The sequence below is a fragment of the Streptomyces sp. NPDC085944 genome (genome assembly GCF_040686295.1).
GTDB lineage: Bacteria > Actinomycetota > Actinomycetes > Streptomycetales > Streptomycetaceae > Streptomyces > Streptomyces salinarius.
The window spans coordinates 54,759-111,277 of record NZ_JBFBJX010000021.1 but is presented as its reverse complement, the minus strand read 5'-3'; the positions used below and the strand labels follow the sequence as shown (position 1 = coordinate 111,277).

50 protein-coding genes and 3 pseudogenes (2 of these 53 cut by a window edge) are annotated in these 56,519 nt (G+C 73.4%); 22 read left to right on the top strand and 31 right to left on the bottom strand.

What is annotated here, in order from left to right:
• The 9 genes from AB0P07_RS31800 to AB0P07_RS31760 form a co-directional block, all read right to left on the bottom strand.
• A protein-coding gene (locus tag AB0P07_RS31800; RefSeq protein ID WP_365556636.1) for an enoyl-CoA hydratase family protein crosses the window boundary here: on the bottom strand, positions 1-236 show its beginning. 508 nt of this gene lie to the left of the window's left edge; only the first 236 of its 744 coding nucleotides appear in the window; its start codon is at positions 234-236; the stop codon falls past the left edge of the window.
• Positions 233-1,801, bottom strand: coding sequence for a 4-coumarate--CoA ligase family protein (locus AB0P07_RS31795; protein ID WP_365556634.1), 1,569 nt, complete (start codon positions 1,799-1,801; stop codon positions 233-235). Before AB0P07_RS31795 ends, AB0P07_RS31800 begins: the two co-directional genes overlap by 4 nt.
• Before the next feature lie 50 nt (positions 1,802-1,851).
• Positions 1,852-3,000, bottom strand: coding sequence for an acyl-CoA dehydrogenase family protein (locus AB0P07_RS31790; RefSeq protein ID WP_365556632.1), 1,149 nt, complete (start codon positions 2,998-3,000; stop codon positions 1,852-1,854).
• 54 nt (positions 3,001-3,054) lie between these two features.
• Entirely contained in the window at positions 3,055-4,908 is a 1,854-nt protein-coding gene (locus AB0P07_RS31785; RefSeq protein ID WP_365556630.1) for a biotin carboxylase N-terminal domain-containing protein, read from the bottom strand.
• A gap of 13 nt (positions 4,909-4,921) precedes the next feature.
• Positions 4,922-6,520 (bottom strand): carboxyl transferase domain-containing protein, encoded by a 1,599-nt coding sequence (locus AB0P07_RS31780; protein WP_365556628.1) that lies wholly within the window; start codon positions 6,518-6,520, stop codon positions 4,922-4,924.
• Between the two features lie 31 nt (positions 6,521-6,551).
• The gene (locus tag AB0P07_RS31775; protein WP_365556626.1) at positions 6,552-8,222 is read right to left on the bottom strand and encodes an acyclic terpene utilization AtuA family protein; all 1,671 of its coding nucleotides are present in this window, start codon (positions 8,220-8,222) and stop codon (positions 6,552-6,554) included.
• Entirely contained in the window at positions 8,219-9,013 is a 795-nt protein-coding gene (locus AB0P07_RS31770) for a TIGR03084 family metal-binding protein (RefSeq protein ID WP_365556624.1), read from the bottom strand. The genes AB0P07_RS31775 and AB0P07_RS31770 overlap by 4 nt, the downstream gene beginning before the upstream one ends.
• A 133-nt stretch (positions 9,014-9,146) precedes the next feature.
• Entirely contained in the window at positions 9,147-10,931 is a 1,785-nt protein-coding gene (locus AB0P07_RS31765) for a protein kinase (RefSeq protein WP_365556622.1), read from the bottom strand.
• 106 nt (positions 10,932-11,037) lie between these two features.
• Entirely contained in the window at positions 11,038-11,988 is a 951-nt protein-coding gene (locus tag AB0P07_RS31760) for an EamA family transporter (protein WP_365556620.1), read from the bottom strand.
• 206 nt (positions 11,989-12,194) lie between these two features.
• On the opposite strand from AB0P07_RS31760, the gene AB0P07_RS31755 reads away from it, so the two are divergent.
• Positions 12,195-12,647 (top strand): NUDIX domain-containing protein, encoded by a 453-nt coding sequence (locus AB0P07_RS31755; protein ID WP_134655646.1) that lies wholly within the window; start codon positions 12,195-12,197, stop codon positions 12,645-12,647.
• 52 nt (positions 12,648-12,699) lie between these two features.
• On the opposite strand, the gene AB0P07_RS31750 is transcribed toward AB0P07_RS31755, so the two are convergent.
• On the bottom strand, positions 12,700-13,227 hold the full coding sequence (locus AB0P07_RS31750; protein ID WP_365556618.1) for a DinB family protein: 528 nt from the start codon (positions 13,225-13,227) through the stop codon (positions 12,700-12,702).
• 179 nt (positions 13,228-13,406) lie between these two features.
• Between AB0P07_RS31750 and AB0P07_RS31745 the strand changes: the two genes are divergently transcribed.
• Positions 13,407-14,051, top strand: a complete 645-nt coding sequence (locus AB0P07_RS31745) for a dihydrofolate reductase family protein (RefSeq protein ID WP_365556616.1) — start codon at positions 13,407-13,409, stop codon at positions 14,049-14,051.
• Positions 14,052-14,055: 4 nt separating this feature from the next.
• Here AB0P07_RS31745 and AB0P07_RS31740 read toward each other — a convergent pair whose 3' ends face one another.
• Complete coding sequence (locus tag AB0P07_RS31740; protein WP_365556614.1) at positions 14,056-15,528, bottom strand: FG-GAP and VCBS repeat-containing protein; 1,473 nt, start codon at positions 15,526-15,528, stop codon at positions 14,056-14,058.
• Between the two features lie 132 nt (positions 15,529-15,660).
• A complete protein-coding gene (locus AB0P07_RS31735) occupies positions 15,661-16,218 on the bottom strand; it encodes a methyltransferase domain-containing protein (RefSeq protein ID WP_365556612.1) in 558 nt (185 codons plus the stop codon).
• Between the two features lie 16 nt (positions 16,219-16,234).
• Between AB0P07_RS31735 and AB0P07_RS31730 the strand changes: the two are divergent.
• A pseudogene (locus tag AB0P07_RS31730) lies at positions 16,235-16,351 on the top strand (alpha/beta hydrolase); the annotation flags it as partial.
• Positions 16,352-16,374: 23 nt separating this feature from the next.
• On the opposite strand, the gene AB0P07_RS31725 reads toward AB0P07_RS31730, so the two are convergent.
• A complete protein-coding gene (locus AB0P07_RS31725) occupies positions 16,375-16,524 on the bottom strand; it encodes a hypothetical protein (RefSeq protein WP_365556610.1) in 150 nt (49 codons plus the stop codon).
• A gap of 461 nt (positions 16,525-16,985) precedes the next feature.
• Positions 16,986-19,844, bottom strand: coding sequence for an FAD-binding and (Fe-S)-binding domain-containing protein (locus AB0P07_RS31720; RefSeq protein WP_365556609.1), 2,859 nt, complete (start codon positions 19,842-19,844; stop codon positions 16,986-16,988).
• 111 nt (positions 19,845-19,955) lie between these two features.
• Here AB0P07_RS31720 and serC point away from each other — a divergent pair, with 111 nt between their 5' ends.
• Positions 19,956-21,074: a phosphoserine transaminase gene (gene serC, locus AB0P07_RS31715; RefSeq protein ID WP_263547428.1), complete on the top strand. Its 1,119-nt coding sequence runs from the start codon at positions 19,956-19,958 to the stop codon at positions 21,072-21,074.
• Between the two features lie 151 nt (positions 21,075-21,225).
• Positions 21,226-22,467 carry a methyltransferase domain-containing protein gene (locus AB0P07_RS31710; protein WP_365556607.1) on the top strand — a complete coding sequence of 414 codons (1,242 nt, stop codon included), beginning with the start codon at positions 21,226-21,228 and terminating at the stop codon, positions 22,465-22,467.
• Here AB0P07_RS31710 and AB0P07_RS31705 read toward each other — a convergent pair.
• From AB0P07_RS31705 to AB0P07_RS31690, 4 genes and pseudogenes are all read right to left on the bottom strand, one after another.
• The gene (locus AB0P07_RS31705; protein WP_365556605.1) at positions 22,464-23,156 is read right to left on the bottom strand and encodes a response regulator transcription factor; all 693 of its coding nucleotides are present in this window, start codon (positions 23,154-23,156) and stop codon (positions 22,464-22,466) included. The two genes, AB0P07_RS31710 and AB0P07_RS31705, sit on opposite strands and share 4 nt — an antisense overlap.
• Positions 23,153-24,370: a histidine kinase gene (locus AB0P07_RS31700; protein WP_365556603.1), complete on the bottom strand. Its 1,218-nt coding sequence runs from the start codon at positions 24,368-24,370 to the stop codon at positions 23,153-23,155. The genes AB0P07_RS31705 and AB0P07_RS31700 overlap by 4 nt, the downstream gene beginning before the upstream one ends.
• 2 nt (positions 24,371-24,372) lie before the next feature.
• Positions 24,373-24,921, bottom strand: coding sequence for a hypothetical protein (locus AB0P07_RS31695; RefSeq protein WP_365556602.1), 549 nt, complete (start codon positions 24,919-24,921; stop codon positions 24,373-24,375).
• 122 nt (positions 24,922-25,043) lie between these two features.
• A pseudogene (locus AB0P07_RS31690) lies at positions 25,044-25,151 on the bottom strand (ABC transporter permease); the annotation flags it as partial.
• On the opposite strand from AB0P07_RS31690, the pseudogene AB0P07_RS31685 reads away from it, so the two are divergent.
• Positions 25,147-25,467: pseudogene (locus AB0P07_RS31685) on the top strand (TetR/AcrR family transcriptional regulator C-terminal domain-containing protein); the annotation flags it as partial. The pseudogenes AB0P07_RS31690 and AB0P07_RS31685 sit on opposite strands and share 5 nt — an antisense overlap.
• On the opposite strand, the gene AB0P07_RS31680 reads toward AB0P07_RS31685, so the two are convergent.
• A complete protein-coding gene (locus AB0P07_RS31680) occupies positions 25,441-26,433 on the bottom strand; it encodes a WD40 repeat domain-containing protein (protein WP_365556601.1) in 993 nt (330 codons plus the stop codon). The pseudogene AB0P07_RS31685 and the gene AB0P07_RS31680 overlap by 27 nt on opposite strands.
• Before the next feature lie 112 nt (positions 26,434-26,545).
• Here AB0P07_RS31680 and AB0P07_RS31675 point away from each other — a divergent pair, with 112 nt between their 5' ends.
• The 3 genes from AB0P07_RS31675 (at position 26,546) to AB0P07_RS31665 (ending at position 28,969) form a co-directional block, all read left to right on the top strand.
• Entirely contained in the window at positions 26,546-27,226 is a 681-nt protein-coding gene (locus AB0P07_RS31675) for an SGNH/GDSL hydrolase family protein (protein ID WP_365556599.1), read from the top strand.
• A 110-nt stretch (positions 27,227-27,336) separates the two neighbouring features.
• Positions 27,337-27,924 carry a Uma2 family endonuclease gene (locus AB0P07_RS31670; RefSeq protein ID WP_365556597.1) on the top strand — a complete coding sequence of 196 codons (588 nt, stop codon included), beginning with the start codon at positions 27,337-27,339 and terminating at the stop codon, positions 27,922-27,924.
• A gap of 52 nt (positions 27,925-27,976) precedes the next feature.
• Positions 27,977-28,969: an aldo/keto reductase gene (locus AB0P07_RS31665; RefSeq protein WP_365556596.1), complete on the top strand. Its 993-nt coding sequence runs from the start codon at positions 27,977-27,979 to the stop codon at positions 28,967-28,969.
• Positions 28,970-29,115: 146 nt separating this feature from the next.
• Here the strand turns inward: AB0P07_RS31665 and thpR are convergent, their stop codons facing one another.
• Positions 29,116-29,688 (bottom strand): RNA 2',3'-cyclic phosphodiesterase, encoded by a 573-nt coding sequence (gene thpR, locus AB0P07_RS31660; protein ID WP_365556594.1) that lies wholly within the window; start codon positions 29,686-29,688, stop codon positions 29,116-29,118.
• Between the two features lie 116 nt (positions 29,689-29,804).
• On the opposite strand from thpR, the gene AB0P07_RS31655 reads away from it, so the two are divergent.
• Positions 29,805-29,933, top strand: a complete 129-nt coding sequence (locus tag AB0P07_RS31655; protein ID WP_365556592.1) for a hypothetical protein — start codon at positions 29,805-29,807, stop codon at positions 29,931-29,933.
• Between the two features lie 18 nt (positions 29,934-29,951).
• Here AB0P07_RS31655 and AB0P07_RS31650 read toward each other — a convergent pair whose 3' ends face one another.
• Complete coding sequence (locus tag AB0P07_RS31650; protein WP_365556590.1) at positions 29,952-31,328, bottom strand: MFS transporter; 1,377 nt, start codon at positions 31,326-31,328, stop codon at positions 29,952-29,954.
• A gap of 27 nt (positions 31,329-31,355) precedes the next feature.
• A complete protein-coding gene (locus tag AB0P07_RS31645) occupies positions 31,356-31,793 on the bottom strand; it encodes a MarR family transcriptional regulator (RefSeq protein ID WP_365556589.1) in 438 nt (145 codons plus the stop codon).
• Between the two features lie 149 nt (positions 31,794-31,942).
• Here AB0P07_RS31645 and AB0P07_RS31640 point away from each other — a divergent pair, with 149 nt between their 5' ends.
• Positions 31,943-32,131, top strand: a complete 189-nt coding sequence (locus AB0P07_RS31640) for a hypothetical protein (RefSeq protein ID WP_061447031.1) — start codon at positions 31,943-31,945, stop codon at positions 32,129-32,131.
• 16 nt (positions 32,132-32,147) lie between these two features.
• On the opposite strand, the gene AB0P07_RS31635 is transcribed toward AB0P07_RS31640, so the two are convergent.
• Positions 32,148-33,605 carry an NCS2 family permease gene (locus tag AB0P07_RS31635; RefSeq protein ID WP_365556587.1) on the bottom strand — a complete coding sequence of 486 codons (1,458 nt, stop codon included), beginning with the start codon at positions 33,603-33,605 and terminating at the stop codon, positions 32,148-32,150.
• 203 nt (positions 33,606-33,808) lie between these two features.
• On the opposite strand from AB0P07_RS31635, the gene AB0P07_RS31630 reads away from it, so the two are divergent.
• Both AB0P07_RS31630 and AB0P07_RS31625 read left to right on the top strand, forming a co-directional pair.
• Positions 33,809-34,123: a DUF2530 domain-containing protein gene (locus tag AB0P07_RS31630; protein ID WP_365556585.1), complete on the top strand. Its 315-nt coding sequence runs from the start codon at positions 33,809-33,811 to the stop codon at positions 34,121-34,123.
• A gap of 110 nt (positions 34,124-34,233) precedes the next feature.
• A complete protein-coding gene (locus AB0P07_RS31625) occupies positions 34,234-36,642 on the top strand; it encodes a cation-translocating P-type ATPase (RefSeq protein ID WP_365556584.1) in 2,409 nt (802 codons plus the stop codon).
• Positions 36,643-36,751: 109 nt separating this feature from the next.
• Here AB0P07_RS31625 and AB0P07_RS31620 read toward each other — a convergent pair whose 3' ends face one another.
• Both AB0P07_RS31620 and AB0P07_RS31615 read right to left on the bottom strand, forming a co-directional pair.
• The gene (locus tag AB0P07_RS31620) at positions 36,752-39,880 is read right to left on the bottom strand and encodes a molecular chaperone Hsp90 (protein ID WP_365556583.1); all 3,129 of its coding nucleotides are present in this window, start codon (positions 39,878-39,880) and stop codon (positions 36,752-36,754) included.
• A gap of 439 nt (positions 39,881-40,319) precedes the next feature.
• Complete coding sequence (locus AB0P07_RS31615) at positions 40,320-41,246, bottom strand: DUF3027 domain-containing protein (RefSeq protein WP_365556581.1); 927 nt, start codon at positions 41,244-41,246, stop codon at positions 40,320-40,322.
• A 344-nt stretch (positions 41,247-41,590) separates the two neighbouring features.
• Here AB0P07_RS31615 and AB0P07_RS31610 point away from each other — a divergent pair, with 344 nt between their 5' ends.
• From AB0P07_RS31610 to AB0P07_RS31595, 4 genes are read left to right on the top strand one after another with little or no spacing between them, the layout of a single operon-like run.
• Positions 41,591-42,982, top strand: coding sequence for an MFS transporter (locus AB0P07_RS31610; protein WP_365556579.1), 1,392 nt, complete (start codon positions 41,591-41,593; stop codon positions 42,980-42,982).
• A gap of 58 nt (positions 42,983-43,040) precedes the next feature.
• On the top strand, positions 43,041-43,550 hold the full coding sequence (locus AB0P07_RS31605; RefSeq protein ID WP_365556578.1) for a DUF2771 domain-containing protein: 510 nt from the start codon (positions 43,041-43,043) through the stop codon (positions 43,548-43,550).
• A 27-nt stretch (positions 43,551-43,577) separates the two neighbouring features.
• A complete protein-coding gene (locus AB0P07_RS31600) occupies positions 43,578-44,273 on the top strand; it encodes a futalosine hydrolase (RefSeq protein WP_365556576.1) in 696 nt (231 codons plus the stop codon).
• The gene (locus tag AB0P07_RS31595; RefSeq protein WP_365556574.1) at positions 44,263-45,111 is read left to right on the top strand and encodes a 1,4-dihydroxy-6-naphthoate synthase; all 849 of its coding nucleotides are present in this window, start codon (positions 44,263-44,265) and stop codon (positions 45,109-45,111) included. Before AB0P07_RS31600 ends, AB0P07_RS31595 begins: the two co-directional genes overlap by 11 nt.
• An 11-nt stretch (positions 45,112-45,122) precedes the next feature.
• On the opposite strand, the gene AB0P07_RS31590 is transcribed toward AB0P07_RS31595, so the two are convergent.
• Complete coding sequence (locus AB0P07_RS31590) at positions 45,123-45,506, bottom strand: cold-shock protein (protein ID WP_003974650.1); 384 nt, start codon at positions 45,504-45,506, stop codon at positions 45,123-45,125.
• Positions 45,507-45,682: 176 nt separating this feature from the next.
• Here AB0P07_RS31590 and AB0P07_RS31585 point away from each other — a divergent pair, with 176 nt between their 5' ends.
• Complete coding sequence (locus AB0P07_RS31585; RefSeq protein WP_365556573.1) at positions 45,683-45,961, top strand: hypothetical protein; 279 nt, start codon at positions 45,683-45,685, stop codon at positions 45,959-45,961.
• On the opposite strand, the gene AB0P07_RS31580 is transcribed toward AB0P07_RS31585, so the two are convergent.
• Both AB0P07_RS31580 and AB0P07_RS31575 read right to left on the bottom strand, forming a co-directional pair.
• Positions 45,910-46,572, bottom strand: coding sequence for a haloacid dehalogenase-like hydrolase (locus AB0P07_RS31580; protein ID WP_365556571.1), 663 nt, complete (start codon positions 46,570-46,572; stop codon positions 45,910-45,912). The genes AB0P07_RS31585 and AB0P07_RS31580 overlap by 52 nt on opposite strands.
• 393 nt (positions 46,573-46,965) lie before the next feature.
• The gene (locus tag AB0P07_RS31575; RefSeq protein ID WP_365556569.1) at positions 46,966-47,976 is read right to left on the bottom strand and encodes a hypothetical protein; all 1,011 of its coding nucleotides are present in this window, start codon (positions 47,974-47,976) and stop codon (positions 46,966-46,968) included.
• Positions 47,977-48,116: 140 nt separating this feature from the next.
• Here AB0P07_RS31575 and AB0P07_RS31570 point away from each other — a divergent pair, with 140 nt between their 5' ends.
• From AB0P07_RS31570 to AB0P07_RS31560, 3 genes are all read left to right on the top strand, one after another.
• Positions 48,117-50,720, top strand: coding sequence for a helicase C-terminal domain-containing protein (locus AB0P07_RS31570; RefSeq protein ID WP_365556568.1), 2,604 nt, complete (start codon positions 48,117-48,119; stop codon positions 50,718-50,720).
• A gap of 403 nt (positions 50,721-51,123) precedes the next feature.
• Entirely contained in the window at positions 51,124-51,342 is a 219-nt protein-coding gene (locus AB0P07_RS31565; RefSeq protein WP_365556567.1) for a hypothetical protein, read from the top strand.
• The gene (locus AB0P07_RS31560) at positions 51,339-52,976 is read left to right on the top strand and encodes a DNA repair helicase XPB (RefSeq protein WP_134655622.1); all 1,638 of its coding nucleotides are present in this window, start codon (positions 51,339-51,341) and stop codon (positions 52,974-52,976) included. The genes AB0P07_RS31565 and AB0P07_RS31560 overlap by 4 nt, the downstream gene beginning before the upstream one ends.
• 3 nt (positions 52,977-52,979) lie before the next feature.
• Here AB0P07_RS31560 and AB0P07_RS31555 read toward each other — a convergent pair whose 3' ends face one another.
• Positions 52,980-53,165 carry a hypothetical protein gene (locus AB0P07_RS31555; protein WP_365556565.1) on the bottom strand — a complete coding sequence of 62 codons (186 nt, stop codon included), beginning with the start codon at positions 53,163-53,165 and terminating at the stop codon, positions 52,980-52,982.
• A 287-nt stretch (positions 53,166-53,452) separates the two neighbouring features.
• Here AB0P07_RS31555 and AB0P07_RS31550 point away from each other — a divergent pair, with 287 nt between their 5' ends.
• A complete protein-coding gene (locus tag AB0P07_RS31550) occupies positions 53,453-55,498 on the top strand; it encodes an AAA family ATPase (protein ID WP_365556564.1) in 2,046 nt (681 codons plus the stop codon).
• A gap of 206 nt (positions 55,499-55,704) precedes the next feature.
• Here the strand turns inward: AB0P07_RS31550 and AB0P07_RS31545 are convergent, their stop codons facing one another.
• Positions 55,705-56,394 (bottom strand): copper homeostasis protein CutC, encoded by a 690-nt coding sequence (locus AB0P07_RS31545; RefSeq protein ID WP_365556562.1) that lies wholly within the window; start codon positions 56,392-56,394, stop codon positions 55,705-55,707.
• 85 nt (positions 56,395-56,479) lie between these two features.
• Positions 56,480-56,519, bottom strand: the 3' end of a protein-coding gene (locus tag AB0P07_RS31540; RefSeq protein WP_365556560.1) for a maleylpyruvate isomerase family mycothiol-dependent enzyme. It continues 644 nt past the right edge of the window; the window shows 40 of its 684 coding nt (coding positions 645-684); its start codon lies beyond the right edge, outside the window; it ends in the stop codon at positions 56,480-56,482.

Below are 56,519 nucleotides of genomic sequence, written 5' to 3'. Positions count from 1 at the left end.
CCGACCAGGGCGTCGGGGTGGGGCGGGTCGCGCAGGTCGGCGCCGGCGCTGAAGGTGGTGCCGGTGTGGGTGAGGACGACGGCGCGGACGCCGGGGTCCTGGCCCGCGTCGGTGAGGGCGTCGGTCAGGTCGCCGACGAGGGCGGCGGAGAGGGCGTTGCGGTTGTGCGGGGAGTCGAGGGTGAGGGTTTCGACGCCCCGCGCGCGCGTGCGGTCGACGCGGGCGGTCGGGGTCACGGCCGCTCCTTCAGCTCGCGGCGCAGGATCTTGCCGGACGCGGCGCGCGGGACGGCGTCGGTGAAGGTGACCTTGCGGACGCGTTTGTAGGGGGCGACGCGTTCGGCGACGTACCTCATGATCTCGCCCTCCGCGAGGCCGGGTGCGGCCGGCTGGCGTACGACGAAGGCGTGCGGTACTTCGTTGCCGTCGTCGTTGTACTCGCCGACGACGGCCACGTCGGCGACGCCGGGGTGGGTGAGCAGGAGGGCCTCCAGTTCGGCGGGGGCCACCTGGAAGCCCTTGTACTTGATCAGCTCCTTGACCCGGTCGACGACGAACAGCCAGCCGTCGCCGTCCACGTGGCCGACGTCCCCGGTGTGCAGCCAGCCGTCGCCGTCGATCATGGCGGCGGTGGCGTCGGGCCGGCCCAGGTAGCCCTTCATGATCTGGGGGCCGCGGATGAGGATCTCCCCGGACTCCTCGGCGGGCAGGTCCTTGCCGGGGTCGGTGAGGGAGACGATGCGCATCTCGGTACCGGCGATGAGCTTGCCGACGGTGCCGGGCGGCGCGTCGGCCATCGCGTCCAGGGGGACGACGTGGGTGCCCGGGGACAGTTCCGTCATGCCGTAGGCCTGGCCGACGGGCGGCAGGCCGAGCCGCCGGGAGCAGGCGGCGGCGAGGCGCGCGTCCAGCGGGGCGGCGGCGCTGACGATGTACTTCAGCGAGGAGAGGTCGTAGTCGGCGACCAGGGGGTGCTTGGCGAGCGCCAGGACGATCGGTGGGGCGACGTACAGACTGGTGATGCGGTGGTTCTGGATGGCGGCGAGGAACTGCTCCAGGTCGAAGCGGGGCAGGACGACGACGGTGGCGCCGAGCCTGAGCGGAGCGTTCATCAGGGCGGTGAGGCCGTAGATGTGGAAGAACGGCAGGACGGCGAGGACGCGGTCGCCGGGTGCGGCCGGCATGAGGGGTTCGAGCTGGGCGAGGTTGGTGGCGATCTGCCGGTGGGTGAGCATGACGCCCTTGGGGGTGCCGGTGGTGCCCGAGGAGTACGGCAGGGCGGCGACGTCCTCGGCCGGGTCGATCGCGACGGACGGTTCGGGCGCGGCCGAGCCCAGCATGTCGACGAGCGAGCGGTGGCCGGGCGCGCTGTCGCAGACCAGGATCTCCTGGACGCCGCCCGCGAGTTCGGCGGCACGGCGGGCGGTGTCCAGGAGCGGTGAGACGGTGACGATCCAGCGGGCGGCGCAGTCCCCCAGCTGCTTGGCGAACTCCTCGGCGGTGGCGAGCGGGTGCACGGTGGTCACGCAGGCGCCCGCGCGGGTGGCGGCGTGGAAGGCCAGGGGGAAGGCGACGGTGTTGGGGCTGTGCAGGGCGAGGACGTCGCCCTTGCGCACGCCGGTCGCGGCGAGGGCGGCGGCGACGCGCCGGTGGAACCGGTCCACCTGCTCGTAGGTGAGGGTGGTGCCGTCGGTGCCGTCGATCAGCGCCGGGGCGTCCCCGAAGGCGGCGGCCCCGCCGAGCACGGCGTCGTGGATGGGCAGGTCGACGGGCGGGACGTCTGCGTACTCGCTGCGGAACACGGTTCCTCCAACGTCGCTCGGACACGGCCTGGTACCGGCCTGGTACTGGCCTAGTACGACTTGGGCAGGCCCAGGGTCTGGTGGCAGACGTAGTTGAGGATCATCTCCCGGCTGACGGGTGCGATACGGGCAACGCGCGAGGCCGTGATGAGCCGGCCGAGCCCGTACTCGCGGGTGAGGCCGTTGCCGCCGAGGGTGTGCACGGCCTGGTCGACGGCCTTCACGCAGGCCTCCCCGGCCGCGTACTTCGCCATGTTGGCGGCCTCACCGGCGCCGATGTCGTCGCCCGCGTCGTACAGGTGGGCGGCCTTCTGCATCATCAGGCGGGCGAGTTCGAGTTCGATGTGCGCCTGGGCGAGGGGGTGGGCGATCGCCTGGTGGGCACCGATGGGGGTCTTCCAGACGGTGCGCTCGCGGGCGTAGTCGAGGGCGCGGGAGAGGGCGTAGCGGCCCATGCCGATACCGAAGGCGGCCGTCATGACGCGCTCGGGATTGAGGCCGGCGAAGAGCTGGAGGAGGCCCGCGTCCTCGTCGCCGACCAGGGCGTCGGCGGGCAGCCGTACGTCGTCGAGGGTCAGCTCGAACTGCCTCTCCACGGCGTTGAGTTCCATGTCGATGGGGCGGCGCTCGAAGCCGGGGGCGTCGCGCGGGACGATGAACAGGCAGGGCTTGAGCTTGCCGGTGCGGGCGTCCTCGGTACGGCCGACGATCAGGGTGGCGTCGGCGATGTCGACGCCGGAGACGAAGACCTTGCGTCCGGTGAGGATCCAGTCCCCGGTGGCCGCGTCGCGGCGGGCGGTGGTGGTGATGCGGTGGCTGTTGGAGCCGGCGTCGGGTTCGGTGATGCCGAAGGCCATGAGGCGGGTGCCGTCGGCGAGGGACGGGAGCCAGTCGCGTTGTTGCTCCTCGGTGCCGAAGCGGGCGATGACGGTGCCGCAGATCGCCGGGGAGACGATCATCATGAGCAGCGGGTTGCCGGCGGCGCCCAGCTCTTCGAGGACGAGGGCGAGTTCGGTGATGCCGGCGCCGCCTCCGCCGTGTGCCTCCGGCAGGTTGACGCCTATGTAGCCGAGCTTGGCGGCTTCCTGCCAGAGGCGTTTGTTGTCTTCGGGGCGGGCGGTGTGGGGGTGGGTTCTGGCGAAGGCCGCGACCGCTTCGCGGAGGGCTTTGTGCTCTTCGGATTCGATGAGAGTGGTCACTGTGCTCCTTCGGGTGCGGGTTGTGTGTGGTTGCTCGCGCAGTTCCCCGCGCCCCTAGGTTGCTTGCACTACCGCCAGTAGAGAGCCGACCGTCACTTGCTGTCCCGGTACGGCGTTCAGCGCGGTCAGCCTGCCCCTCACCGGGGCTGTGATCTTGTGCTCCATCTTCATGGCCTCCAGCCAGAGGAGCGGCTGGCCCGCCTGGACGCTGGTGCCCTCCGTCAGGCCCTTGGCGACACGGACGACCGTGCCCGGCATGGGGGCCAGGAGGGAACCCGGGGCGTGCTGGGTGGCGGGGTCGGGGAAGCGGGGCAGGGCGGTCAGCGCGGTGGTGTTGACGTGGATGCGGTCGCCGTAGCGGGCGATGTCGAAGCGGCGTCGTACGCCGTCCGCTTCGAGGACGACCCGGTCGGGGCCGGCGTGGACGACGTGGACGCCCTCGGCGGTGAGGCCGTCGCGGGTGTGGTGGTAGCGGACCTCGTGCTCCTCCCCCGCCACGGCGTACCGCTTGACCTGCGGCTGCGAGGGCAGGTTGCGCCAGCCGCCGAAGCGGCCCGTGCGGGTGCTCGCGTCGGACAGGGCGGCGGCCAGCGGGGCGAGGGGGTCGGGGGCGGACCGTGTGAGGTCGGTCAGGTGGCGGTCGTAGAAGCCCGTGTCCATGCGGCCGGAGGTGAACTCCTCGTGGCGCAGGGAGCGGACGAGCAGGTCGCGATTGGTGACCGGGCCGTGGATCACCGCCCGCTCCAGGGCGCCGGCGAGGCGGCGGACGGCCTCCGCGCGTGTGGGGGCGTGGGCGGCCGCCTTGGCGAGCATCGGGTCGTAGTGGACGCCGATGTCGTCGCCGTCGGTGTAGCCGGTGTCCAGGCGGATGCCGTCGGGCACGGCGAGGCGGTGCAGGCGGCCGGTCTGGGGCGCCCAGCCGCTCGCCGGGTCCTCGGCGTACAGGCGGGCCTCGACGGCGTGGCCACGCGCGCGCGGGGGGTCGGTTTCGAGGGCGTGGCCTTCCGCGACGCGCAGTTGGAGGGCGACGAGATCGATGCCGAAGACGGCCTCGGTGACGGGGTGTTCGACCTGGAGGCGGGTGTTCATCTCCAGGAAGTGGGCCCTGCCGTCGGCGACGAGGAACTCGACGGTGCCGGCGCCGACGTAGTCGACGGCGCGGGCGGCGCGTACGGCGAGGTCGTGGAGTTCCGCGGTGAGTTCGGGGGTGAGGCCGGGTGCCGGGGCCTCCTCGATCACCTTCTGGTGTCGGCGCTGCAGGGAGCAGTCGCGGGTGCCGAGCGCCCACACCGTGCCGTGGGTGTCGGCGAGGATCTGCACCTCGACGTGGCGGCCGTTCTCCAGGTAGGGCTCGACGAAGACCTCGCCGTCGCCGAAGGCGCTGGTGGCCTCCGCGCGGGCGGCGGTCAGTGCGGCGTCGAGGTCGGCGAGGTCGCGTACGACGCGCATGCCGCGTCCGCCGCCGCCCGCCGCCGCCTTCACCAGCACCGGCAGGTCGGCCTCGGTGACGTCGGTGGGATCGGTGAGGGGCGCGATGCCCATGAGTTCCTTGGCGCGGGTCTTGGACGCCATCGCCTCGACGGCCTCGGGCGGCGGCCCGATCCACACCAGCCCCGCGTCCCGTACGGCGCGGGCGAAGTCGGCGTTCTCGGACAGGAAGCCGTAGCCCGGGTGGACGGCGTCGGCCCCCGCGGCGACGGCGGCCTTCACGATCAGGTCGCCGCGCAGGTAGGTGTCGGCGGGGGACGCGCCCGGCAGGCGTACGGCGGCGTCGGCCTCGCGCGCGTGGAGGGCGTTCGCGTCGGCGTCCGAGTGCACGGCGACGGTGCGGATGCCCCACTGGCGGCAGGTGCGGAAGACGCGGCAGGCGATCTCGCCCCGGTTGGCGACGAGTACGGAAGTGATCACTGGTCTCTCACCCTCACATGCGGAAGACGCCGAAGCCGCCGCGCGCGCCCTCGTAGGGGGCGGTGTGGACGGCGGACAGGCACAGGCCGAGGACGGTGCGGGTGTCGCGGGGGTCGATGACGCCGTCGTCGTAGAGCCGCCCGGACAGGAACATCGGTAGCGACTCGGACTCGATCTGCTGCTCCACCATGGCGCGCAGGGCGGCGTCGCCCTCGTCGTCGTACGGCTGTCCCTTCGCGGCGGCGGACTGGCGGGCGACGATGGACAGGACGCCGGCGAGCTGCTGCGGGCCCATGACGGCGGACTTGGCGCTGGGCCAGGCGAAGAGGAAGCGGGGGTCGTAGGCGCGGCCGCACATGCCGTAGTGACCGGCGCCGTAGGAGGCGCCGAGGAGGACGGACAGGTGGGGGACGCGGGAGTTGGAGACCGCGTTGATCATCATGGCGCCGTGCTTGATGATCCCGCCCTGTTCGTACTCCTTGCCGACCATGTAGCCGGTGGTGTTGTGGAGGAAGAGCAGTGGGATGTCGCGCTGGTTGGCGAGCTGGATGAACTGGGCGGCCTTCTGCGACTCCTCGCTGAACAGGACCCCCTGGGCGTTGGCGAGGATGCCCACCGGGTAGCCGTGCAGGCTCGCCCAGCCGGTCGTCAGGCTCGTCCCGTACAGGGGCTTGAACTCGTCGAAGTCGGAGGCGTCGACGATCCGGGCGATCACCTCGCGCGGGTCGAAGGGGGCCTTGAGGTCGCCGGGGACGATGCCCAGCAGGTCCTCCGGATCGTACTTGGGCGGCTCGGCCGGCGGCGGGTCGGCGTACGCCTTGCGGTGGCCCAGGCGGGCGACGACCCGGCGGGCCTGGCGCAGGGCGTCGGGTTCGTCGACGGCGAAGTGGTCGGCGAGGCCGGAGGTGCGGGCGTGCATCTCGGCGCCGCCCAGCGACTCGTCGTCGCTCTCCTCGCCGGTGGCCATCTTGACCAGCGGCGGACCGCCGAGGAACACCTTGGCGCGTTCCCTGACCATGATGGTGTGGTCGGACATGCCGGGGATGTAGGCGCCCCCGGCGGTCGAGTTGCCGAAGACGACCGCGATGGTCGGGATCCCGGCCGCCGACAGCCGGGTGAGGTCGCGGAAGATCGCGCCGCCCGGGATGAAGATCTCCTTCTGGGAGGGCAGGTCGGCGCCGCCGGACTCGACGAGGCTGATGCAGGGCAGCCGGTTGGCGCGGGCGATCTCGTTGGCGCGCAGGGCCTTCTTCAGCGACCAGGGGTTGCTGGCGCCGCCGCGCACGGTCGGGTCGTTGGCGGTGATCAGGCACTCGACGCCCTCGACGACACCGATGCCGGTGACGAGGGAGGCGCCCACGGTGTACTCGCTTCCCCAGGCGGCGAGCGGCGACAGCTCCAGGAAGGGCGTGTCGGGGTCGAGAAGCAGCTCGATGCGCTCGCGGGCCGGCAGCTTGCCGCGCCCCCGGTGCCGGGCGACGTACTTCTCGCCGCCGCCCGCGAGGGCCTTGGCGTGTTCGGCGTCCAGGTCGGCGAGTTTGGCGAGCATGGCCTCGCGGTTGGCGCGGTGGTCGGGGTCGGTGGGGTCCAGAGCCGACGGCAGGACGGTCACAGCAGGGCCTCCGGGGTGTACGGCGGCACGGTCACAGCAGGGCCTCCGGGATGTCCAGGTGCCGGGCGCGCAGCCATTCGCCGAGCGCCTTGGCCTGCGGGTCGAAACGGGCCTGCGCGGCGACGCCCTCGCCGAGGACGCCCTCGACGACGAAGTTGAGGGCGCGCAGGTTGGGGAGCGGGTGCCGGGTGACGGGCAGGTCGCGGGCCTCGGGGATCAGCTCGCGGAACCGGTCGGCGGTCAGTGTGTGGGCGAGCCAGCGCCAGGCGTCGTCGGTGCGCGCCCACACGCCGACGTTGGCGTCGCCGCCCTTGTCGCCGCTGCGGGCTCCGGCGACGCGGCCGAGGGGAGCGCGGCGGACGGGGCCGGGCGTCAGGGGCTCGGGCAGGGGCGGCTCCGGTACGGCGCGGAGTACGGCGGTGTCCTGCGCGGCCGGTACCGGGACGCGCCGCCCGTCGTGGAGTACGGCGACGTGGTCGACGGTGTCCTGGGGGACGTGGGCGGCCTCGAACACGCCGTAGGGCGCGCCCTTTCCCGGGGGCGCGAGCACGTGGAACCCGGGGTAGCTCGCGAGGGCGAGTTCGATCGCGGCGCCGCTCAGCGCCCGTCCGACGACCTCCTGGTCGGCGTCCCGCACGACGAGCCGCAGCAGGGCGCTCGCCGTCTCCTCGGTCGCGGCGTCCGGCCGGTCGGTGCGGGCCAGGTCCCAGCGGACGTCGGAGAGCTTTCCGAGCGCCGGTTCCATCTGGTCCCGCACCAGCGCGGCCTTGGCCTCGACGTCGAGGCCGGTGAGGACGAAGGCGACCTCGTTGCGGAAGCCGCCGAGCCGGTTGAGGCCGACCTTGAGGGTGGGCGGCGGCGCCTCGCCGCGCACGCCCTCGACGCGGACGCGGTCGGGGCCGTCCTGGGTGAGCCGTACGGTGTCCAGCCGGGCGGTGACGTCGGGTCCGGCGTACCGGGCGCCGCCCGTCTCGTACAGCAGCTGGGCGGTGACGGTGCCGACGTCGACGAAGCCGCCGGTGCCGTCGTGCTTGGTGATCACCGAGGTGCCGTCGGCGTGCAGTTCGGCGAGCGGGAAGCCGGGGCGTCGTACGTCGCCGTCCTGGAAGAAGGCGTAGTTGCCGCCGGTGACCTGCGCCCCGCACTCCAGCAGGTGCCCGGCGACGACGGCGCCCGCGAGCCGGTCGTACTCCGTCGGCCCCCAGCCGAAGTGCGCGGCGGCGGGCCCGGTGACCAGGGCGGCGTCGGTGACGCGGCCCGTGACGACCACGTCCGCGCCGGCCCGCAGGCACGCGGCGATGCCGAAGCCGCCGAGGTAGGCGTGGGCGGCCAGGGCGCCCGGGTGGTCGGCGGTGAGGTCGTCGCCCTCGACGTGCGCGACGCGGACGGGGATGCCGAGGCGGTCGGCGAGCGCGCGTACGGCGTCGGCGAGACCGGCGGGATGGAGTCCCCCGGCGTTGGTGACGATCCTGACTCCCCGCTCGTGGGCGAGGCCGAGGCACTCCTCCAACTGCCGCAGGAAGGTACGGGCGTACCCGGCGTCCGGGTTCTTCAGCCGGTCGCGGCCCAGGATGAGCATGGTCAGCTCGGCGAGGTAGTCGCCGGTGAGGACGTCCAGGGGGCCGCCGGTGAGCATCTCGCGCAGGGCGCAGAAGCGGTCGCCGTAGAAGCCGGAGGCGTTGCCGACGCGGAGCACGCTCACTGGTCGGTTCCCTTCGGCGGGCGTCCGGCTCCCGGCGGTCCGGCGAACGCCTGGGCGATGTCCAGCCAGCGGTCGGCGTCCGGGCCCTCGGCGGTCAGGGCGAGGTCGGCCCGGTGGGCGCGCTGGGTGGCGAGGAGGCAGAAGTCGAGCGCGGGGCCGGTGACGCGCTGCGGGGCGTCCTCGGGGCCGTACGTCCACAGGTCGCCGCCGGGGCCGGTGAGTTCGACGCGGAACGGCTCGGCGGGCGGGGTGAGTCCGTGGGCGGCGTGGGCGAAGTCCCGGGCGCGGACGCCGATGCGGGCGACGTGGCGCAGGCGGTCGGTGGGCGGGCGGGACACGCCGAGGGCCGCCGCGACGTCCAGGCCGTGGGCCCAGGTCTCCATCAGGCGGGCGGTGGCCATGGAGGCGGCGGCCATGGGCGGGCCGTACCAGGGGAAGCGGGCCCCGGGGGCGGCGGCGCGCAGGGCCTCGTCGAGGGCGGCGCGGCCCTCCCGCCAGGCGGTCAGCAGTTCGGCGGGGGCTTGTCCGGCGCCCTGCTCGGCGGCGTCGTCGACGTACCGGTCGGGTGCGGCGAGGGCCTGCTGGACCAGTGCCTGGAAACCGTCCGCGTCGGTGACCGCGACCAGGGCGGCCCGGTCGGTCCAGTGCAGGTGCGCGATCTGGTGGGCGATCGTCCAGCCGGGCGCCGGGGTGGCCGTCCGCCACTCCTCCGGGCTCACCTTGGCCACCAGCGCGTCGAGTTCCTCGCTCTCCTCGCGCAGGTCGTCGATCACGGGCGTCGGGTCGGACACGGGGCGCTCCCCTCGGGCACGGCGATGTGCGGGGCGGTGTGGGGAGGAGCATGGCAGGGCGGGGATTAACAATCAAGCACGCTTGCATGATTTTTGCCGACGGCGCCTCGAAGACCGGCCGGCGCGTGCGGGCTCAGTCCTTCTCGGCCCGCCAGACCGTGACGTCCGCGTCGAGGAAGGCGAGGTCGGGCCTTGCGGTCGACTTGGTCTGGACGACGAGCAGCGCGATGTCCCCGTTGCGGTGCCTGACGCAGATCTCCGAACCGGCCGCTGCCGCCGCCAGGTCGAGACGGTGGCTCTTCTGGCTCGCGGTCATCAGGGCGCACTCCTCGTACCCGGCGCCCGGGCCTCCGAACAGCAGGGTGAAGACGCTGGTGTCGCTGTCCAGTGCGCAGCCGACGTCCTTGCAGTCGAAGCGGATGTCGCCCTCGCGGTCGTCGCGCCTCGTCCCGTCGGTGAGGCTCAGTGAAGAGTCGGCGTCCACCGACCGGTAGCCGAGCGCGTGGGCCCGCGGCGTTTTCGCCCCGGCCGCAGGCCACTCGGCCTCTTCCTTCGACCCTCCGGCCGACGAGTCGGCCCCCACCCTGGGCTCCGGCGCGTCCTCCTCGCCCGCCGGAGTCCCCTCCGCCGCCGGACGGGGCGTACCGGACGCGGATTCGGGCGCTGCCGCGGACTTGGACGCCGCCGCCGACGCGGCCGCGTCCCGGGCGCGGTCGAGGCCCCGGCCCGCCGCGTCGAGGAGCATCGACCCTGCCAGGATCACCAGGCCGCACGCGACGACGGCGGCGGCCGAGATCAAGGCGGTGCGTCTTCTGCGGCGCTTGCGCTCCTCCGGCCCGGCCGGAGGCCGCGGCACGAACGGCCCTCCCGGGCCGGCGGCGGCCTGCCAGGGCGCGGGGGCACCCTGCCAGGGCATCGGCGCCGTTGCCTGTGGGGCGGTCCATGGGGCCGTGTGCGCCGCGGTCGGGCCCGGGGCCGCGACCGGAGTCGCGGCGGTCGCCGCCCCCGTGGCCGCGACCGGCGGGGGAACCGTCACCGGCGGTCCGGCGATCTCCCGCCACACGGCGGGCCCGGTGTCCTCTCCGGCGTCCCGGCCCAGCTCCCGGCGGCACCACTCGACGAGCTCCGCCGGGGTGGCCCGTTCCCCGGGGTCGGCGGCCAGGCACCGGCCGAGGAGGTCGCGCAGGCGCTCGGGCAGCTCGGCGAGGTCGGGCTCGGAGTGGACGATCCGGTACAGCACGGCGGCGGCCGGGCCGTCGCCGTACAGCGGCCTGCCCAGCGCCGCGAACGCGGCCGTCTGCCCGAGCGAGAAGATGTCGGTCGCCGCCGTGACGTCGCCCCCGGAGGCCTGCTCGGGGGCCATGTACTGGGGCGTACCGATGGTGGTGCCCGTGGCGGTGTGCGCGGTGCTGTCGGCGGCGAGCGAGATGCCGAAGTCGATGACGCGCGGGCCGTCGTCGGCCAGCAGCACGTTCGCCGGTTTGAGGTCCCGGTGCACGATGCCCGCGCCGTGGATGGCCTGCAGCGCCTCGGCGACCCCCGCCATCAGCCACAGCACCGCGGGCACCGGCAGCGGTCCGTTCCGGGCGACGGCGTCCGAGAGCGAGGGCCCGGGCACGTACAGGGTGGCCAGCCAGGGCGGGGTGCCGTCGGGGTCGGCGTCGATCAGTTCGGCGGTGTAGGCGCCCTTCACCCTCCGGGCGGCCTTGATCTCCCGGCCGAAACGCCGCCGGAAGGTCGCGTCGTCGGCCAGTTCCGACCGTACGACCTTGAGGGCCACGGGCCGGCCGCCCCGGGTGTGCGACAGATAGACCCGGCCCATGCCGCCCGCACCGAGCCGGGCCGCGAGACGGTAACCGGCCACCGTGCGCGGATCGTCGTCCTGCAAGGGCTGGAAGACCTCGGCCGTGTGATTCATCGGTTCCCTCCCCGTGATCCCGATGAGCTGACCAGGTACGCAGCCTATGCGGTGGGGCCGGCGTCCGGCCCGGCCGGGGTGATCGAACCGTCGGGGAGGGACGTTCTCACGCGGCCGTCTTCCGCCGCCCCACCTGCGTCCGCACCGCTCCCATGCTCGCCGCGATGACCAGCGCGATGGCGGCGGACTGGGTGGCGGACAGGGCCTGGTCGAGGACGAGGAAACCGGCTGCCGCGGCGATGGCGGGCTCCAGGCTCATGAGGATGGCGAAGGTCGGCGCGGGCAGCCGGCGCAGGGCGAGGAGTTCGAGCGTGTAGGGCAGGACGGAGGAGAGCAGGGCGACCCCGGCGCCCAGCGCGAGCGTCACCGGGTCGATCAGCTTCGACCCCGACTCGACGATGCCGAGCGGCAGGAACAGCAGCGCCCCGACCGCCATCGCCATCGCCAGCCCGTCGGCCTGCGGGAAACGGCGCCCGGTGCGGGCGCTGAACACGATGTACGCCGCCCACATCGCGCCCGCCGCCAGGGCGAAGGCGGCACCGGCCGGGTCGAGGCCGCCGAAGCCGCCGCCGCCCAGCAGGAAGACGCCGGCCAGGGCGAGCGCGGCCCACACCAGGTTGACCGCGCGGCGGGAGGCGAAGACGGACAGGGCGAGCGGGCCGAGCACCTCGAGGGTGACGGCGGGGCCGAGCGGGATGCGGTCGACGGCCTGGTAGAAGAGGCCGTTCATACCGGCCATGGCGATGCCGAAGACGACGACCGTGCCCCAGTCGGCCCGGGAGTGGCCGCGCAGCCGGGGCCGGCAGACCAGGAGCATGACGACGGCGGCCACGGCGAGCCGCAGGGTCACCACGCCGAGCGCCCCGGCCCGCGGCATCAGACTCACCGCCAGCGCGGCGCCGAACTGCACGGAGAGCCCACCGGCGAGGACCAGCCCGACCGGCCCGAGGGAACCGAACCGTCCGCCCGGCGCACCGTCCGGCACGGGCGCGTGGCCGACGGCGGGCGCGGCGGCGGCAGGGGACGAGGTGCCGGGGGTGGCGCTTGGGGTACTCACGGTGGCTCCGGGACGATGTGCGGACGGACGTGGTTCAGTATGCTGCACTGCCCGGTTCAGAGTAATGGACTCCGTCAGGCACATAGCACCTTTACGCAACTGTCAGGTCCGGGACGTACGGCTGTCAACGCACGTCCGCCGGGCGAGCCGGGAACGTCCGGCCCCGGCCGCGCACCGCGCGGGCGCCGTCCACTACCGTCCACCGGGTGAGACGACTCCTGACCCGCCTCTGGCGCCTGCTGCGCCCTGTGCAGAGCCGCGTGATGTGGCTGGTGAACGCCAAGTTCGTGGTCGGCGTGACCGGCGTCGTACGGGACGACGAGGGGCGGGTCCTGATGCTGAAGCACCGGCTGTGGGCGCCGGGCCGCCAGTGGGGTCTGCCGAGCGGGTTCGCCCACAAGGGCGAGGACTTCCGGCAGACCGTGGTCCGGGAGGTCAGGGAGGAGACCGGCCTCGACGTGGAGGTGGGCCGGCTGGTCATGCTGAACAGCGGCCTGCGCACCCGCCTGGAGGTGGCGTTCGAGGCCCGTCTGCTGGGCGGCGAGCTGCGCCTGGACCCGTTCGAGATCCTGGAGGCCCGCTGGTGCCGCCCGGACGACCTCCCCGAGGACGTCCAGCCGGTGTGCCGCCCGCTGGTGCGGGGAGAGACGGTGCCCTGAAATCCGCTCGCCGGGGTGTCGAGAACGGCGGTGCCCTGAGCGGCGCCGCCGGTCACCCCATGCTCTTGGCGCCGTCCAGGGACTCCCGGATGATGTCGGCGTGGCCCGCGTGCTGGGCGGTCTCGGCGAGGATGTGCATCAGCACCCGGCGGGCCGACCACTCGGTTTCGGCCTGGAACCACGGCGCCTTGGGCAGCGGCTGGGTGGCCCCCAGGTCGGGCAGGGTGGCGACCAGCTCGTCGGTCCGGCGGGCCACCTCGGCGTAGTCGGCCAGCACACCGGCCAGCGTCTCACCGGGCAGCATCCTGAACTCGTCGGCCCGCCGCGCCCAGTCGGCCTCGGTCATGGCCGTGAAATCCCCCATCACCGACGGGCCGTCCACGATGAAGGCGGCCCAGTTCCGCTCGGCGGCGGTCACGTGCTTGATCAGGCCGCCCAGGCACAGCTCACTGACGGTGGTCCGCAGGCCGGCCTGCTCGTCGGTGAGGTCACGGGTGGTGAAGCGCAGGAAGTGCCGGTGCTTGGCCAGCATCTCCAGCAGGTCGGCGCGCTCGCCGGGGAGGATCTCGGTGGTGGTCATGGGGGTTAGCCTTCCGCTGTTCCTGCTCCGTCGGTCGAGGACCACCTTATGAATCATGTAGGTCGATTCACGTCCTAGACGACCTACCCGGAAGCCGTCCGATGCGGCGATGAGTTTCGCCCACCCGACCGGTCCACCGTTCGTCACGTAAGCAGAGAACGCGAACCAGAAGGAGCGACATGACCCAATTGCTGCGAGTCCAGAACTTCACCGTCTCGAGCGACGGGTTCGGCGCCGGCGAGGGCCAGAGCCTCGAGAAGCCGTTCGGCCATGCCGACCCCGGGGAACTGCTCGCCTGGGCCCTCGCCACCGACCACCCACCCGTCGGCCGCTCCGGGGCGGGCAGCCGAGGTCTGGACGACTACTTCACACGGGACTACGCCCGCGACATCGGTGCCGAGATCATGGGCCGCAACAAGTTCGGGCCGCAGCGCGGGCCCTGGCAGGACCACCAGTGGCAGGGGTGGTGGGGCGACGAGCCCCCGTTCCACACCCCGGTGTTCGTCATGACGCACCACACGCGCCCGTCGTTCACGCTCTCCGACACCACGTTCCACTTCGTCGACGGCGACCCGGCCGCCGTGCTCGCCCGGGCGAAGGAGGCGGCGCAGGGCCGGGACGTCCGGCTCGGCGGCGGGGCCACGATCATCCGGGAGTTCCTCGACGCCGGCCTCGTCGACACCCTGCACGTGGCGGTCGCGCCGACGAAGCTCGGCTCCGGGGCCCGGCTGTGGGAATCCCCCGACGAGCTGCTCGACCGGTTCCACCAGGACGTCGTGCCCAGCCCGAGCGGCGTGACGCACCACCTGTTCTGGCGGAAGTGAGGCCCTACCGGGCGATCTCCCCGCCGCCCATCAGCAGACCCGGTTCCTCGGTGTCGTCGAAGGTGTCCCCGGACAACCGGGTGACGCCCCGGGTGGCGGGCCCGTTCGCCGTGCCGGGCAGCAGGTAGGCCACCCCGTCGACCGTGTCGCTGCCCGGTGCGGTCACCACGAGGTCGGCGTACCCGTCGCCGTCCAGGTCGGTGAGGCCCACGGCGGCACCGAAGTCGGCGTCCCCGCCCGGGGCGGCGCCGAGGTCGTCCCCGTCGAACAGCCGGGCGCCCTCGCCACTGAGCCCGTCCGGGCCGCCCGCCAGGAACAGCACCTGCTCCGGCCCCGGCTCCCCGTACACGTCCCACCGGGGAGCCCCGGCCACCACGTCCGCGTACCCGTCGCCGTTGACGTCCCCGGCCGCCAGGCTGGTGAACACGGCGTCCTCGTCCCGGGGTTCGGCGCCGGGCACGCCCGGGGTGTCCCGGTCGACGGTCGTCGTCCCACGCCTCCCCGGCCCGTCCTGCGCCCCGTACACCACGGTCACCGAACTGCGGCTGGCGTCGCCGCCGCGGGGACTGAGGACCAGATCGTCGATGCCGTCGCCGTCCACGTCGCCGATCGCCCCCTCGCCCGCGTCGGGGAGGTGGACGCCCTCGGGCTGCGTGAAGCCGTTCCGGCCGCCGCGCAGGTAGCTCACCGGCCGGGTCCGGTCTCGCCAAGGGACTACGGGTCCGGTGTCGGCGTCGTGGAAGCTCACCAGGTCGTCGACGCCGTCGCCGTCGAGGTCCCCGGCGAGCAGGTCGGAGTAGTTCGCGCTCTCGACGTCCGGGGCGGGGCGGCGCGGAGCGGGGACGCGGCCCGTCCCGGCAGGGGTGCCGTCCCGCCCGAAGGGCCCCTTGAGCAGCCCCTTGTCGGAGCCCAGCCCGAAGACCAGGTCGGGATGCCCGTCGCCGTCGAAGTCACCGCCGACGAGTTGCTCGTCCAGGAGCGGGTCGTCGCCCCAGGCGACGTGGCTGCCGTCGGTCCCCGGCACCCGGACCCCGCGCGAGAGCCCGCCGTCGGACCCCCACATGATGATCACGCTGGGCTTCCAGTCGAAGACGGAGGCGGCGAGGTCGGTGTACCCGTCCCCGTCGAGGTCGCGGGCCACGACATCGCTCCCGAAGAACGCCTCGTCCCGGTTGCCGCCCGGTATCCCGGGGTCGTCCTGCGTCAGGTACTGGCACCGGGCGATCCCGGTCCCGTCCCCCGCCCCGTACGCGACCTCGATGCTCCCCCCGCCGTACCCGCCCGGCACGTCTCCCATCGAGCCGAGGGCCAGGTCGGGGTGCCCGTCGCCGTCGAAGTCGGCGGCGCCTTCTGGAGCGGGCCGGTCGGATGCCGGCGACGCGGTGCCGTGGGCGCCTCCCGCACCGCAGGTGTACGGCGCGGCGATGCCGGCCGGCCCGTCGTCGGCGATCACCATCCCCGCGGCCACGGCCAACACGACGAGAACCGCACCGCCCCCGATCCCCCACGCCCGCCTACCGCTCCACCACCGCGAGGCCGCCTCCACCTGATCACCCGAACCGTCCATACGAACGATCACGCACCCGTCGCGGCACGCGGTTCCGACGCCTCACACGGGCCGACGCGCCACGGCCAGCAGATGGGAACTCGCCGCCAGCAACTCGGGGTGGGCCTCAGCCATACGAGCCGCGGTGAGTACCGACTCGAACAGGGCCGACTCACGGAACGACTGACCGGTGTTCCGTTCCGCCGCCGCGAGCAGGGACCAGGCGGGCCCCTCGATCCCGAAGACGGACGCGTCCGGGAACCCCGCCGCGGCGACCTCCTCGCGCAACTGCTCCCCGGTGTGGAAGTACGCCGTCGTGAACGCCTTCTTCCCGTCGTGGACCTGGGTCGCGAGGATGGTTCCGATGCTCTCCCGCATCGACTCCGTGTGCAGGTGCGCGTAGGCGGCGTGCTCGAAGAGCGACGCGTACCGGTTGATCCCGGCGACCGCGAGGAGTCCGCCCGGCCGGAGCACCCGGAGTGCCTCGGCGAGCGCACGGTCCCGGTCCGCCCGCCGCGGCAGGTGGTACATCGGCCCCAGCACGAGTACGACGTCGAAGGCGCTGTCGTCGGCCGCGAGGTGTCGGGCGTCCCCCAACTCGGCGGTCGCCCCAGTGGCCACCGCCTGTTCGACGTGGCGGGACTACGTCCGCGCCTTCTTCGACCTCCGCCTCCGGGACATCCCCCAGCCCCTCCTCCAGGGCCCCACGTCCTCCCACCCCGAGGTCGAGTTCCACCTGCCCGACAGCGCCTGATTGCCGGCACACCACCGGCGTTCTTACAGCGTGAAGGCGATGCCCAGCATGATGGCCATGAGGGTCAGGACGAAGGCAGCCACGTGCCGCCACGTCACCTCTTGAACATGCTGCCCTGCGCGCACCAGTTCGTACTGGCGTCGGATGTAGCCCGCGAAAACGACTCTGGTCAAGGCCAGGCCGAGCATGGCAACAGTGAACAACTGCAGCGGAGTGTCTCCCTCGTACGTAACTCCGCAGTGCCGAGTCGAGAACGATGCCGAGCGCGCCGCCCGCGGGAAGCACGATCGCCGCCCACCTGTGCTCCTTCTCCCAAATGAGGGACTGGAAGGCCAGCGCCGCCACCCCGCCTGCCACGAGGGCGGCTGTCCACCAGGCGGTGTGGGAGAAGTGGGAAGTCAGCACGGGTGAATCTCCATCCATGGAAGGCTCACAGCAGGGTCCTTGCCCTCCATGGCCGCCACCGAGGTAAGGAGACAGCCTGCTCCCCCTTCCTCACGAACTTCGCGTCGCGAGGGGGAGAGCTTGCTGCCCGGTCAGCATGCGCGCGTGGCACGCCTCTGCACCTTGCCGGCTTCCGGCAATCTTCGGCCCTCCTTACCGCTGGAGCGTCACGGCACCCACTGCCCGACCGTCATTCCTTTTCCAATTCCGCCGCCAGCACCTCCGCCAAGTGCCGCCCCCGTACCCCCGCCAGCTGCTCCAGCTGGGTACGGCACGAGAAGCCGTCCGCCAGGACCACCGCGCCGTCCGGGGCCTCGCGCACCGCGGGGAGCAGCTGGTCCTCCGCGCACGCGGCCGACACCTCGTAGTGGCCGGCCTCGAAGCCGAAGTTGCCCGCGAGGCCGCAGCAGCCGCCGGTCAGCTCGCCGGTCAGGCCCGCCGACTCGCGCAGGCGGCGGTCGGCCGCGTCGCCCAGGATCGCGTGCTGGTGGCAGTGGGTCTGACCGACCGCCGGGAGGTTTACCGCCGGCGGGGTCCAGTCGGGGGCGTGGCGTTCCAGGGCCTGCGCGAAGGTCAGGACGCGCGAGGCCAGCCGGGCGGCGCGCGGGTCGTCGTGCAGCAGCTCGGGCAGGTCCGTGCGCAGGGCGGCCGCACAGCTCGGCTCCAGGACGACGACCGGCGCGGACGTCTCCAGCACCGGGGCCATCAGGTCCAGCGTGCGGCGCATCACCGTTCGGGCGCGGTCCAGTTGACCGGTGGAGACGTACGTCAGGCCGCAGCAGACCTGTCCCCGGCGGGCCGTCAGCAGCGCGAGAGCCGACTTCGACGTACCGTCGCCGACCACGCCGCGACCTCGCAGCGTCGGCGGCAGCGCCACCCGCAGCCCCGCCGCCTCCAGCACCCGTACGGCCGCCCGGCCCACGGAGGGGGAAAGGTGCTCGGTGAAGGTGTCGGGCCACAGGACCACCAGGTCGCCGTCACCGGCCGGCCCCCGGCGCTTCCTCCGCCACCACCTGCTGAACGTCTCCCCCGCCAGCCGCGGCACCTCCCGCTCCCCCGCGATCCCGCCCAGCCGCTTGGCCACCGAGGCCAACGGTCGTACCGAGGCGGCGGCGTTGACGACCGTTGCCGTCCGCGTCCGTGCCGTCCAGCGCAGCCACACCGGCAGCCATCCCATCGCGTAGTGGGCGGCGGGGCGGCGGCGTCCCTCGTAGTGGTGGTGCAGGAACTCCGCCTTGTACGTGGCCATGTCGACCTCGACCGGGCAGTCGGAGCGGCAGCCCTTGCAGGAAAGGCACAGGTCCAGGGCGTCCCGGACCTCCGTCGACCGCCAGCCGTCCGTCACCAGCTCGCCCGCGAGCATCTCGTGCAGCAGCCGGGCCCGCCCGCGCGTGGAGTGCTGCTCGTCCCCCGTCGCGCGGAAGGACGGACACATCACGCCCGTCCCGGACACCGACGTCGTACGGCACTTGGCGACCCCGACGCAGCGGCGCACCGCCGCCGAGAAGTCTCCGCCGTCGGACGGGTAGCCGAACGCCACGTCCACCGGCTCGCGCGGCAGGACCGAGAAGCGGAGGTTCGTGTCGAGCGGGGCCGGGCGGACCAGCATGCCGGGGTTGAGGAGGTCGTCCGGGTCCCACACCGCCTTCGCGCGCTCGAAGAGGGCGACCGTCTCGGCGCCGTACATCCGCGGCAGCAGTTCGGCCCGCGCCTGCCCGTCGCCGTGCTCCCCGGACAGCGAGCCCCCGTGCGCCACGACCACGTCCGCCAGTTCCTCCGAGAAGCGGCGGAACCGGACGACCCCGGCGTCCGTCAGCAGGTCGAAGTCGATGCGTACGTGGATGCAGCCGTCGCCGAAGTGGCCGTACGGGGTGCCGCGCAGACCGTGGGCGGTGAGCAGGCTCCGGAAGTCGCGCAGGTAGCCGCCGAGCCGGGCCGGTGGCACCGCGCAGTCCTCCCACCCCGGCCACGCCTCCGAACCGTCCGGCATCCGCGTCGCCGTGCCGCTCGCGTCCTCCCGGACGCGCCACAGCGTGCGCTGCCCGGCCGGGTCGGTGACCACCAGCGCGTCCACGACGTCCGCGGCCCGTACGACCGCCTCCGCACGCGCGCGTGCCTCCGCCTCCGTGGCGCCGCCGGTCTCCACGAACAGCCAGGCCCCGCCCCTCGGCAGCCCCTCCGTGGACGGCACCAGGTCCACCGCCATGCCCTCCACCGTGAGCGGCCCGAGCGGCAGCAGCCCGGCCGCCGCCTCCGCGGCGCCCGCCTCGTCGGCGTAGCCCAGCACCGCGAGCGCACGCGCGCGTGGTGACTCGACCAGCCGGACGACGGCTTCCGTCAGCACGCCGAGCGTGCCTTCCGAGCCGCAGAAGGAACGGGCCACGTCCGTGCCGTTCTCCGGCAGCAGGGCGTCCAGCGCGTAGCCGGAGATGCGGCGCGGGAGGTCGGGGAAGCCGGTGCGCAGGCGGGCCAGGTCGCCGTCCACCAGCTCCCGCAGGCCTTCCGGCGCCCCCGCCCACTCCTGCCCGAGCCGCAGCCGCCGCCCCCGCGCGGTGAGCACGGACAGCTCGCGCACGCTGTCCGCCGTCGTGCCCCAGGCCACCGAGTGGGAGCCGCAGGAGTTGTTGCCGATCATGCCGCCGAGCGTGCAGCGGCTGTGGGTGGAGGGGTCGGGGCCGAAGCGCAGCCCGTGCGGCGCGGCGGCGTCCTGGAGCCGGTCGAGGACCAGCCCCGGCTGGACGACGGCCGTACGCGCCTGTGGATCGATCCCGACCAGCCGGTTCATGTGCCGGGTGAAGTCGAGCACCACGCCCGTGCCCGTCGCCTGCCCGGCGATCGACGTACCGCCGCCCCGCGCCACGACCGGCACCCCGCGCTCCCGGCACACCTCCAGCACGGCCGCCACGTCGTCGGCGTCCGTCGGCGCGACGACGCCGAGCGGGACCCTCCGGTAGTTCGACGCGTCCATGGTGGTCAGGGCCCGGGACGTGACGTCGAACCCGACCTCGCCGCGGACGGCCCTGCGCAGTGCTGCCTCCAGATCGGTCATGCCCTCCAGCATGAGCGTTCGTGGCTTGGTACAGGTCCGCACGGCGGAGATCTCGTCTCATCGGACGGACATGTCTTCGTCCGGTTTGGCCGAGGCGATACCCTCCGGCTCGTGGCTGAGATCCAGATTCCTGCTGACATCAAGCCCGCGGACGGTCGATTCGGCGCGGGTCCCTCCAAGGTGCGGGTGGAGGCGCTGGACGCCCTGGCCGCCACCGGTACGTCGCTGCTCGGCACCTCCCACCGCCAGGCGCCCGTCAAGAACCTGGTCGGGAAGGTCCGCGAGGGCATCCGCGAGCTGTTCCGGCTCCCCGACGGCTACGAGGTGATCCTCGGCAACGGCGGCTCCACCGCGTTCTGGGACGTCGCGACCCACGGCCTGATCGAGAACAAGTCGCAGCACCTGAGCTTCGGCGAGTTCTCCTCCAAGTTCGCCAAGGCCGCGAAGCTCGCCCCGTGGCTGGCCGAGCCGACCGTCGTCTCCTCCGACCCCGGCACCCACCCCGAGGCGCACGCCGAGGCCGGCGTGGACGTGTACGGCCTCACGCACAACGAGACGTCGACCGGCGTGGCCATGCCCATCAAGCGGGTGGCCGGTGCCGACGAGGGCGCCCTCGTCCTGGTCGACGCGACGTCCGGCGCGGGCGGCCTCCCGGTGGACATCACCGAGACCGACGTCTACTACTTCGCCCCGCAGAAGTCCTTCGCCTCCGACGGCGGCCTGTGGATCGGCGTCTTCTCCCCGGCCGCGATCGAGCGCGCCGAGCGCGTGCACGCGTCCGGCCGCCACGTCCCGGAGTTCTTCTCGCTGCCGACGGCGATCGACAACTCCCGCAAGAACCAGACGTACAACACCCCGGCCCTGGCGACGCTCTTCCTCCTGGGCGAGCAGCTGGACTGGATGAACGGCCAGGGCGGCCTGGACTTCACCACCGCCCGCACCAAGGACTCCTCGACCCGCCTGTACACGTGGGCCGACGAGTCCAAGTACGCCACCCCGTTCGTCTCCGACCCGGCCAAGCGCTCGCAGGTCATCGGCACCATCGACTTCGCCGACGACATCGACGCCGCCGCGGTCGCCAAGGTGCTGCGCGCCAACGGCATCGTCGACACCGAGCCGTACCGCAAGCTCGGCCGCAACCAGCTGCGCGTCGCGATGTTCCCGGCGATCGACCCGGCGGACGTCGAGGCGCTGACGAAGTGCGTCGACCACGTCATCGAGAAGCTGTAGCCGACACCACCGGCACGACAACGAAGGGCGCCCGGCGGACGATCCGCCGGGCGCCCTTCCGCACCTCGGTGCGCGCCCTTCCTCGACCTCGGCGGGCACTTTGGCGACCGCACTTGAAGCTGACACCGTGTGAGGGCCTAGCGTTTCCGTCGTGGACGACGGGACGTGGTGGACGGTGGGCGAACTGGCGCACGCGTCCGGGGTGTCGGTGCGGGTGTTGCGGCACTGGGACGCGTTGGGAGTGGTGTCTCCCGAGCGCAGGCCGAGCGGTCACCGCAGTTACGGCCCCGCGCACGTCACGCGTCTCTACCGGGCGTTGGCCCTGCGCCGGACCGGCCTGGGGCTTCGGCAGGTCGCCGCCTTGCTGGACCGCGAGGATCCGGACCCGGCGGCGACGCTGCGCGCGCACCTCGACGACGTCGAGGAGGACCTCGGGCGGCGAAGCCGACTGCGCGACCGACTCGTGGCCGCGCTCGGGAGTGCGGGACCGGACCAGCTGATGAAGGTGATCGAGACCATGACCATGTTCGAGCAGTACGTGCACGGCTACCGGCCCGAGGAGAGCACGCGGCTCGCGGACCAGGCGGGCGCCCTGGTCGAGCTGCTGCACGGCGACACCCGGTTCCAACCGGGCCAGCGGGTCCTGGAGATGGGATGCGGCGTGGGGGCGCAGACCACCGCCCTGGCCTCGCGCAGCCCGCACACGCACTTCGTGTCGGCCGACATCGCCACCGACTCGCTGAAGTCGGCCTCGGGGCGCGTCGCTGCCGCGGGGCTCACGAACGTCGAGTTCGTCGAGAAGGACGTCTTCGCGCTCCCCGAACGGGAGGGCGGGTTCGCCGAGGCCTCCTTCGACCATGTCTTCGTGTGCTTCCTGCTGGAGCACCTGCCCGCTCCGGTCGACGCGCTACGACGGCTGCGGCGCCTCGTGCGGCACGGCGGGACGATCACCGTGATCGAGGGCGACCACGGCTCGGCCTATTTCCACCCGGACGACGAAGCGGCGCGCGCGGCCGTAGCGTGCCAGGTGACGCTGCAGCGGCACGCCGGCGGTGACGCCCTCATCGGCCGGCGGCTCTTTCCCCTGCTGCACGAGGCGGACTGGTCGGACATCGCCGTCAGCCCGCGCACCGTCTACGTCGACGGCAGCCGGCCGGAGTTGGCCGAGAGCTTCACCAGACGCACCTTCACCGCGATGATCTCGGGGGTCCGGGAGCCCGCCGTCGCGGCGGGGCTGATCGACGCGCGGACCTTCGACGCGGGCATCGCCGCCCTGCGGCGCACGGCCGAACCCGACGGGGTGTTCTGCTACACCTTCTTCAAGGCGGTCGCCCACCGCCGGACCTCGGCTCAGGGGGCTTTCGGGGCCCGCATGCCGCCCGGCGCTCCCTAGGCCAGCCCCGCCCCGATGGCGCGCCGGACCGCGTCGGCGCGGTCGCGGATGTGGGCCTTGGCGAACAGGTTGTTGATGTGGGTCTTGACCGTGGCCTCGCTGATGAAGAGCTGCTCGGCGATGCCCCGGTTGGACAGTCCCTGGCCGATCAGCGCGAGGACCTCGCGTTCGCGGGGTGTGAGGTCGTCCGGCAGGGGCTGCCCGGCCGCCTCGCCCTGGGCGGCGGGCGCCGCCTGCGCCCTGGCCGTGGCGAGCAGGCGGTCCTGGACCTCCCGGTCGAGTACGGACTGGCCGGCGCCCGCGGCCCGGATCGCCCGCGTGATGTCCTGGCGCCCCGCGTTCTTGGTCAGGTAGCCGCGGGCTCCCGCGCCGAGCGCGCCCAGGATCGACTCGTCGTCGGCGAAGGTGGTCAGGACGACCACCGCCACCTCGGGGTGGTCCTCGGTGAGGCGGCGAGTGGTCTCGATGCCGTCCATCACGGGCATGCGCAGGTCCATCAGCACCACGTCGACGGGGCCCGCGGCCACCGCCGCCAGTACCTCGCCGCCGTCCGCGGCCGCCGCGACCACGTCGATGTCCTCGGCCAGTCCGAGCACCGCGGCGAGCGGCTCCCGCACGGCGGCCTGGTCGTCGGCGACGACCACCTTCAACTGCACGGGCCCCCCGGCCCGTTCACTCGTCCCGCTCATCCCGGAATCACTGCCTCCACCTGCCAGCCGCCCTGGTCCCGACCCTCGGTGACCGGCCCCGCGCCGACGCTCCCGCCCAGCAGGGCCGCGCGCTCGCGCATGCCGATCAGCCCCATCCCGCTGCCGGCGCCCGGGGTCACCGCACGGGTGGCGGGCCCGTTGCGGATCCTCAGTGTGATCGATGCGGCGGCGAACGTCAGCTCCACCCAGATCTTTCCGCCGGGAGCGTGCCGGGCCGCGTTGGTCAGGGCCTCCTGGGCGATCCTCAGGAGGTTCTGGGTCACCCGGGGCGGCGCCTCGCGGACGGTCCCGGTGACCGTGAGGGCGTCGCGGTGACCCGACGACTCGACCATCGCGGTCAGGCTCTCCACCAGCGGCAACGCGTCCTCGCGCAGCGCGTGCACGGTCCACTGCGCCTGCTTCAGGCTCTCCTTGACCAGGCCGTGCGCCTTGCCGGTGGCCTCCCGGACCCTCGCCAGGTCCCCGGTGTCGAGCAGGGCGTCGGCGAGCTCCAACTGCATGTTGATCCCGGCCAGGGAGTGGGCCAGCACGTCGTGCACGTCCCGGGCGATGCGGGCGCGCTCGGTGAGGACGGCGGTCCGGGCCTCCGCACGGGCCGCGCGTTCCGCCGACTCGGCGGCCGAGAGCGCCGACCGTACGGCCCGGCGCTGGGTGCGGTTGAGGATGCCCACCACGACCGGGACGCCGGTGGAGAGGCCGAGCGTCCAGGGCAGGTCCGGGTCGCCCGGCCCCAGGTGGAAGTACAGGACACCGGCGCAGAGCAGGGAGCACGCCGCCGCGAGGGCGAGGGCCCGCCGGGGTTCGAGCCGGTAACCGATGTGGCCGGCGAGGAAGTAGGCGAAGAGGTAGCTCATACCGCTGCCGCTGACGCCGATCAGGGCGGCCGCCGCGACGACGCCGAGGGTGAGCCAGCCGGGCACCAGGCGCGGGGGGATGCGGTGCTCGGGCACGGCCCGGGCGAGCAGCGCCGCGGAGTTGAGCACGAAGAGGAGGCTGACCGCCAGTCCCTGGCCGCTGAACCCCACGGGCCGGATCGTCAGCGCTCCTACGACGACGACCGCGAGGCTCAGACCCCACTGCACCCGCGGGTCCTGGCCGGGTACCCGCCCGCTGGACGGTGTCGGACGCGGGTCCGCCCCCGGGGTCGGGGGCGGGGTGCTCTCGGTGGCGGACACCGGCAGAACATAGCGCACGGTCAGACCGTACGGTCCAGGACGGGCACCGCGTGGGCTGCGGGGGCGGAGACGGACAGGGCCCGGGCGTGGGCTCGGCTGCGCAGGTAGATCGTCGCCACCCGGGTGACCACCTCGGTGACCGCCATCAGTACGAAGGCGGCCACCCAGGCCTGGTCGCTCGTGATGTGGTGGGCGATGCTGAACCGGGCGACGTCGTCGGCGCCGCCGCCGTGCGCGACCCACACCTGGAAGCCCATGCGGGCGCCCATGCCCAGCACCCACAGGATCGCCGACACGGCGCCGGCCTTGATCAGGAGGTGCCCGTCGAGCGCCCTGATCCGGGTGCAGACGCCGCCCGCGATGCCGAGCGCCGCGCCCACGCCCGCCAGGACCGCGGTCAGTACGAGGTCGTTGCCTTCGGTCGGGACGGAGTCCAGGTACGAGTACGCCACGACGGCCACGATCCCCAGCGGGATCAGGAAGGTCCGGCGGTCGAGCCGGGCCTCCCGCAGCTGGCGGAAGACGATCAGAACGAGGGCGATGTCGGTGATCCACTCAGTCGGTGTCATGCCCTCAAGGCTCCTCCGACCAGGCCCGCGACACCTGGACCCGTGGGTGGAGCCGGGGGTGGAGATCCACCGCTCCGGCGAACTCCACCCCCGGCTCCACTCCCGGTCGTCCCGCCACGGCCCTACCGGCTCAGCCGCTGGAACCTCCGTACCGCCAGCGGCAGGAAGACCGCCGTGAGGACCACCGGCCACACGCCCGCCATCAGCAGCGCGTGCTGCTCGCCCCAGGCCGAGCGCAGCTCCGGGCTGACGGACGCGGAGTTCTGGCGGGCCCAGGAACCGGTGCTGGTGAAGGCCATGAGCAGCGGACGCTACCCCGTGCTGTCCTCCCTCTCCGAGGACGCCTTCGGCACCGGCTTCGACCACTTCGAGTTCGGGCTCCAGCGCATCCTGGACGGCCTGGAGGTGCTGGTGGCCTCGCGCCGGGCGGCGACGGAAGACCCCGCCGCGGCCAAGCCGACCGCGGACGACCCCGCCGCGAGCGCCCCGGCCGCGGACCACCCGGCCCCGGCGAGCGGCTCAGCGGCGCCGGAAGATCCGGCGTAGGCCGAACAGGGCGGCGAGCACGACCAGCAGCCCGACCGCGCCGACCTTGAGCGTGTCCCCGCCCGAGCCGTCGGAGTCCGCACCCGGGGCATGCGACCCGGAACCCGATCCGCCGCCCGAGTCGCCGCCGTCGCGCCCCGGCACGTCCTCGGCCTTCACGGGGCTGTTCACGCCCTCCATCCCGAGCAGCAGCTTCCTGCCGTCGGTCGTGTAGGTGGCGGACTCGCCCTGTCCCAGGGGCACGCTGATCCGCCCCGTGCGCTGGATCCTCCCGCCGTTCCAGTCGTACCAGATGCCCCCGAGGTAGCCGCGCACGGCGAGCTGCTCCCCGTCGGGGGAGAACGCGGCGTCCGTCGCCCAGAGGTCCACGGGGACGGTGGGCTCGAAGACGTTGGTGCCGGAGGACGACAGCTTCGCCGGACCCTCGTACAGGTGCCCGCCGTCCTCGTTCTTGTCGATGATGTAGACCCGCCCCGTCTTCGGGTGGACCACCAGCGACTCGGCGTCGCGGGAACCGTCCGTGTACTTCACCACGTACTGCGTCGCCCTGACGGTCTGGTCCTTGAGCTCCTTCGGCTCGGGCAGCTCGTAGATCCACACGTACGGCCAGCTCACGCCGTCGTTGTCGCCGATGTCGCCCACGAAGATCCTGTTGCCGGGGCCGATGGCGATCGCCTCGACGTCGCGGGGCGTGCCGACGCCGGACAGGGCGACGCGGGCGACGGTCTCACCGGTGGCACCGTCCACGGCGTAGAGGTACGGGCCGGTGTCCTGGTCGTTGTGCGTCCAGTAGATGCCGGGGTGCTGACGGGAGGCGGCGAGGCCGCTGGACTCGGTGATGCGCGGGTCCTTGATCGTGAACCCGTCGCTCCCGGCGGGCCCGCCCTGCCCGTCCGCCGCCGAGGCGGGCACGGCGAAGGCGCCCACGAGAAGGGCCGAGGCGAGGAGGGCGAAGGGTCGGCGCATGCGCCAAGCCTGCCATCCCGTGCGGATGTTCACGTCGGCGACCGCCCCGCCGGTCACCCTGCGTGGTCGGGCTCACATCGCGCCGACCAGGCCGATCGTCCATGATGAGCGGATGCTCAGGTTCATGTTCGTCGGTGACTCCATGACGATCGGGAGCGCCGGCGAACACACGTGGCGCTACCGGCTGTGGCAGCACCTGCGCGACTCCTACGGCCGCCCCTTCACCTTCGTCGGCCCGCGCGAGACACTGCACGACCCGTCCACGGACGAGCCCGTGTCCTACTCCTACGCCGACCCGGACTTCCCCCGCGCCCACCTGGCCGGCTGGGGCGAGGGCTGGCACCACATGACCCCGCTGATCGGCGAGACGGTGCGCTCCTGCCGCGCGGACGTGCTGCTGGTCTCCCTGGGCCTGATAGACCTCGGCTTCTACACCAACGCCGAGCAGACCGCCGCCAACGTCCGCGCCTTCGTGGCCGCCGCCCGCTCGGCGAACCCGCGCGTCCGCATCGCCGTGATGCCGGTCCTGCACAACATCCGGGTGGACGCCGACGAGACCTTCGCCGAGCAGGTCGCCCACTTCAACGAACTCCTCGCGAAGACCGCCGCCGACCTCGACGACCCGGGCGCCCCACTGCTGTTCGTCCCGCCCCCGCCGGCGTACGACTTCCACACGGACACCTACGACGGCACGCATCCCAACGAGAGCGGCGAGCACCGGATCGCGGAGGCGTTCGCGGAGGCGCTGCACGAGGAGTGGGGGCAGGGCGGGCCGTACAGCGCCGCCTCGTAGGAGCCCCGCACCTCTGGCATATGCGCGTCCTCCCGTGTCCCGGCCGCCGTGCGTATCGTTGTACCGCGCGGCCGCTCCCGCCCGTGGGACAGCCGGGGAGGAGTGCCACGATGACCGTCGTTGACGACAGGATCGACATGGCCGACGCCAACACCCAGCGCCTGGACGAGTGGTTCGAGCGGCTGGAGCGGATGCCCGTCCCCGAAGGATTCCGGGTCGAGATCGTCGGGGGCAACGTCCACATGACACCGCAGCGCAGCACCCACCACAAAATCATCCGCCGCATCGAACGAGCCGTCGAAGACCGCTTCGGCATGGACGTCGAACTCCTCTCGGACGTCCGTATCGATTTCCCGGGACCGGGGAACGCTTTCTGCCCCGACGTGGCCAAGCTCCGCGACGGGGCCGAGCAGGACGAAACGGGCCACTGGCGCCACCAGGACGTCGAGTTCGTGGCCGAGGTCATCTCCAAAGGCACCGCCGCCAACGACTACGGCCCCAAGAAGCTCGCCTACGCCGCCGCAGAGGTCCCCCTCTACCTGATCGCCGACCCGTACCAGGGCCGCTGCCACATCTTCACGCACCCCAAGGACGGCGACTACACGACCGAGACCAGGGTCGCCTTCGGGGAGGACCTGAACCTCACCGACACCGTCCTCGGCCTCACCCTCGGGACCGACGCCTTCCCCCGCGACTGACCGCCCGCCCCCGCTTGCCTGGAGCGCACTCCAAGTCGTTGGCTTGGGGACCATGAAGTACACGCAGCTCGGACGCACGGGACTCAAGGTCAGCCGGCTCGTCCTCGGCACCATGAACTTCGGTCCGCAGACCGACGAGGCCGACAGTCACGCGATCATGGACGCGGCGCTGGACGCCGGCATCAACTTCTTCGACACCGCCAACGTGTACGGCTGGGGCGAGAACAAGGGCCGTACCGAGGAGATCATCGGCAACTGGTTCGCCCAGGGCGGCGACCGGCGCGACAAGACCGTCATCGCCACCAAGGTGTACGGCAACATGGGCTCCGACGGCGAGGCGTGGCCCAACCACGACAAGCTGTCCGCCGTGAACATCCGGCGGGCGGTGGACGCCAGCCTGAAGCGGCTCCGGACCGACCACATCGACCTGTACCAGTTCCACCACATCGACCGCGCCACCGGCTTCGACGAGATCTGGCAGGCGATCGACACCCTGGTCCAGCAGGGCAAGGTGCTCTACGCCGGGTCGTCGAACTTCCCCGGGTACAAGATCGCGCAGGCCAACGAGACCGCCGCCCGGCGTGGCGGGACCATCGGGCTGGTCAGCGAGCAGTGCCTGTACAACCTGGCCGAGCGACGCGCCGAGATGGAGGTGATCCCGGCCGCGCAGGAGTACGGCCTCGGCGTCATCCCGTGGTCGCCGCTGCACGGCGGGCTGCTCGGCGGGGTCATCAAGAAGGAGGTCCAGGGCGGGCGCCGGGCCTCGGGGCGGGCGGCCGACACCCTGGCCGACCCGGCGAAGCGGGCGCAGATCCAGGCGTACGAGGACCTGCTCGACAAGCACGGGGTGGAGCCCGGCGAGGCGGCACTGGCCTGGCTGCTGACCCGACCCGGCGTGACCGGCCCGATCGTGGGTCCGCGCACGGCCGAACAGCTCGCGTCGGCGCTCAGGGCCGTGGAACTGGAGCTGTCGGGGGAGCTGCTGGCCGGGCTCGACGAGGTCTTCCCGGGTCCCGGTCCCGCTCCGGAGGCCTTCGCCTGGTAGCCGCGGCCGGAGCAGCGGTGGGGTGAGCGGGGCGGCCGCCCCGGGCAGGTCAGCCGAGGGCCGCCGCCACCGCCACCACCACGAGCATCAGCACGAGCACACCGGCCATGATCCGGTTACGGGTCTTCGGGTCCACGCCCCCGAGCCTAACGGGAGGCGCCGAGCGGGCTGCGGGCGACCGCCTCGTAACGGGGCTGCTCGCCCGGCACGCCCGAGGCCGGCAGGAAGCTGCGGACCAGTGCCAGGTCGGTCACCGTCCAGGCGGGTCCGGTGAAGCCTGCCAGCGCCTCGACGTAGGGACGGGTGTCGAAGGGCTGCCCGCTGCGGGCCAGCGTCAGGTGGGGCCGGTAGCGCCGGTGCTCGCCCATCTCGACGCCCGCCCTGCGCCCCGCCGACTCCGCGCGGTCGGCCAGCAGCCGCAGGGTCGCCAGGTCGCCCTCCGCACCGGCCCACAGCGCCCGGCCGCGCCCGAACCGACCGCCGCCGCGCAGCGCCAGCTGGAACGGCTCGGTGCGGCGGGCCGCCCGCTCCAGCCGGGCCGACAGGTCGGGTACGGCGTCGTCGTCGACCTCGCCGTAGAAGGCGAGCGTGAGGTGCCACCCGGGACGCCCGGTCCAGCGCAGCCCGTCCGCCCCGGGCAGCCCGCGCAGGACCGCCACCTCGGCGGCGAGGGAGGCGGTGACGTCCTCGGGCGGCAGCACGGCGGCGAACAGTCTCATGCCGGCCAGTCTCCCCCGGGGAACACGTGTACGTCCGCGCGTGTCCTGGTCACCGTGCGTATCGTGGTACTGCGCGGCTGCACTCGCGTCGGGGGCAGCCGGGCAGGAGCGCCACGATGACCGTCCTTGACCCCAAGGACGGCGAGTACCACGCGGCCGTCAGCTTCGGCTTCGGCGAGGACGTCGACCTGACCGGGACCGTCGTCGGCCTCACCCTCAAGACCGACGACTTCCCCCGGGCCTGACCGGAAGCCCGTCCCGCCCTACGCCACCGGCGCCAGCACCTCCTGCCGCTCCCGCGGTACGAAGCGGACCTGGGGGTGGCCGCGGTGCCAGCCCACCGACAGGCGCAGGTTGCCGACGCGGGCCAGGACCAGGCCGATGACGAGTGCGGCGCTCGCCGCCACCGCGCCGCCCGCGGCGAAGCCGGCCCGGGCGCCGTAGGCGTCGGTGACCCAGCCGACGATCGGGGCGCCGATCGGGGAGCCGCCGAGGAAGACCATCATGTACAGGGCCATCACCCGGCCCCGCATGGCCGGGTCGGTGGACATCTGGATGCTGGTGTTGGCGGTGACGTTGACCGTCATGCTGAAGACGCCGATCGGGACCATCAGCAGCGCGAAGAGCCACAGCTCGGGCGCCGCCGAGGCCACGATCTCCAGAGCGCCGAAGCCGAGGGCCGCCGCGATCAGGACACGCAGCCGGGCGGTGCCGCGGCGGGCGGCGAGCAGGGCGCCGGCCAGCGAGCCGACGGCCATGAGGGTGTTGAAGAGGCTGTACGCCCCGGCGCCCGCGTGGAAGACGTCGTCGGCGAAGGCGGACAGGAAGACGGGGAAGTTGAAGCCGAAGGTGCCGATGAACCCGACCAGCACGATGGTCCAGATCAGCTCGGGGCGGCCGGCGACGTAGCGCAGGCCCTCGCGCAGCTGGCCCTTGCCGCGCGGGGTGCGCCGCACGACGTGCAGCTCGCGGGCGCGCATCAGCAGCAGGCAGCTGAGCGGCGCGACGAAGGACAGGCCGTTGGCGAGGAAGGCCCAGCCGGTGCCCACCCCGGTGATCATCACACCGGCGACGGCGGGACCGACCAGGCGGGCGGACTGGAAGTTGGCCGAGTTCATGCTGACCGCGTTCTGCAGCTGGTCGCGGCCGACCAGCTCGGAGACGAAGGTCTGGCGGGCCGGGTTGTCCAGCACCGTGGCCAGACCCATCGCGAAGGCGGCGAGGTAGACGTGCCAGACCTGGACCTGGCCGCTGAGGGTGAGGACGGCGAGGGCGAGCGCGGACAGGGCCATCGCGGACTGGGTGAACAGCAGCGTGGTCCGCTTGCGCCAGCGGTCGACGAGGACGCCGCCGTAGAGGCCGAAGAGCAGCATCGGCAGGAACTGCAGGGCGGTGGTGATGCCGACGGCCGCCGAGGAGCCGGTGAGGCTGAGCACGAGCCAGTCCTGGGCGATGCGCTGCATCCAGGTGCCGATGTTGGAGACGACCTGGCCCAGGAAGAACAGGCGGTAGTTCCTGACCTTCAGGGAGGCGAACATCGACGTCTTGCGCGGGGGCCGGGAGGTTTCGGGAGTGCGGGTGGTCGGATCGTCGGGGCCGTCGGGTGCGGGGGCGGAAGCTGCTCCGGATCCCGTACTCAAAAGGGTTCGCCTCCTCGCGAGAACTGCTTACTTGTGGGCGAGCTTCTCCAGCACGGGGGCGGCGGCGCGCAGTTTCGCCCACTCGTCCTCGTCGAGTCCCTCGACCAGTGCGGCCAGGAAAGCGTTGCGCTTGCGGCGGCTCTCCTCGAGCATCACCACGGCCTGCTCGGTCTGCGTCACGACCTTCTGGCGCCGGTCCTCGGGGTGCGGCTCCAGCCGGACCAGGCCCTTGGCCTCGAGGAGTGCCACGATGCGGGTCATCGAGGGCGGCTGGACGTGTTCCTTGCGGGCCAGCTCGCCCGGGGTCGCGCTGCCGCAGTTGGACAGGGTGCCCAGCACCGACATCTCGGTCGGGCTGAGCGACTCGTCGACCCGCTGGTGCTTGAGCCGACGGGACAACCGCATCACGGCGGAGCGCAGGGAGTTCACGGCGGCGGCGTCGTCGCCATGCTTGAGGTCCGGCATGTTCCTTAGCCTAACTCATTAGTCTAGCGAAATACCACCGCTCAGCGCCCGCGTGCCCGTGACGCCCGCCACTGAAACCCACAGTTCACCCGTACGAGTGAGACGTTTCCGGAAATCGGAGCGTCACCCGGCGACCCGGGGCGACCCTCGTGCTCATGGGGACCAGCGTGCTCAGCCTGCGGATAGACGGGGAGCTGCTCGACCGGCTCCGGGACCATGCGGCCAAAAGGGGAATGAGCGTCCAGGACTATGTCGTCCGGACGCTCATTCGGGATGACTTCGACGAGCGGTTCCAGTCCGCCGTGGAGGAGACGGAACGGTTCTACGGGGTCACCTGAGGCAGCCCCGCGGGCCTCACGTCAGGCCCAGGGCCGGCATCAGGTAGTAGAAGGCGAAGACCGCCGACACCACGTGCATCGCCACCGGCACGTCGCGGCCCCGTCCGGCCGCCAGGCGCAGCACCGAGAAGGTGATGAAGCCCATGCCGATGCCGTTGGTGATCGAGTAGGTGAACGGCATCATCAGCATCGTCACGAAGGCCGGGATGGCGATCGTGAAGTCGCTCCAGTCGATCTCCCGGATCGAACCGGCCAGGATCAGGAAGCCGACCGCGATCAGCGCGGGGGTCGCCGCCTGCGACGGGACCATGGTGGCGACCGGCGTGAGGAACAGCGCCAGGGCGAACAACCCGCCGGTGACGATGTTGGCGAAGCCCGTGCGGGCACCCTCGCCGACGCCGGCCGTGGACTCCACGAAGCAGGTGGTGGCCGAGGCGGAGCTGGCACCGCCCGCGGCGACCGCGACGCCGTCGACGAACAGGACCTTGCTGATGCCCGGCATCTGACCCTCGCCGTCGGTCAGCTTCGCCTCGTCGCTGATGCCCATGATCGTGCCCATCGCGTCGAAGAAGCACGACAGCAGCACGGTGAAGACGAACAGCACCCCGGTCAGGACGCCGACCTTCTCGAACCCGCCGAACAGGCTGACCTCGCCGACCAGCCCGAAGTCCGGCGTGGCGACCGGGTTGCCGGGCCACTCGGGGGTGGTCAGGCCCCAGGAGGGGATGTCGGTGACCGCGTTGACGATCATCGCGACGCCCGTCATCACGACGATCGAGATGAGGATGGCACCCGGGGTCTTGCGGACGATCAGCGCGAGGGTCAGCAGCACGCCGAGGACGAAGACCAGGACCGGCCAGCCGTGCAGGTGACCGCCGGTGCCCAGCTGGATCGGGACGGTGGTCCGGGCGGCGTCCGGCATCCGGGTGATGAAGCCGGAGTCGACCAGTCCGATGATCATGATGAAGAGGCCGATGCCGATCGCGATGGCCTTGCGCAGGCTGTAGGGCACGGCGTTCATCACGCGCTCGCGCAGACCGGTGGCGACCAGCAGCATGACGACGAAACCGGCCAGCACCACCATGCCCATGGCGTCCGGCCAGGACATCCGCGGGGCGAGCTGGAGGGCGACGACCGAGTTCACGCCGAGCCCCGCGGCCAGCGCGATCGGGACGTTGCCGATGACGCCCATCAGGAGGGTCGTGAACGCCGCCGTGAGGGCGGTCGCGGTGACCAGCTGGCCGTTGTCGAGCTGGTGGCCGTACATGTCCTTCGCGCTGCCCAGGATGATCGGGTTCAGCACGATGATGTAGGCCATCGCGAAGAAGGTGGCGAAGCCGCCGCGGATCTCACGGGGCAGGGTGCTGCCGCGCTCGGAGATCTTGAAGTAGCGGTCGAGGCCGTTCTGCGGGGGACGTCGGTCCTCCGGCGGCTCGGGGGACGGGGGGACCTTGGCGGTGGCCGAGGTGGACATGCGGGGACCTCATCACCAACAGGTTCCCCCACGGCCTTGTCGGTGTTCCTCTTGGTGTTTTCTACGAATGAAAGTGGTCAGAGACAAACGGGTTCAGTATGAACGTATGAGCCGCAGATCGCTATCTCCGCGCGTAGACCCGCGCCCACACCGCGTGGCGCCGCGCCGTCAGCCCGTTCGCACCCGCCTCGTAAGCTGTACGCATGACGAAGTGGACACCCACGCACGAGGCGCCGGAGCCCCTGGAGGGCCCCGTGGTTCCGACCGTTGTCGGCGGCACCGTCCTCTGGTTCCTCCTCTTCCTGGTCCAGCTGCCCTTCTACGGCTGGTTCGACGACCACGGACACACCTGGTGGGTGTGGACCTGCCTGGCCGGGGCCGGTCTCGGCCTGATCGGCATCTGGTACGTCCGGGGGCGCGACGCCGCGATCAAGCGGGACGCCGCCGCGCGAGACGCCGAGGGCACCGGGGGCGTACCGGGCACACCCGGCACACAGGCCGACCGGCCCACCGCCTAGTACCCGGGTAGTACCGGGGCGGCACACCGCGCCGGAAGGCCTCGTACCCAGGTCGGATCTTCTCCGCACTCGGTGGGTGAAGCCGTAAAACCGCACTTACCGTCGGATGCATGACGCATCTCGACGCGGACCGACTCGACCCCGCGCACCCCTCGCCTCCCGCCGACACGCCCTCGCCCGTGACCGGACTCACGACGGCCGGGGTCGCCGAACGGGTCGCGCGCGGCCAGGTCAACGACGTACCGGTGCGCAGCAGCCGCTCCCTGACCGACATCGTCCGCGCCAACGTCTTCACCCGGTTCAACGCGATCATCGGCGTGCTCTGGGTGATCATGCTGTTCGTCGCGCCGATCCAGGACAGCCTGTTCGGGTTCGTGATCCTCGCCAACACCGGCATCGGCATCGTCCAGGAGTGGCGGGCGAAGAAGACCCTCGACGCGCTGGCCGTGATCGGCGAGGCCCGCCCGACGGTGCGCCGGGACGGGAGGCCCGCCGAGGTCTCCACGTCCGAGATCGTGCTGGACGACGTCATCGAGATCGGCCCGGGCGACAAGGCCGTCGTCGACGGGGTGTGCGTCGAGGCGGACGGGCTGGAGATCGACGAGTCGCTGCTGACCGGCGAGGCCGACCCGGTGGTCAAGCAGCCCGGCGACCAGGTCATGTCCGGCAGCTTCGTGGTCGCGGGCGGCGGCGCCTTCCGGGCCACCAAGGTCGGGCGCGAGGCGTACGCCGCCCAGCTCGCCGAGGAGGCCTCCCGCTTCACGCTGGTCCAGTCCGAGCTGCGCTCCGGCATCTCCACGATCCTCAAGTACGTCACCTGGATGATGGTCCCGACGGCGATCGGCCTGATCCTCAGCCAGCTGCTGGCCAAGGACAACGCGCTGGACGACTCGATCGCGCGCACCGTCGGCGGCATCGTGCCGATGGTCCCCGAGGGCCTGGTCCTGCTCACCTCCGTCGCCTTCGCGATCGGCGTCGTCCGGCTGGGCCGCAAGCAGTGCCTCGTCCAGGAGCTGCCCGCCATCGAGGGCCTGGCCCGCGTCGACACGGTGTGCCTGGACAAGACCGGCACCCTCACCGAGGGCGGCATGGACGTCACCGACCTGCGGCTGCTCGACGGCGCAGACGAGCGTTACGTCCGCACCGTGCTCGGCTCCCTCGGCGCCTCCGACCCGCGCCCCAACGCCTCCCTGCAGGCGATCATCGACGCCTGTCCGGCCGACGGCGCCGCCGGTGCGTGGCAGTGCACGGGGTCGCTGCCCTTCTCCTCCGCACGCAAGTACAGCGGCGCCACGTTCGACGAGGGCGACGGCTCCGTCGGCACCTGGCTGCTGGGCGCGCCGGACGTCCTGCTCGCCGAGGACGACCCGGCGCTCGCGGAGACCGGCCGGCTCAACGAGGAGGGCCTGCGTGTCCTGCTGCTGGCCCGCGCCGGCCGCGCTCTGGACGACCCCCAGGTCGCCGACGGGGCCGAGCCCACCGCCCTGGTCGTCCTGGAGCAGCGGTTGCGCCCGGACGCCGCCGACACCCTGCGCTACTTCGCCGACCAGGACGTCCGCGCCAAGGTCATCTCCGGCGACAACGCGGTGTCCGTCGGCGCGGTGGCCGCCAAGCTCGGGCTGTCCGGGTCCACCGTCGACGCGCGCCGGCTGCCCGCCGAGCGCGAGGAGATGGCCGGGGCCCTGGACGAGGGCACGGTGTTCGGGCGCGTCACGCCGCAGCAGAAGCGCGACATGGTCGGCGCCCTCCAGTCGCGCGGCCACACGGTCGCGATGACCGGCGACGGCGTCAACGACGTCCTCGCGCTCAAGGACGCCGACATCGGCGTGGCGATGGGCTCCGGCTCGGAGGCGACCCGGGCCGTCGCGCAGATCGTGCTGCTCAACAACAGCTTCGCCACGCTGCCGTCGGTGGTGGCCGAGGGCCGCCGGGTCATCGGCAACATCACGCGCGTGGCGACCCTGTTCCTGGTCAAGACCGTGTACTCGGTGCTCCTCGCGCTCCTGGTGGTCTGCTCGCAGGTCGAGTATCCGTTCCTGCCCAGGCATCTGACGCTGCTGTCCACGCTCACCATCGGTGTCCCCGCCTTCTTCCTGGCCCTCGCCCCGAACAAGGAACGGGCCAGGCCCCACTTCGTACGGCGCGTGATGCGGTACGCGATCCCGGGCGGTGTGGTGGCCGGCGCGGCGACCTTCGTGACGTACCTGGTCGCCCGGCAGCACTACTCCGGTCCTGGCGCGCTGGACGCGGAGACCAGCGCGGCGACGCTGACGCTGTTCCTGGTCTCGATGTGGGTGCTCGCGATCGTCGCCCGGCCGTACACGTGGTGGCGGGTGGCGCTGGTGGCGGCGATGGGGCTGGGCTTCGTGGTGGTGCTCGCGGTGCCGTGGCTGCAGGACTTCTTCGCGCTGAAGCTGGTGGGGGTGACGATGCCGTGGAGCGCTGTCGGCATCGCGGTGATCGGGGCGGCCGTTCTGGAGTTCGTGTGGCGGTGGGTGGACCGGCGCTTCCCGGCGTGAGGTTCGTCTGGAAAGCGTGAACACTTCGGCCATCAGTGTCCTCGGCGCGCTCGTCTGAGCGCGCCGAGGACACTGATACGGCAAGTGTTCACGTGCAACGGCCAAGCCCCTAGTCGAACCAGCGGTCCCTGGCGAGTTCCTCCGTCCGCGACTCGTCCTCCAGCAGCGCCGCCACCTCGAAGCGGCGGGGCCACTGGCCCGCCGCCCAGGCGAGGCCGGCCGCCACGCCCTCCAGGGTCGCCGCGTGCAGCACGCCGTCGTCCGTGAGGCGCCAGTCGATCTCCACGCCGTCGACGACCAGTTCCTCGTGCTCCACGTACGACGCCGGGGTCCGCGCCCCCAACAGGACCCGCACCGGCTCCGGTACGCCGTGCTCGGCGCCCTCGGAGTCGACGCGGCCGGTGACGGACTCGCTCAGGCGGCGCACCTGGAACAGCTCGGCCAGTTCGGCGGCCCGGGCCGGGCGGACCGGCAGCAACGGGATCCCGGACGTGAAGGGCAGCAGGTCGGGCGAGTCGACCACGACGGCGTCGGCGGCGTCCACCACGCGCACCGCGCCGTCGACCACGGCCCGCACCTCGTCCGGCAGGGTGACCTGCTCCGGGTCGAGGTCGGCCAGCGCGCCGTACAGGGCGTGCAGTTGGGCGGCGGTGACCGGACGGTCGGGGTCGGCGAGGCGGTCCAGGAGTTCGGCGGCGCCGCCGGGTTCGTCGAGGAGGGCGGCGACCGAGGTGCGTACGCCCAGCGCCCGCAGTACCTGCTCGTCCTCGAAACCGGTCGCGTCGGCCTCGTCGTACAGGCCCCGCAGCAGCGGGTCGCCGCCCGCGGCGCGCAGGCCTGCCGGGCGGCGGCCGCCGAGCACCGGGTGCCCGCGCAGCCACCACGCGGTGTACGGCCGTACGACCTCGTGGGTGCCGTCGTGCAGCAGGACGCGGACGGGCTGGACGAGGGCGTCGCGCAGCGGCGGCCGGGACAGCAGAGCGAGAGCCTCGGGCCAGTGGTCGTCGTCCACGAGGTCGAGGTCGCGCACGGCGACGATCTCGGTGGCGACCGGCGGGACGGGGCTGTCCGGGAAGCGGTCGAGGACGTCCTCGCTCCACACGTCCACGGCGTCGAGGAGTCCCGCGTCGTCCGGCTCGGCGAAGTCGCCTTCGCGGGGCTCCAGTTCGTCGGGGTCGAGGACGACGTCGGTGGCGCGGACCAGGGCGAAGGCGACGAGGACACCGCAGGCGGCCAGCGGGTCCGGTCCCCACTTCTCGGCCAGTTCCGCGTCCACGGCGGCGAGTTCGTCCTCGCGCATGACCCGGGCGAACGGGCCGCCGGGGAAGACGAGTTCGCCCGCCGGGGAGAGTTCGCCGTCCTCGTCGGGCAGCGCGAGCGCGCCCAGCCAGGGCTCGTCCCCGGCGTCGAGTCCGGCGTCGCGGACCAGGCCGAGGACGGTGTCGGCCAGTTCCTCGGCGTCGAGGGCGTCCTCCTCCCAGTTGGTGCCGCCCTCGTCGTCCAGGGAGGCGGCGACGGCGGCCCGCACCTGCGGCGTGGTGAGCACGGCACGCGGGGTGGCCGGGAGGGCGCCGAGCTTCTCCAGGAGCGGGTGCGCGGCGTCCGGGTGGGCGACCTTGAGGCCGAGCCGGGTGAGGACCTCGGGGTCGAGGGAGGCGGCCTCCGGGGACGGCAGCAGCACCTGGCGGGGGCCGATGGTCGTACGCCCGTCGGCCAGCGGCACCGGCAGCCCGGACAGCCGGTCGGGGTCTACCCCGGCGAGGCTGTCGTAGAGCCGCCACCACCAGCCGGGAGCCTTCTCCAGGCCCGCCAGCCGGTCGACGGCGTCGGTCAGCGGCACCCGGGCCACGCCCAGCGTGCGCAGTTCGGCGCGGCGTTCCAGACCGGCGGGCAGCAGGGTCGGCAGCACCTCGGCGAGCACCCGCACGGTGTCGGCGCCCGCACCCTCCACCACCTCGGCGTCGCGGGGCCGCAGCGACTCGGGAAGGTCGTCCTCCGCGTCCTCGCCCCCGGAGGGGGCGGCGGGCGGCAGGAAGGACGTACGCGGCAGCCGGTCGAGGATCGCCTGCCGCAGCGCGCCGTCCAGTTCGCCCCGGCCCAGCGCGCCGGGCACCAGGTCGATGAGGCCGGCGGTGACCGGCCGCCAGTCGGCGAGCAGCCCGGCGTAGGCGTCGGCGGCCCGTTCCGTCAGGAAGTCGGTCAGCGGCCCCGGCGCGGTGTGCCGACGGGTGGCGTCCAGCGGGAAGGACGCGATGAGCAGGGCGGGCACGCCGAGCGGCTCGTCACTGGGCGTCGGCGCGTGGACCACGGCGCTGGTGCGGGGGCGTTCGGGAGCGCCGTCGGCGTCGACGGGCACCGCCCAGGTCACGGACCAGTGGGGGCGCAGCCGCTCCTCGACCGGCCGGTCGGCGAGCAGATCGGGGGTGAGCGGACCGTGCGCGGCGGCGGTGCGCCAGCGGGTGACGCCGTGGGCGGAGTCCTCCACCACGGTCAGGGCGTCCTCGGTCCGGCGGGAGAGGGTGCGCACCTCGTCCCCGGCCTCGATCACCACCTCCTCCAGGCCCGGCAGGGCGAGGAGCAGGGCGTCGTCCACGGCGTGCAGGAGCCGTTCGGCGAGGTCGGCGGCGGCCGTGTCGCGCAGCGGCAGGATGACGGCCGTGTCGTAGGGGGCGGGGGCGCTGCCCTCGGCGGGGAACGGCAGCCGCAGCAGCGGGACGTGCCCGTCGCGCCGCCGGATCTCGTCGCCCAGGCCGGGGCTGTGCCGGGCGGTGTCGGCGGCCAGGTCGCGGGCCTCGGCCAGGGACCAGCGCACGCCGCCGTGCCGGCCGACGACGGCGGGCTCGTCGGTGACGGCCAGGACGGCGGCGAAGCCCACCCCGAACCGGCCTACCGATCCGTCCCCCGCATCCCGCTTGGCGGAGGCGCGCAGCGTGGACAGCGACTCGACGCCGGTCGCGTCGAGCGGGGCGCCGGTGTTGGCGGCGACGAGGACACCGTCGCGCAGGGTCAGCCGGAGCCGTCCGGGCACGCCGGACCGGGCGGCGGCGTCGGCGGCGTTCTGCGCGAGTTCGACGACCAGCCGGTCGCGGTAGCCGCCGAGGACGAGGTCCTCCTCCGCGTTGGCGTCCTCACGGAACCGGGCCGGGCTCGTCGCCCAGGCGTCCAGCACCCCGCGCCGCAGACGTGCCGTACCGAACGGATCGGCACCCTCGGCGGCAGGCCGTACGAACATGCTCACGGTGACTCTCCTCATCGACGGACCACGAAGGTACCGCCCCGGCCGCCGGCACACGCGCGACGCCGACCGCCATCATCCAGCCCGCCGCGCTCCGGACCCCGGCCGGCAACATCCAGACCGCCGCGCTCCAGACCCCGACCGGCAACATCCAGACCGCCGCGCTCCGAACCCCGACCGGCAACATCCAGCCCGCCGCGCTCCAGACCCCGACCGGCAACATCCAGCCCGCCGCGCTCCAGACCCCGACCGGCAACATCCAGCCCGCCGCGCTCCAGACCCCGACCGGCAACATCCAGACCGACGCGCTCCAGACCCCGGCTGGCAACATCCAGACCGTCCGGCGTTTGAGGACGAGGCCGTCAAGGCCGACAGGGGTCTGGGGCCGCAGCCCCCAGGGACCTCGGCCACCCACACACCCGCACCCGTAACGCACCCGCCCCTACGAATGCCCCAGCTCCGCCGAGGCCTGGTCCTCACTCACCGGCACCGACCCCGAATCCGCGGCCGGCCGCAGCGGGAACGGATCCACCCGCGTCTCGTCGATCACCGGCGGAGCCACCCGCGGCGGCTTCGGCATGACCGCCGCCTCGGAGTGCCCGCCGCACCCGTAGGCCAGCGACACCACGTGCCCGTCAGCCGGGGAGAACTCGTTGGCGCACACCCCGAAGGCCTGCCCGAGCGAGCCGCCGATGCGGGCGAGGAAGCCGCAGCTGACGCAGGAGGCGGGGGCCGCCTGGGCCATCGCGGTCTTGGGGCCGTAGCCCTCCTCCCAGCGGTCGGCGGCGACGTGCAGCCCGTACCGGGACAGCACCCGGGTGCGGCGCAGGCCCAGCTCCTCGGCGACCGCGGAGATCGTGCCGCGGGCCGGGACGGCGGACAGCTCGGCGGGCGGCCCGGCGGTCACCTCGGCGTCCTCGGCCTCGACCAGGTCGGCCATCTCGTGGGAGACGGCCGAGTTGGGCGGCGGCTCGTCCTCGCCGGTCCAGCCGGGCTCCAGGCGCAGATCCTCCGCGTCGGTGGGCAGCAGGTCGCCGGGGCCCATGTCGCCGGGGCGCAGCCGCTCGCTCCACGGCACCCACTCGGGGGCGAGGAGTGCGTCGGGCCCGGGCAGCAGCACCGCCTCGTCCACCGTGACGATCTTCGCGCGGGAGGCGCGGGCCACCGTCACGGCCCAGCGCCAGCCCCGGTAGCCCATCTCCATGCAGGCGAAGAAGTGCGTGACGACCCGGTCGCCCTCCGACACCATCCCCTCGTGCTCGCCGACGACGCCGGGGGCGGCGGCCTCCTCGGCTGCGCCCCGGGCGAGGTCGACGGCCTCGGCGCACAGGCGGTCGGGGGTGCGGCTTCGCGTTGTCGCTGCGCTCACAGGTATCGCTTCTCTCCATACGCCGTCTCACGAGTGCGCCGCTGTGTGCGAGGGGCGGACGGAGCGGACCTGTGGACCGCGTCGACGTCCGCGCCCGATCGCGCTCGGGCGCACCTACGTCATCCATTCTGCGGGATGGCCGTACGGCGCGCGGCCGAGAACGTTCGCCACGGCGCGCTACGCACGCTACCTGTTCATGTGCGCTGGGCCTACACCGACGGGAGTTTCGGCGGGGTACGACCCGGCGTTCCCGCGTGGCGCGGGCCCCGGTGTCACCCGACCCGATCACCGCCATCCGTGCCGTATCGACGCTACAGCCGCCGCTGACGGGGCACTATGACGGGGTGGCAGCCGCACGGACGGAGTTCAAGCGCGGGCGCCGTGGGCGCGGCCCCGGTGCCCGGTTCCGTGCGCTCGGCCGGGCGCTGCGCCTCCCGGTGACCGGTACCGCGCGCGGCATCCGCCGGGCCACGCACGCGCACGGCGCGGGCGAGTCGGGCCTCGGCAAGCTGATCGAGCTGCACGGGGTGAACGGGGCCGGGGACGTGATGATCACCGTCGCGCTCGCCTCCACCGTCTTCTTCTCCGTCCCCACCGACGAGGCGCGCGGGCGGGTCGCGCTGTACCTCGCCATCACCATGGCGCCGTTCACCCTCCTCGCGCCGGTGATCGGCCCGCTCCTGGACCGGCTGCCGCACGGGCGCCGCGCAGCGATGGCGTGCGCGATGGGCGCCCGGGCGCTGCTCGCGCTGGTGCTCTCGGGCGCGGTCGCCACCGGCGGCCTCGAGCTGTACCCGGCCGCGCTGGGCGTCCTGGTCTCCTCGAAGGCCTACGGCGTGGTCCGCAGCGCCGTGGTGCCGCGGCTGCTGCCGCCCAAGGTCTCCCTGGTGAAGGCGAACTCACGGGTCACGCTGAGCGGGCTGCTGGCCACCGGTGTCGCGGCGCCGATCGGCGCCGGGCTCCAGCAGGTGGGGCCGCGATGGCCGCTGTACGGCGCCTTCCTGATCTTCGTGGCGGGCACCGTGCTGTCGTTCACGCTGCCGCGCAAGGTCGACTCGGCGCGGGGCGAGGACCGGGCGCTGCTCGCCGCGGACGAGGGGCACATCCCGGGGCCGCTGCGCAAGCGGGGCAAGCGTCCCGGGCTGCGCACGGTGGGCCCGGCGGTGACGCACGCGCTGGCCGCCAACGCCGCCATCCGCTGCCTGACCGGCTTCCTGATCTTCTTCCTGGCGTTCCTGCTGCGGGTGCACCCGATGACCGGGCAGAGCGCCGCGGTGTCGCTCGGGATCGTGGGCGTGGCGGCCGGCGCGGGCAACGCGCTGGGCACGGCGGTCGGGGCGTGGCTGCGCTCCCGCGCGCCGGAGATCATCATCGTGACGGTGGTCGCGATCGTGGTGGGCGCGGCGGTGGTGGCCGCGGTGTTCTTCAGCACCGTCCTGGTGGCCTGCCTGGCCGCGGTCGCCGGGTTCGCGCAGGCGCTGGCCAAGCTGTCGCTGGACGCGCTGATCCAGCGGGACGTGCCGGAACTGGTGCGCACGTCGGCGTTCGCCCGCTCGGAGACGCTGCTCCAGGTCTCCTGGGTGCTCGGCGGCGCCGTCGGCATCGTGCTGCCGCTCAACGGCACGCTGGGCCTGTCGGTGGCCGCCGCGATCATCGCCGCCGGGTGGCTGACGACCGTACGGGGGCTGCTCGACTCGGCGCGGCACGGGGGCAGGACTCGGCCGAGGGTGGCGTGACCACGCCACGCCGTACCCAGGTGGGGAGCGGGGCAGGAGCGCCGTATAGCCTTCCGCCATGACCACGTTGCCCCGCGGCACCGCCGCTCTCGGACACCGCGTTGTGCGACGCCGCCGCGCCGTCGCCGCCGTAGGCGCCGTGTCCGCCGGACTTCTCCTGCTGTCCGCCTGTGACGAACCGACCCCGATCGCGACGATCACGGTCGGCAGTGACTCGGTCAGCTCCGAGGCCACCTGCGGCGGAGAGGGCAAGACCCTTTCGGCCGACGAGATCACCAAGTGCCTGAAGGACAAGGACGCGAAGTCCATCACCGTCGACCAGGACGAGACCGTGCGCTTCGGTGTCGACCCGGACATCGCGGACAAGCACTGGACGATCCTGATGAACGGTCAGCAGCTGGTCGAGGACAGCGACAAGACCTACCGCACCGTGCCCGGCAGCGTCTTCTTCAACGCGCAGTACGGCGCCCAGGGCGACTCGACGAACGTCGCCGTCGCCGTGCGGGACGGCAAGGACGACAGCCAGAAGATCACCGGCGTGTGGGTCTTCGAGCTGAAGAAGGACTGACCGCCCACGTCCTCCCCGCACCTCCTCGTGGCCACCGCGGTCCCCGTCGAACGGGACGCGGTGGCTCGGGCGTTCCCGGCGCCGGGCACCGAGGTGTCCCGCCCCGGGATCGCCCTGCACCGGCTGCCGGACGGCTGGGACCTGCTGGCCGCCGGGGTCGGGCCGGCCCTCGCCGCCGCCTCCACGGCCGCCGCCCTGACCGCCGCCGCGCTCGACGGCAGCCCCTACGACCTGGTCGTCTCGGCCGGCATCGGCGGCGGCTTCGCCCCGCTCGCGCCCGTCGGCTCACTCGTCGTCGCCGACACGATCACCGCGGCCGACCTGGGCGCCGAGACCGCCGACGGCTTCCTGCCGGTCACCGACCTCGGCTTCGGCACCGTCACCCACCATCCGCCCGCCGGCCTCGTCGCCGCCGTCGCCGCCGCGACCGGCGCCCGCCCCGGCACCGTCCTGACCGGGTCCACCGTCACCGGCACCGCGGCCCGCGCCACGCTGCTGCGCGAGCGCCACCCCGGCGCGCTGGCCGAGGCCATGGAGGGCTTCGGCGTCGCCGAGGCCGCCGCCGCGCACGGCGTGCCGGTGCTGGAACTGCGCGCGGTCTCCAACCCGGTGGGCCCCCGCGACCGCGCCGCCTGGCGCATCGGCGAGGCCCTCGCGGCGCTGACGGACGCCTTCGGGAAGCTCGCCCCCGTCCTCAGGAGTTGGAACCCGCATGAGCGCTGACACGCTGCAGATCGCATACTCCCCCTGCCCGAACGACACCTTCGTCTTCGACGCCCTCGCCCACGGCCGCGTCCCCGGCGCCCCCGCACTCGACGTGACCTTCGCGGACATCGACATCACCAACGGCATGGCCGAGCGCGGCGAGTTCGACGTACTGAAGGTGTCGTACGCCGTGCTGCCCTATGTCCTCGGCGAGTACGCCCTGCTGCCCTGCGGCGGCGCGCTCGGCCGGGGCTGCGGCCCGCTGGTACTGACCCGGGAGGCGGACGCCGACCTGCGCGGCCGCACGGTCGCGGTGCCCAGCGAGACGTCGACGGCCTACCTGCTGTTCCGCCTGTGGGCGGCGGACACGGTGCCCGGCGGCGTCGGCGAGATCGTGGTGATGCCCTTCCACGAGATCATGCCGGCCGTGCGGGACGGGAAGGTCGACGCGGGCCTGGTGATCCACGAGGCGCGCTTCACGTACCAGAACTACGGGCTGCACAAGCTCGCCGACATGGGCGAGCACTGGGAGCGGACGACGGGGCTGCCGATCCCGCTCGGCGCGATCATCGCGAAGCGCTCGCTGGGCGCCCAGACGCTGAACCGCCTCGCCGACGCCGTCCGCGGCTCCGTCCGAGCGGCCTGGGACGACCCCGAGGCGTCCCGGCCGTACGTCATGGAGCATGCGCAGGAGATGGACCCGGCCGTCGCCGACCAGCACATCGGGCTGTACGTCAACGAGTTCACCGCCGACCTCGGCGAGGACGGCTACGCGGCGGTCCGGGGCCTGCTGACCCGCGCGGCGGCCGAGGGACTGGTACCGGCCCTCGGCCCGGACGCGCTGGCGTTCCCGTAACGGGACGGGGATCAGACGTCGAGCTGGTCCGCGACCGCGCGGAGCAGCCCGGCGATCTTCTTGCCCGCCGTCTTCTCGGGGTAGCGGCCGCGCTCCAGCATCGGCGTGATGTTCTCCAGGAGGGTCGTCAGGTCCTGCACGATGGAGGCCAGCTCGTCCGGCTTCTTGCGCTGTGCGGCCGCGACCGAGGGGGCCGGGTCGAGCAGGGCGAGCGAGAGCGCCTGGTCACCGCGCTGACCGGCGACGACACCGAACTCGACGCGCTGCCCCGGCTTCAGGCTCTCGACTCCGGCGGGGAGGACCGAGGAATGGACGAAGACGTCACCGCCGTCGTCACGGGAGAGAAAGCCGAAGCCCTTCTCGCTGTTGAACCACTTGACCTTGCCGGTAGGCACGTCTGTCCTCGTCCTCGTACTCGTCGGGAAAACTGCTCGGAAATATGCTCGAAAAACGGCTCTTGACAGCACTCGGGCGGGTCGTCCGGACCCGCCGGTACCCAGGCTAATGGCGATCGGGCGGGTGACAAGACGTCCCCCGGTTGTTCTCCAGGCCTGGGAACTACCCTGGTCGGGTGCGTGAACAAACCCAAACGAATTCCGCCGCGCCCGGTGACCGGCTGATCCGCGCCGGTGCGATCGTCTTCTTCGTCGGCGCCGTGGCCACTGTGGTCACGGTGGCCCCGCTGCTGCTGGGCACGACGCCCTTTCCCACCTTCATGTTCGCACTGAGCATGCTGATGGGAGTGGGCTTCCTGATCGCCGGTGCCGGGGTGCTCCGGTCGGTCGCCGCGGGGCGGCGTCAGGCGCGCGCCGCGTCGAGTCCCTCGGTGTCGCCCTCGCCGTCGCAGTAGGCCGCGAGCCATACCGGGAACCGTGTGAGGCCGGCGAGGACCACGTCCGCGCCGGCCGCGCGCAGCTCGTCGGTGTCGCAGGGCCCGCTCGCCACGGCCACGGAGAGGGCGCCGGCGGCGCGGGCTCCGCGCACGTCGCCGACGTGGTCGCCGACGTAGACGTCCGCGTCGTGCTCGCGCAGCGCGACGGCCTTCTGCTCGGCCCACAGGCCGCCGATCACGGCGTCCGGCTCGATGCCGAGGTGGGCCAGGTGCAGCTTGGCGTTCGGCTCGTACTTGGCGGTGACGACGATCGCCCGTCCGCCGGCCTCGCGTACGGCGGCGACGGCCTCGCGGGCGCCGGCCAGCGCGAGGGTGGGCTCGATCGCGTACGCCGGGTAGATCTCCCGGTACAGGTCGGCGACGGCCTCGATCTCCCCGGCGGGGAACCAGTTCGCCAGCTCCTCGGCCAGCGGCGGCCCGAGCCGGGTGACGGCCAGGTCGGCGTCCACGTACGTCCCCGTGCGCGCGCTCAGCTCCAGGTAGCAGGCGCGGATGCCGGGCCGTGAGTCGATCAGCGTCATGTCGAGGTCGAAACCGACGGTGGGCGCGGGGCGGGTCGTGGAGGCCATGACCCCCATTGTGCCGGGCACCGAACGGGCCCGGTCGGGCGCGGGCCCCGTCGGGCGCGAGCCCCGTCGGGCGCGAGCCCCGTCGGGCGCCGGGCGGTCGGGCCGGGACGGGCCCCAGGCGCCGCGTCCTTCGGCCCCGGGCCGTTCGCGACCCAGGGGGCCGCCGCCCGGGGTGCCGCCGCTTGCGCCACCGGGCCGTACCGTCGCCCCGGGCGTTCACTTTTCGACCCACCGAGTCGGGTGGTGCGGTGGCACGGGCCGGGGGTCCAGAGGGCGGAGCCCCCTGGTACGGCCACCGTGACGCGCCCCGCGAAGCATCCGGGGGCACGGGCTCGGGGGGCCGACGGACGTGGCGCGGGCAGGCACGAACGGCTCGGCTGCCGAAGGGCCCCGTCAGCCGCCGGAGCGGCGGGAGCGCCACAGGAGGTAGAGGGCCGTGGCGACGGCGGCGCCGCGCAGGACCCAGGGCCAGGTGTCCGCGACGGCCTCGTTCAGGTGGCCCTCGGTGATCTCGTCGCCCCAGCGGCCCTGGGCGCGGCCCCACAGCCAGACGGCGCCGGCGGCGGCGACCGTGCCGGGCAGGCCCAGGACCGCCCACTTCGTCTGGGCCGGGGTCAGCCGGCGGGAGAGGTGGGCGATCAGCCAGCCGAGGCCGAGGGGGACGAGGCTGCCGAGGACGGCGCCGACGATCAGGAGGGCCGCGGCGAGCAGCAGCAGCGGGTTGTTCCAGCCGCCCTCGGGCCACGGGCGGGGCAGGCGGCGCCCCTCCCGCTTCCCGACCGGCCCGGTGGCCGGCTCCTCGGCCTCCACCGGGGTCTTCGACCCGGCGGTCTCCTTCCGCGCCGCCTCGTCCTCCGCGCTCGGCGGCTTCCTGAGCAGCTCCGGGATCTCGACGCCGCCGACGAACCCGGGGACGCTGTCGCCGAGGGTGCCCGTACCGGCGAAGGGGCCGTCGTCGACCCGCCACCAGTCCGGCTGTCCTTCGTCGACGTCACCCAGTTCCCGCGCGCTCGCCAGGTGGGGAGGGGAGGCGGCCGGGGGCCCGGCCGGGGTTTGCGGTGCGGGGCGCCGCCGGCCCCTGCGCCGCTGGGCGTCACGGGGCGCGGCGTCGCGGGGCTCGGGGTCCCGCTGCTCGGGTACGGCGGTGGGGGCCGGCGCCTGCTGCCGTGTGCCCCTCGTGCCGCCCGCCGCGGTGACGACGTCGTCCGGGTCGCCCAGCCGGTCCAGGATGCGACGGACGGCGGCGGGACTGTCCACGGTGGTCTTGGCGCGGTGCCGGTCGATCTCGTTGCGCAGCTCCGACACCAGCCGCATGCGGGTGGCCGACGGCAGCTGCCGCTGCTGGGCCACGTCGCCGACGCGGCTCAGATACTCGAAGACGACCTGGTCGCTCTCGATCCCCACGTTCCCCTCCGGGGCGGTGCGTTGAGGTACCCCGACGTACCCCGTCGGACGAAGGTACCGAATCCTCCCCGTCCGGCCGACGGCACCGCGCCCGCGCACGCACACCTCCGCCGTCGCACCCACCCGCTAACGTGAGCAGGATGAGCACCGAGGAGAAGTCCGCGGCCCCCCGGTCCCTCGCGGAGGCGCTCCGCGTCAGGGACGACGTCTCGCTGGCCGCCCTCCTGCGCAGCCGTCCCGACCTCATCACCCCCGTGCCGACCGACCTCACCCAGCTCGCCACCCGCGCCGGCACCCGCGCCTCGGTCGTACGGGCGCTGGAGCGTCTTGACCGGTTCGCGCTGCAGACGGCCGAGGCGCTGGCCGTGGCGCCGGACCCGGCGTCGTACGGCGCGCTGCTCGCCCTGATGGGCGGCGACGCGGAGGACCCGGCCGTGGCGGCCGCGCTGCCCCGGGCCGTCGCCCTGCTGCGCGAACAGGCGCTGGTGTGGGGCGCCGACGACCGGCTGCGGCTGGTGCGCACCGCCCGTGAGCTGCTGGCGCCCTCCCCGCAGCACCCGTCCCCGACGGGGCTCGGTCCGTCCGTGCGGGAGGCGACGGCGGGGATGTCGCCGGGCCGGATCCAGGAGCTCCTCGGCGCCGTCGGCCTGCCCTCGACGCACGACTCGGTCTCCGCCGTGTCCGCGCTCGGCGCCCTGTTCGCCGACCGGCGGCGCATGGCCGCGCTCCTCGCCGAGCTGCCGGAGGAGTCCCGGGAGGTGCTGGCCCGTCTGGTGTGGGGACCGCCGTACGGCCAGGTCACCCACGACCCCGCCGCCCACCTGCGCGCTCTCCTCGACCGGGGCCTGCTGCTGCCGACCGCGCCCGGCACGGTGGTGCTGCCCCGCGAGGTCGCCCTGCATCTGCGCGCGGGCCGGGCGCACCGGGTGCCCGAGCCGGTGCCGCCGGCGGTGGAGGCGGCCGCCACGCACCGTCCACAGGTTGTGGACGCCACCGCGGCCGGGCAGGCCCTGGCGGCGCTGGCGACCGTGGAGGAGCTGCTGAAGGAGTGGGACGAGGGCGGCCCGGCGGTGCTGCGGGCCGGCGGGCTGAGCGTGCGAGACCTGAAGCGGACCGCCGTCGCGCTGGACGTGCCCGAGCCGGTCGCCGCGTTCTGGGTCGAACTGGCCTACGGCGCCGGTCTGATCGCCTCCGACGGTGAGGCCGACGAGCGGTACGCTGCGACCCCGGCGTACGACGAGTGGCGCGAGCTGCCGCCCGCCGAGCGCTGGGCGCACCTGGCGGAGACGTGGCTGACGGCGACCCGGACGCCGGGTCTGGTCGGCGGGCGGGACGCGAAGGACCGCACGCTCTCGGCGCTGGGCCCGAACCTGGACCGTTCGGCGGCGCCGGAGGTACGGCACCGGGTGCTGGCCCTGCTGGCGGGGCTGCCCGAGGGTGCCTCGCCCGTCGAGGCGTCGGTGCTGGCCCGGCTGCGCTGGGAACGCCCCCTGCGCGGCCCGCAGCAGCAGCGGGAGACCGGGACCGGTGAGGCGCGGGACGACGACCTGCGCAGCCGGATCGCCCGGTGGACGCTGTCCGAGGCCGAGCTGCTGGGCGTCACCGGGCGCGGTGCGCTGGCGGCGCCGGGGCGGGCCCTGATCGGCGCCCCCGAGGCACCCCGTCCGGCGGCGGAGGCGCAGGAGTCGGAACCCGAGGGTCCGGGCGACAAGCTCCCCGTCCACCACCACCGCATGCCCCCGGCGGCCACTCCCCCGGCCCCCGCCGAACGGGCCGCGGCCACCGCGACCGCCGCCCGGCTGCTGGCACCGCTCTTCCCGGAACCGCTGGACCACGTCCTGCTCCAGGCCGACCTGACGGCGGTGGCGCCGGGGCCGCTGGAGCGGGAGCTGGCCGACGTGCTGGGGGTGCTGGCGGACGTGGAGTCCAAGGGCGGGGCGACGGTCTACCGGTTCACGCCGGGTTCGGTGCGCCGCGCGCTGGACGCCGGGCGGAGCGCCGCCGAGCTGCACGCGTTCCTCGCCCGGCACTCCCGGACGCCGGTGCCGCAGCCTCTGACGTACCTGATCGACGACGTGGCCCGGCGGCACGGGCGGCTGCGGGTCGGCGCGGCCTCGGCGTACGTGCGTTGCGACGACGACGCGACGCTGGACGAGATCCTCGCCGACAAGCGGGCCGCCGCCCTGGGGCTGCGCCGCCTGGCGCCGACCGTGCTGGCCGCGCAGGCCGACCCGGCGGCGCTCTTGGAGGGGTTGCGCGCGATCGGGTTCGCGCCGGCCGCCGAGTCCGCCGCGGGCGACGTGCTGATCGCCCGCGCGGACTCCCACCGCACCCCGCCCCGGGCCGCCCCCGAGCCGGTCCCGGACGGTCCGCCGGCGCCCGACGACACGCTCCTGGCGGCGGCCATCCGCGCCGTGCGCGCCGGTGACCTGGCCTCCACGACCCCGCGCAAGCCGGGCCCCGGGAGCGGGGAGGGCGGCGGTGAGGGCGGCGCACCGGGCGGCTCGCTGCCCCGCACGGGCGCGGCCGAGACGCTGGCCACGATGCAGGCGGCGGTCCTGACCGGCGAGGCGCTGTGGATCGGCTACGTGAACGCCGAGGGCGCCGCCAGCCAGCGCGTGATCGCGCCGATCCGGGTCGAGGGCGGCTTCGTCACGGCGTACGACCACACGGCGGACGAGGTGCGCACCTACCCGCTGCACCGGATCACGGGCGTGGCCGAACTGGCCGACGACGCGGGCTGATCCGGACCGGCTCCCGCGTGCGACGCGCGGCGCACTTTCGGGTGTACGCGGTGCTCCGTGCACGCCGCTCCGGGTGATTCGCACCTGCGAGGGAGCTTCTTTTCATGAACCGTATCGGGTCACGGGCGGTCGGGCAGCCACCGGGTGCCCGGCAAACCAACCGAAAGGAAGAACCCGATGCGTACTGCCGTTCGCCGTGTCGCCACCGCCCTGACCTCCACGGCGGCACTGCTCGCCGTGTTCGCCGCCGAGGCCGCCGCCGTCGGCATCGACCTCGGCGGAGGCCTCACCCTCCGACCCGTCCCCCCTTCCGCATCCCTCCGGCGGGCCGGACCCCCAGCCCTTCCGGGTCCGGCCCGCCGCCCCCGCCGAGACCTTCGCCGAGAACCCCGAAAGACCCTCCATGCGCGGCAAGACCTCCGTCCCCGGTCCCGACCGTTCCACCGCCCGTTCCGCCGTCGCCGTCTCGGTGGCCGCCCTGATCACCGCCGCCGCGCCGGAGGGGCCTCTCGTCAACAACATCAACATCGCTCTCCGGTGGGCCCGGCCCGCGATCAGGCACACTGGACGTTTGGCCGAGCCGTCGTCCGGCCGTACGCACGCGAAAGGGTGCCGCCCGTGAATGGTCCGCTCATCGTCCAGTCCGACAAGACCCTGCTCCTGGAAGTCGACCACGAGCAGGCCGCCGACTGCCGTCGGGCCATCGCGCCGTTCGCGGAGCTGGAGCGGGCGCCGGAGCACATCCACACCTACCGGGTGACCCCGCTGGGACTGTGGAACGCGCGGGCGGCGGGCCACGACGCCGAGCAGGTCGTGGACGCGCTCGTCGAGTACAGCCGCTACCCGGTGCCGCACGCGCTGCTGGTCGACATCGCCGAGACGATGGACCGCTACGGCCGCCTCACCCTCTCCAAGCACCCGGCGCACGGTCTGGTCCTGACCACCACCGACCGGCCGGTGCTGGAGGAGGTGCTGAAGTCGAAGCGGATCGCGCCGCTGGTCGGGGCCCGCATCGACCCGGACACGGTGGCCGTGCACCCCTCCGAGCGCGGGCAGATCAAGCAGACGCTGCTGAAGCTGGGCTGGCCGGCCGAGGACCTCGCCGGGTACGTCGACGGCGAGGCGCACCCGATCGAGCTGGCCGAGGACGGCTGGGCGCTGCGCCCGTACCAGAAGCAGGCGGTGGAGAACTTCTGGCACGGCGGCAGCGGTGTCGTCGTGCTCCCCTGCGGCGCGGGCAAGACGCTGGTCGGCGCGGGCGCGATGGCGCAGGCGAGGTCCACGACGCTGATCCTGGTCACCAACACCGTCTCCGCCCGGCAGTGGAAGCACGAGCTGGTGAAGCGGACGTCGCTGACCGAGGACGAGATCGGCGAGTACAGCGGCACCCGCAAGGAGATCCGGCCGGTCACCATCGCCACGTACCAGGTGCTGACGACCCGCCGGAAGGGTGTCTACCCGCACCTGGAGCTGTTCGACTCCCGGGACTGGGGGCTGATCGTCTACGACGAGGTGCACCTGCTGCCCGCTCCCGTCTTCAAGTTCACCGCCGACCTCCAGGCCCGTCGGCGCCTCGGCCTGACCGCCACGCTCGTCCGCGAGGACGGCCGCGAGTCGGACGTGTTCTCCCTCATCGGGCCCAAGCGGTTCGACGCGCCGTGGAAGGAGATCGAGGCGCAGGGCTACATCGCGCCCGCCGACTGCGTGGAGGTCCGGGTCAACCTCACCGACTCCGAGCGGCTCGCCTACGCCACCGCCGAGGCGGAGGAGAAGTACCGCTTCTGCGCGACGACCGACACCAAGCGGAAGGTGACGGAGGCGATCGTGCGGCGGTTCGCCGGGCAGCAGATCCTCGTCATCGGCCAGTACATCGACCAGCTCGACGAGCTGGGCGAGCACCTGGGCGCGCCGGTCATCAAGGGCGAGACGTCCAACGCCCAGCGGGAGAAGCTCTTCGACTCCTTCCGGCAGGGCGAGATCAGCGTGCTCGTCGTGTCGAAGGTCGCGAACTTCTCGATCGACCTGCCGGAGGCGACGGTCGCCATCCAGGTGTCGGGCACCTTCGGCTCCCGGCAGGAGGAGGCCCAGCGCCTGGGCCGGGTACTGCGGCCGAAGGCCGACGGCCACCAGGCGCACTTCTACTCGGTCGTCGCCCGCGACACGCTCGACCAGGACTTCGCCGCCCACCGCCAGCGCTTCCTGGCGGAACAGGGCTACGCCTACCGGATCATGGACGCGGACGAGGTCCTCGGCTGACGTTCAGTGACGGCGGACGCCGGCCTCCTCGCCGTACTCGCCGAGGATGACCACGTCGAAGGCGGCGCCCGCGAACACCCGCACGGCGCGTACCGCGTCGCCGAGCCGGTGCCGGTGGCTGCCGGCCACGGGCGTGGCACCGGACGCGCGGCCCGGTGCCGGGGCGGGGGAGATGGTTGCTGCGCTCATGTCTCCATGGTGCGACCGCCCACCCCCGACCGGCATCGGTCTACGGACTCAATTCCCGGCCGCCTCCGGTACGACCGCAGGGGGAGCGCCTCCCCCGGCGCGGAGGACGTGATCCCCTAGGGGTCGAGAGCGGGGCGGAGAAAAACGGTTGGCCCGCGCCGATCGCGCTCCCCTAGAATCTCCGCTCTTGCCCGCCTCCCCACGGAGTGCTGCCGTCCGGACGGAAACCGGTCGGCCCACCGCGCGTCCCGCGCCCACCGCACCGCAGGTCATCCGGAGGCACCCCCTTGTCCACGCCCGTCCACGACGACCCCCTCTCCAAAGAGCGCTCCCACCTCTCGGCGTCCCGTTCCGCGCTGCGCGCGATGCGCGAGGACGTCGAGTCCCTGGACATCACCGACGTCACCGCGAACTGGGTCAACGCCGCCGTGCTGGAGGCGCAGATCGAGCAGCGCATCAAGGCGCTCGCCGACCTCAGCGAGACCCCGCTGTTCTTCGGCCGGCTCGACTACACGCACGCTCCGGGCGCCGAGCAGGCGGAGGGCGGGGAGGGGGAACGCTTCTACGTCGGGCGGCGGCACGTGCACGACGCGGACGGCGACCCGATGGTGATCGACTGGCGGGCGCCGGTCTCGCAGCCGTTCTACCGGGCGTCGAAGAAGGACCCGCAGGACGTCTCGCTGCGCCGCCGCTTCGGCTACACCGCCGGGGACCTGACCGCGTACGAGGACGAGCACCTGCTCGACCCGGCCGAGGCGGCGACCACCAGCAGGCTGCTCCAGGAGGAGATCGAGCGGCCCCGCGTCGGACCGATGCGGGACATCGTGGCGACGATCCAGCCCGAGCAGGACGAGATCGTGCGCGCCGGGCTGGCCGGCTCGGTCTGCGTGCAGGGCGGCCCCGGCACCGGCAAGACCGCCGTCGGCCTGCACCGGGTGGCCTACCTCCTGTACGCGCACCGCGAGCGCCTGGCCCGCACCGGCACGCTGGTCATCGGCCCGAACCGGTCTTTCCTGCACTACATCGAGCAGGTCCTCCCGGCGCTCGGCGAGCTGACGGTCCGCCAGGCGACGGTGGACGACCTGGTGGCCCACGTCGAGGTGCGCGGCGCGGACGAGGCGGCGACGGCCGTGCTCAAGGGCGACGCCCGGATGGCGGAGGTGCTGCGCCGGGCCCTGTACTCCCACGTCGTCCCGCCCACCGAGGGCGTCGTCGTGGTGCGCGGCTCGCGCCGCTGGCGGGTGCCGGTGTACGAGCTGGAGGAGATCGTCCGCGAGCTGCTCGCCCGTGACATCCGCTACGGCGCCGCCCGCGAGGCGCTGCCGCAGCGGATCGCGCACGCCGTGCTGGTGCAGATGGAGCGGGCGGGCGAGGCGCCGGACGACCGGGTGCAGAACGCGGTGGCGCGCAACACGGCCGTGAAGGCGCTGGTGAAGTCGGTCTGGCCGCAGGTCGACCCGGCCAAGCTGGTCCTGCGCCTGCTCGCCGACGCGGACTTCCTCGCCGAGCACGCCGAGGGGATCCTCACCGCGGAGGAGCAGAAGGCGGTGCTGTGGGCGAAGCCGGCCCGCTCGGTGAAGTCGGCCAGGTGGTCACCGGCCGACGCCGTGCTGATCGACGAGGCGACCGACCTGATCGAGCGCACCCATTCCCTCGGGCACGTGGTCCTCGACGAGGCGCAGGACCTGTCCCCGATGCAGTACCGCGCGGTGGGCCGGCGCTGCACGACCGGCTCGGCGACCGTCCTCGGCGACCTGGCGCAGGGCACCACGCCGTGGGCGACCCGGAGCTGGGCGGAGGCGCTGGGACACCTGGGCAAGGGCGAGGCGGTGGTCGAGGAGCTGACGGCCGGTTTCCGCGTGCCGACGGACGTCATCGCGTACGCGTCCCGGCTGCTGCCGCACATCGCGCCGGGCCTGACGCCGGTGGCGTCGATCCGCGAGAACCCGGGCTTCTTCGACGTCCGTACGGCCCCGGGCGGGACGGCCGACGTGGTGGCGGCCTGCCGCGAGCTGCTGGAACGGGAGGGCTCGGTCGGCCTGATCGCCGCCGACGCGCGGGTGCCGGAGCTGGCGGCGGCCCTGGCGGCGGCCGGAATCGGCCACGTCGGCCCCGGCGAGGAGACCACCCACGCCACCCGCCTCACGCTGGTCCCGGCCTCGCTGGCCAAGGGCCTGGAGTACGACTACGTGGTCCTGGACGAGCCCCGGGCGGTGGTCGACGGCGAGCCGGACGAACGGACGGGACTGCGGCGGCTGTACGTGACGCTGACCCGCGCGGTGTCGGGGCTGATCGTGACCCACGGCACGGGGTTGCCGCCGCAGTTGGCCTGACCCCCCTGGCTGCGGGCAGTCGCACACGCCGCCGCTGCGGGCAGTCGTGCCTCCCCCAGTGCCTGAACGGCCCGGGAGGTACCCGCAGGCGGCGCGGGTGGGCGCAGCGGCACCCCGCAACGCCGGGCCGCGCTCCCCACCCCGACCCGCGCCCGCACCAGCACAGGCACAGGCGAAGGCGCAGGCACACGGCCCCAGCCGAACGCTCAGTGACCGAGCACCCGCCGCCACTCCGCGACCGCGTCCGCCGACACCGGCCCCGCCCACCCGCCGGGCCGCGCCGCGCCGCCGATGTGGAAGCCGTCGATGCCCGCGTCCAGCAGCCCCGGCACGTGGTCGAGGCGCAGGCCGCCGCCCACCAGCAGCTGTTGCTCGTACCCCGGCTCACCGCGCCGCCGCGCCTCCGCGAGCAGCACGGTCAGGCCCTCGTCCACGCCACCGGCCGCGCCGGCCGTCAGATACGTGTCGAGGCCCGGGAAGTCCGCGAGCTGCTTGCGCAGCGCGTCCCGGTCGGCGGCCCGGTCGATCGCGCGGTGGAACGTCCACCGGCACCCGTCCAGCACCTTGGCGATCCGCTCTACCGCCCCGAGGTCCACGTCGCCCGCCACGTCCAGGAACCCCAGTACGAACTGCGTGGCCCCGGCGTCCCGCATCTCGCCGGCGACGCGGGTCAGCCGCTCGACGTCACCGGCGGCGAACCCGTCCGCGAGCCGCAGCATCACCCGTACGTCGATGTCGACGGCGGCACGGATCGCGGCGACGGTCGCGGCCGACGGGGTGAGTCCGTCGGCCGCCATGTCGGTGACCAGCTCGAGGCGATCCGCGCCTCCGGCCTGGGCGGCGACCGCGTCCTCGACGTCGAGGGCGATCACCTCCAGGACTGCACGCTTGCTCATGGGACCCCATTCGTCGGCCTGCTACAGGTCTAGTCCAATCCAAGACTACGCGCCCGACGGCACGCCCGGGGCCCCGCGTCGTCGCTCAGCCGCCGAAGATGTTGAGCTCCTTCGCCTCCACCCCG

What these genes read in the sequence shown, in the direction of transcription:
- AB0P07_RS31665 (WP_365556596.1), top strand. Translation starts at nt 27,977, where the DNA reads ATGAAGTACACGCAGCTCGGACGCACGGGACTCAAGGTCAGCCGGCTC.
- AB0P07_RS31545 (WP_365556562.1), bottom strand. Translation starts at nt 56,394, where the DNA reads ATGAGCAAGCGTGCAGTCCTGGAGGTGATCGCCCTCGACGTCGAGGAC.
- AB0P07_RS31580 (WP_365556571.1), bottom strand. Translation starts at nt 46,572, where the DNA reads ATGGCCTCCACGACCCGCCCCGCGCCCACCGTCGGTTTCGACCTCGAC.
- AB0P07_RS31655 (WP_365556592.1), top strand. Translation starts at nt 29,805, where the DNA reads ATGACCGTCCTTGACCCCAAGGACGGCGAGTACCACGCGGCCGTCAGC.
- AB0P07_RS31645 (WP_365556589.1), bottom strand. Translation starts at nt 31,793, where the DNA reads ATGCCGGACCTCAAGCATGGCGACGACGCCGCCGCCGTGAACTCCCTG.
- AB0P07_RS31695 (WP_365556602.1), bottom strand. Translation starts at nt 24,921, where the DNA reads ATGACACCGACTGAGTGGATCACCGACATCGCCCTCGTTCTGATCGTC.
- thpR (WP_365556594.1), bottom strand. Translation starts at nt 29,688, where the DNA reads ATGAGACTGTTCGCCGCCGTGCTGCCGCCCGAGGACGTCACCGCCTCC.
- AB0P07_RS31675 (WP_365556599.1), top strand. Translation starts at nt 26,546, where the DNA reads ATGCTCAGGTTCATGTTCGTCGGTGACTCCATGACGATCGGGAGCGCC.
- AB0P07_RS31670 (WP_365556597.1), top strand. Translation starts at nt 27,337, where the DNA reads ATGACCGTCGTTGACGACAGGATCGACATGGCCGACGCCAACACCCAG.
- AB0P07_RS31635 (WP_365556587.1), bottom strand. Translation starts at nt 33,605, where the DNA reads ATGTCCACCTCGGCCACCGCCAAGGTCCCCCCGTCCCCCGAGCCGCCG.
- AB0P07_RS31750 (WP_365556618.1), bottom strand. Translation starts at nt 13,227, where the DNA reads ATGACCACCACCGAGATCCTCCCCGGCGAGCGCGCCGACCTGCTGGAG.
- AB0P07_RS31625 (WP_365556584.1), top strand. Translation starts at nt 34,234, where the DNA reads ATGACGCATCTCGACGCGGACCGACTCGACCCCGCGCACCCCTCGCCT.
- AB0P07_RS31705 (WP_365556605.1), bottom strand. Translation starts at nt 23,156, where the DNA reads ATGAGCGGGACGAGTGAACGGGCCGGGGGGCCCGTGCAGTTGAAGGTG.
- AB0P07_RS31555 (WP_365556565.1), bottom strand. Translation starts at nt 53,165, where the DNA reads ATGAGCGCAGCAACCATCTCCCCCGCCCCGGCACCGGGCCGCGCGTCC.
- AB0P07_RS31565 (WP_365556567.1), top strand. Translation starts at nt 51,124, where the DNA reads ATGCGCGGCAAGACCTCCGTCCCCGGTCCCGACCGTTCCACCGCCCGT.
- AB0P07_RS31605 (WP_365556578.1), top strand. Translation starts at nt 43,041, where the DNA reads ATGACCACGTTGCCCCGCGGCACCGCCGCTCTCGGACACCGCGTTGTG.
- AB0P07_RS31680 (WP_365556601.1), bottom strand. Translation starts at nt 26,433, where the DNA reads ATGCGCCGACCCTTCGCCCTCCTCGCCTCGGCCCTTCTCGTGGGCGCC.
- AB0P07_RS31570 (WP_365556568.1), top strand. Translation starts at nt 48,117, where the DNA reads ATGAGCACCGAGGAGAAGTCCGCGGCCCCCCGGTCCCTCGCGGAGGCG.
- AB0P07_RS31720 (WP_365556609.1), bottom strand. Translation starts at nt 19,844, where the DNA reads ATGACCGATCTGGAGGCAGCACTGCGCAGGGCCGTCCGCGGCGAGGTC.
- AB0P07_RS31745 (WP_365556616.1), top strand. Translation starts at nt 13,407, where the DNA reads ATGACCCAATTGCTGCGAGTCCAGAACTTCACCGTCTCGAGCGACGGG.
- AB0P07_RS31595 (WP_365556574.1), top strand. Translation starts at nt 44,263, where the DNA reads ATGAGCGCTGACACGCTGCAGATCGCATACTCCCCCTGCCCGAACGAC.
- AB0P07_RS31630 (WP_365556585.1), top strand. Translation starts at nt 33,809, where the DNA reads ATGACGAAGTGGACACCCACGCACGAGGCGCCGGAGCCCCTGGAGGGC.
- AB0P07_RS31765 (WP_365556622.1), bottom strand. Translation starts at nt 10,931, where the DNA reads ATGAATCACACGGCCGAGGTCTTCCAGCCCTTGCAGGACGACGATCCG.